This window comes from Campylobacter sp. RM12647 (assembly GCF_020138135.1).
Lineage (GTDB): Bacteria > Campylobacterota > Campylobacteria > Campylobacterales > Campylobacteraceae > Campylobacter_E.
In genome coordinates, this window is record NZ_JACGAS010000002.1 from 57,672 (window position 1) to 115,342 (window position 57,671).

At 27.7% G+C, this 57,671-nt stretch carries 62 protein-coding genes and 1 tRNA gene (2 of these 63 cut by a window edge); 9 read left to right on the forward strand and 54 right to left on the reverse strand.

All coding sequences use genetic code 11. From position 1 onward, the window contains the following. From fliG to aspA, 8 genes are all read right to left on the reverse strand, one after another. On the reverse strand, positions 1 to 90 hold the start of the coding sequence (gene fliG / locus AVBRAN12647_RS01235) for a flagellar motor switch protein FliG (protein ID WP_214115798.1). The gene continues 939 nt to the left of window position 1, outside the view; 90 of the gene's 1,029 nt are visible here — the first part of the coding sequence; the start codon lies at positions 88 to 90; the stop codon falls past the left edge of the window. Continuing rightward, positions 90 to 1,778 carry a flagellar basal-body MS-ring/collar protein FliF gene (fliF, locus tag AVBRAN12647_RS01240; RefSeq protein ID WP_239803467.1) on the reverse strand — a complete coding sequence of 563 codons (1,689 nt, stop codon included), beginning with the start codon at positions 1,776 to 1,778 and terminating at the stop codon, positions 90 to 92. The genes fliG and fliF overlap by 1 nt, the downstream gene beginning before the upstream one ends. Beyond that, positions 1,775 to 2,839 carry a prephenate dehydratase gene (gene pheA / locus AVBRAN12647_RS01245; RefSeq protein ID WP_214116008.1) on the reverse strand — a complete coding sequence of 355 codons (1,065 nt, stop codon included), beginning with the start codon at positions 2,837 to 2,839 and terminating at the stop codon, positions 1,775 to 1,777. The genes fliF and pheA overlap by 4 nt, the downstream gene beginning before the upstream one ends. Positions 2,840 to 2,843: 4 nt before the next feature. Beyond that, entirely contained in the window at positions 2,844 to 4,055 is a 1,212-nt protein-coding gene (lysA, locus tag AVBRAN12647_RS01250) for a diaminopimelate decarboxylase (RefSeq protein ID WP_336614571.1), read from the reverse strand. A gap of 18 nt (positions 4,056 to 4,073) precedes the next feature. After that, the gene (locus tag AVBRAN12647_RS01255) at positions 4,074 to 5,117 is read right to left on the reverse strand and encodes an LptF/LptG family permease (RefSeq protein WP_336614572.1); all 1,044 of its coding nucleotides are present in this window, start codon (positions 5,115 to 5,117) and stop codon (positions 4,074 to 4,076) included. After that, complete coding sequence (locus tag AVBRAN12647_RS01260; protein WP_336614573.1) at positions 5,118 to 5,558, reverse strand: hypothetical protein; 441 nt, start codon at positions 5,556 to 5,558, stop codon at positions 5,118 to 5,120. Further along, positions 5,555 to 8,536: a cytochrome c biogenesis protein CcsA gene (gene ccsA, locus AVBRAN12647_RS01265; protein ID WP_336614574.1), complete on the reverse strand. Its 2,982-nt coding sequence runs from the start codon at positions 8,534 to 8,536 to the stop codon at positions 5,555 to 5,557. The genes AVBRAN12647_RS01260 and ccsA overlap by 4 nt, the downstream gene beginning before the upstream one ends. 154 nt (positions 8,537 to 8,690) lie before the next feature. Next, entirely contained in the window at positions 8,691 to 10,091 is a 1,401-nt protein-coding gene (gene aspA, locus AVBRAN12647_RS01270) for an aspartate ammonia-lyase (RefSeq protein WP_336609594.1), read from the reverse strand. Positions 10,092 to 10,152: 61 nt separating this feature from the next. Between aspA and AVBRAN12647_RS01275 the strand changes: the two genes are divergently transcribed. From AVBRAN12647_RS01275 to AVBRAN12647_RS01295, 5 genes are read left to right on the forward strand one after another with little or no spacing between them, the layout of a single operon-like run. After that, complete coding sequence (locus tag AVBRAN12647_RS01275; protein WP_214115805.1) at positions 10,153 to 10,872, forward strand: TerC family protein; 720 nt, start codon at positions 10,153 to 10,155, stop codon at positions 10,870 to 10,872. Continuing rightward, positions 10,862 to 11,116 carry a hypothetical protein gene (locus AVBRAN12647_RS01280; protein ID WP_214115806.1) on the forward strand — a complete coding sequence of 85 codons (255 nt, stop codon included), beginning with the start codon at positions 10,862 to 10,864 and terminating at the stop codon, positions 11,114 to 11,116. Before AVBRAN12647_RS01275 ends, AVBRAN12647_RS01280 begins: the two co-directional genes overlap by 11 nt. After that, positions 11,079 to 12,518, forward strand: coding sequence for a phosphoethanolamine transferase (locus AVBRAN12647_RS01285; RefSeq protein WP_336614575.1), 1,440 nt, complete (start codon positions 11,079 to 11,081; stop codon positions 12,516 to 12,518). The genes AVBRAN12647_RS01280 and AVBRAN12647_RS01285 overlap by 38 nt, the downstream gene beginning before the upstream one ends. Positions 12,519 to 12,577: 59 nt before the next feature. Further along, entirely contained in the window at positions 12,578 to 13,510 is a 933-nt protein-coding gene (trxB, locus tag AVBRAN12647_RS01290) for a thioredoxin-disulfide reductase (RefSeq protein WP_239803408.1), read from the forward strand. Continuing rightward, a complete protein-coding gene (locus AVBRAN12647_RS01295) occupies positions 13,507 to 13,740 on the forward strand; it encodes a hypothetical protein (RefSeq protein ID WP_214120319.1) in 234 nt (77 codons plus the stop codon). Before trxB ends, AVBRAN12647_RS01295 begins: the two co-directional genes overlap by 4 nt. 19 nt (positions 13,741 to 13,759) lie before the next feature. Here the strand turns inward: AVBRAN12647_RS01295 and AVBRAN12647_RS01300 are convergent, their stop codons facing one another. From AVBRAN12647_RS01300 to tig, 22 genes are all read right to left on the reverse strand, one after another. Next, positions 13,760 to 14,353 carry a hypothetical protein gene (locus tag AVBRAN12647_RS01300; protein ID WP_336614576.1) on the reverse strand — a complete coding sequence of 198 codons (594 nt, stop codon included), beginning with the start codon at positions 14,351 to 14,353 and terminating at the stop codon, positions 13,760 to 13,762. Between the two features lie 4 nt (positions 14,354 to 14,357). Next, positions 14,358 to 14,735 (reverse strand): TM2 domain-containing protein, encoded by a 378-nt coding sequence (locus AVBRAN12647_RS01305; RefSeq protein ID WP_336614577.1) that lies wholly within the window; start codon positions 14,733 to 14,735, stop codon positions 14,358 to 14,360. Between the two features lie 86 nt (positions 14,736 to 14,821). Then, on the reverse strand, positions 14,822 to 15,592 hold the full coding sequence (gene mreC, locus AVBRAN12647_RS01310; protein ID WP_214120317.1) for a rod shape-determining protein MreC: 771 nt from the start codon (positions 15,590 to 15,592) through the stop codon (positions 14,822 to 14,824). Then, on the reverse strand, positions 15,585 to 16,622 hold the full coding sequence (locus AVBRAN12647_RS01315) for a rod shape-determining protein (protein WP_214115826.1): 1,038 nt from the start codon (positions 16,620 to 16,622) through the stop codon (positions 15,585 to 15,587). Before AVBRAN12647_RS01315 ends, mreC begins: the two co-directional genes overlap by 8 nt. Continuing rightward, positions 16,619 to 17,833 (reverse strand): ATP-dependent Clp protease ATP-binding subunit ClpX, encoded by a 1,215-nt coding sequence (gene clpX / locus AVBRAN12647_RS01320; RefSeq protein ID WP_214115827.1) that lies wholly within the window; start codon positions 17,831 to 17,833, stop codon positions 16,619 to 16,621. Before clpX ends, AVBRAN12647_RS01315 begins: the two co-directional genes overlap by 4 nt. After that, positions 17,823 to 18,614 carry an acyl-ACP--UDP-N-acetylglucosamine O-acyltransferase gene (gene lpxA / locus AVBRAN12647_RS01325; RefSeq protein WP_336609418.1) on the reverse strand — a complete coding sequence of 264 codons (792 nt, stop codon included), beginning with the start codon at positions 18,612 to 18,614 and terminating at the stop codon, positions 17,823 to 17,825. The genes clpX and lpxA overlap by 11 nt, the downstream gene beginning before the upstream one ends. Then, positions 18,611 to 19,054, reverse strand: coding sequence for a 3-hydroxyacyl-ACP dehydratase FabZ (gene fabZ, locus AVBRAN12647_RS01330; protein ID WP_214115829.1), 444 nt, complete (start codon positions 19,052 to 19,054; stop codon positions 18,611 to 18,613). Before fabZ ends, lpxA begins: the two co-directional genes overlap by 4 nt. Before the next feature lie 147 nt (positions 19,055 to 19,201). Next, positions 19,202 to 19,960 (reverse strand): pseudouridine synthase family protein, encoded by a 759-nt coding sequence (locus AVBRAN12647_RS01335; protein WP_214115830.1) that lies wholly within the window; start codon positions 19,958 to 19,960, stop codon positions 19,202 to 19,204. Continuing rightward, positions 19,947 to 21,077: a glycosyltransferase N-terminal domain-containing protein gene (locus AVBRAN12647_RS01340; protein WP_336614578.1), complete on the reverse strand. Its 1,131-nt coding sequence runs from the start codon at positions 21,075 to 21,077 to the stop codon at positions 19,947 to 19,949. Before AVBRAN12647_RS01340 ends, AVBRAN12647_RS01335 begins: the two co-directional genes overlap by 14 nt. Positions 21,078 to 21,094: 17 nt before the next feature. After that, entirely contained in the window at positions 21,095 to 21,799 is a 705-nt protein-coding gene (locus tag AVBRAN12647_RS01345) for a zinc ribbon domain-containing protein (RefSeq protein WP_214115832.1), read from the reverse strand. A 9-nt stretch (positions 21,800 to 21,808) separates the two neighbouring features. Further along, positions 21,809 to 22,534, reverse strand: coding sequence for a Nif3-like dinuclear metal center hexameric protein (locus AVBRAN12647_RS01350; protein ID WP_336614579.1), 726 nt, complete (start codon positions 22,532 to 22,534; stop codon positions 21,809 to 21,811). After that, positions 22,531 to 22,884: a diacylglycerol kinase gene (locus AVBRAN12647_RS01355; RefSeq protein ID WP_214115834.1), complete on the reverse strand. Its 354-nt coding sequence runs from the start codon at positions 22,882 to 22,884 to the stop codon at positions 22,531 to 22,533. Before AVBRAN12647_RS01355 ends, AVBRAN12647_RS01350 begins: the two co-directional genes overlap by 4 nt. A gap of 44 nt (positions 22,885 to 22,928) precedes the next feature. Then, entirely contained in the window at positions 22,929 to 24,161 is a 1,233-nt protein-coding gene (locus AVBRAN12647_RS01360; RefSeq protein ID WP_336614580.1) for an FAD-binding protein, read from the reverse strand. Further along, entirely contained in the window at positions 24,154 to 25,785 is a 1,632-nt protein-coding gene (locus AVBRAN12647_RS01365) for a sensor histidine kinase (RefSeq protein WP_336614581.1), read from the reverse strand. Before AVBRAN12647_RS01365 ends, AVBRAN12647_RS01360 begins: the two co-directional genes overlap by 8 nt. Next, on the reverse strand, positions 25,748 to 26,407 hold the full coding sequence (locus AVBRAN12647_RS01370) for a response regulator transcription factor (RefSeq protein WP_336614582.1): 660 nt from the start codon (positions 26,405 to 26,407) through the stop codon (positions 25,748 to 25,750). The genes AVBRAN12647_RS01365 and AVBRAN12647_RS01370 overlap by 38 nt, the downstream gene beginning before the upstream one ends. Next, entirely contained in the window at positions 26,404 to 26,919 is a 516-nt protein-coding gene (locus AVBRAN12647_RS01375) for a cytochrome c3 family protein (protein WP_336613730.1), read from the reverse strand. Before AVBRAN12647_RS01375 ends, AVBRAN12647_RS01370 begins: the two co-directional genes overlap by 4 nt. After that, positions 26,916 to 27,260, reverse strand: coding sequence for a cytochrome c3 family protein (locus tag AVBRAN12647_RS01380; protein WP_336614583.1), 345 nt, complete (start codon positions 27,258 to 27,260; stop codon positions 26,916 to 26,918). Before AVBRAN12647_RS01380 ends, AVBRAN12647_RS01375 begins: the two co-directional genes overlap by 4 nt. Further along, positions 27,261 to 28,748, reverse strand: a complete 1,488-nt coding sequence (locus AVBRAN12647_RS01385; RefSeq protein WP_214150590.1) for a flavocytochrome c — start codon at positions 28,746 to 28,748, stop codon at positions 27,261 to 27,263. Positions 28,749 to 29,405: 657 nt separating this feature from the next. Further along, positions 29,406 to 29,924 carry a peptide deformylase gene (gene def / locus AVBRAN12647_RS01390; RefSeq protein ID WP_214115841.1) on the reverse strand — a complete coding sequence of 173 codons (519 nt, stop codon included), beginning with the start codon at positions 29,922 to 29,924 and terminating at the stop codon, positions 29,406 to 29,408. Beyond that, on the reverse strand, positions 29,914 to 30,927 hold the full coding sequence (locus AVBRAN12647_RS01395; RefSeq protein WP_214115842.1) for a GGDEF domain-containing protein: 1,014 nt from the start codon (positions 30,925 to 30,927) through the stop codon (positions 29,914 to 29,916). Before AVBRAN12647_RS01395 ends, def begins: the two co-directional genes overlap by 11 nt. Before the next feature lie 9 nt (positions 30,928 to 30,936). Beyond that, positions 30,937 to 31,524 carry an ATP-dependent Clp endopeptidase proteolytic subunit ClpP gene (gene clpP / locus AVBRAN12647_RS01400; protein WP_214115843.1) on the reverse strand — a complete coding sequence of 196 codons (588 nt, stop codon included), beginning with the start codon at positions 31,522 to 31,524 and terminating at the stop codon, positions 30,937 to 30,939. Next, positions 31,521 to 32,810, reverse strand: a complete 1,290-nt coding sequence (gene tig / locus AVBRAN12647_RS01405) for a trigger factor (RefSeq protein ID WP_336609423.1) — start codon at positions 32,808 to 32,810, stop codon at positions 31,521 to 31,523. Before tig ends, clpP begins: the two co-directional genes overlap by 4 nt. A gap of 76 nt (positions 32,811 to 32,886) precedes the next feature. Here tig and folE point away from each other — a divergent pair, with 76 nt between their 5' ends. Together folE and fliI are read left to right on the forward strand one after the other, a co-directional pair. Further along, positions 32,887 to 33,426, forward strand: a complete 540-nt coding sequence (gene folE, locus AVBRAN12647_RS01410; RefSeq protein WP_214120540.1) for a GTP cyclohydrolase I FolE — start codon at positions 32,887 to 32,889, stop codon at positions 33,424 to 33,426. After that, complete coding sequence (gene fliI, locus AVBRAN12647_RS01415; RefSeq protein ID WP_214115846.1) at positions 33,423 to 34,718, forward strand: flagellar protein export ATPase FliI; 1,296 nt, start codon at positions 33,423 to 33,425, stop codon at positions 34,716 to 34,718. The genes folE and fliI overlap by 4 nt, the downstream gene beginning before the upstream one ends. A gap of 21 nt (positions 34,719 to 34,739) precedes the next feature. On the opposite strand, the gene AVBRAN12647_RS01420 is transcribed toward fliI, so the two are convergent. From AVBRAN12647_RS01420 to rpsO, 11 genes are read right to left on the reverse strand one after another with little or no spacing between them, the layout of a single operon-like run. Continuing rightward, entirely contained in the window at positions 34,740 to 37,604 is a 2,865-nt protein-coding gene (locus AVBRAN12647_RS01420) for a DEAD/DEAH box helicase (protein ID WP_336614584.1), read from the reverse strand. After that, a complete protein-coding gene (locus AVBRAN12647_RS01425) occupies positions 37,585 to 38,718 on the reverse strand; it encodes a Mur ligase family protein (protein WP_239803393.1) in 1,134 nt (377 codons plus the stop codon). Before AVBRAN12647_RS01425 ends, AVBRAN12647_RS01420 begins: the two co-directional genes overlap by 20 nt. Then, positions 38,702 to 40,249 (reverse strand): GGDEF domain-containing protein, encoded by a 1,548-nt coding sequence (locus AVBRAN12647_RS01430; protein WP_336614585.1) that lies wholly within the window; start codon positions 40,247 to 40,249, stop codon positions 38,702 to 38,704. The genes AVBRAN12647_RS01425 and AVBRAN12647_RS01430 overlap by 17 nt, the downstream gene beginning before the upstream one ends. Positions 40,250 to 40,302: 53 nt before the next feature. Beyond that, positions 40,303 to 40,779: a hypothetical protein gene (locus AVBRAN12647_RS01435; RefSeq protein WP_214115850.1), complete on the reverse strand. Its 477-nt coding sequence runs from the start codon at positions 40,777 to 40,779 to the stop codon at positions 40,303 to 40,305. After that, the gene (gene leuS / locus AVBRAN12647_RS01440; RefSeq protein ID WP_336614586.1) at positions 40,776 to 43,196 is read right to left on the reverse strand and encodes a leucine--tRNA ligase; all 2,421 of its coding nucleotides are present in this window, start codon (positions 43,194 to 43,196) and stop codon (positions 40,776 to 40,778) included. The genes AVBRAN12647_RS01435 and leuS overlap by 4 nt, the downstream gene beginning before the upstream one ends. Before the next feature lie 10 nt (positions 43,197 to 43,206). After that, positions 43,207 to 43,551 carry a DUF6394 family protein gene (locus AVBRAN12647_RS01445; protein ID WP_214115852.1) on the reverse strand — a complete coding sequence of 115 codons (345 nt, stop codon included), beginning with the start codon at positions 43,549 to 43,551 and terminating at the stop codon, positions 43,207 to 43,209. Then, a complete protein-coding gene (gene secF, locus AVBRAN12647_RS01450; protein ID WP_214115853.1) occupies positions 43,551 to 44,525 on the reverse strand; it encodes a protein translocase subunit SecF in 975 nt (324 codons plus the stop codon). The genes AVBRAN12647_RS01445 and secF overlap by 1 nt, the downstream gene beginning before the upstream one ends. Next, the gene (gene secD, locus AVBRAN12647_RS01455; RefSeq protein ID WP_214115854.1) at positions 44,525 to 46,111 is read right to left on the reverse strand and encodes a protein translocase subunit SecD; all 1,587 of its coding nucleotides are present in this window, start codon (positions 46,109 to 46,111) and stop codon (positions 44,525 to 44,527) included. Before secD ends, secF begins: the two co-directional genes overlap by 1 nt. Further along, positions 46,111 to 46,401: a preprotein translocase subunit YajC gene (yajC, locus tag AVBRAN12647_RS01460; protein ID WP_214115855.1), complete on the reverse strand. Its 291-nt coding sequence runs from the start codon at positions 46,399 to 46,401 to the stop codon at positions 46,111 to 46,113. The genes secD and yajC overlap by 1 nt, the downstream gene beginning before the upstream one ends. Positions 46,402 to 46,450: 49 nt before the next feature. Next, positions 46,451 to 46,864: an rRNA maturation RNase YbeY gene (ybeY, locus tag AVBRAN12647_RS01465; protein WP_214116010.1), complete on the reverse strand. Its 414-nt coding sequence runs from the start codon at positions 46,862 to 46,864 to the stop codon at positions 46,451 to 46,453. A gap of 29 nt (positions 46,865 to 46,893) precedes the next feature. Further along, on the reverse strand, positions 46,894 to 47,166 hold the full coding sequence (gene rpsO / locus AVBRAN12647_RS01470) for a 30S ribosomal protein S15 (protein WP_214115856.1): 273 nt from the start codon (positions 47,164 to 47,166) through the stop codon (positions 46,894 to 46,896). 160 nt (positions 47,167 to 47,326) lie between these two features. Here rpsO and pnuC point away from each other — a divergent pair, with 160 nt between their 5' ends. Further along, the gene (gene pnuC, locus AVBRAN12647_RS01475; protein ID WP_214115857.1) at positions 47,327 to 47,935 is read left to right on the forward strand and encodes a nicotinamide riboside transporter PnuC; all 609 of its coding nucleotides are present in this window, start codon (positions 47,327 to 47,329) and stop codon (positions 47,933 to 47,935) included. Next, positions 47,932 to 48,561 (forward strand): thiamine diphosphokinase, encoded by a 630-nt coding sequence (locus AVBRAN12647_RS01480; protein ID WP_336614587.1) that lies wholly within the window; start codon positions 47,932 to 47,934, stop codon positions 48,559 to 48,561. Before pnuC ends, AVBRAN12647_RS01480 begins: the two co-directional genes overlap by 4 nt. A gap of 1 nt (position 48,562) precedes the next feature. Here AVBRAN12647_RS01480 and AVBRAN12647_RS01485 read toward each other — a convergent pair whose 3' ends face one another. The 13 genes from AVBRAN12647_RS01485 to AVBRAN12647_RS01545 all read right to left on the reverse strand — a co-directional run. Next, positions 48,563 to 49,246, reverse strand: coding sequence for a hypothetical protein (locus AVBRAN12647_RS01485; protein WP_336614588.1), 684 nt, complete (start codon positions 49,244 to 49,246; stop codon positions 48,563 to 48,565). Beyond that, positions 49,246 to 50,757 (reverse strand): 2-isopropylmalate synthase, encoded by a 1,512-nt coding sequence (locus AVBRAN12647_RS01490; RefSeq protein WP_214120014.1) that lies wholly within the window; start codon positions 50,755 to 50,757, stop codon positions 49,246 to 49,248. The genes AVBRAN12647_RS01485 and AVBRAN12647_RS01490 overlap by 1 nt, the downstream gene beginning before the upstream one ends. A 56-nt stretch (positions 50,758 to 50,813) precedes the next feature. Beyond that, on the reverse strand, positions 50,814 to 51,551 hold the full coding sequence (locus tag AVBRAN12647_RS01495; protein WP_239803716.1) for an NYN domain-containing protein: 738 nt from the start codon (positions 51,549 to 51,551) through the stop codon (positions 50,814 to 50,816). A gap of 5 nt (positions 51,552 to 51,556) precedes the next feature. Beyond that, positions 51,557 to 52,285 (reverse strand): CDP-diacylglycerol--serine O-phosphatidyltransferase, encoded by a 729-nt coding sequence (gene pssA / locus AVBRAN12647_RS01500; protein WP_214115871.1) that lies wholly within the window; start codon positions 52,283 to 52,285, stop codon positions 51,557 to 51,559. A 1-nt stretch (position 52,286) separates the two neighbouring features. Further along, a complete protein-coding gene (locus tag AVBRAN12647_RS01505; RefSeq protein WP_239803389.1) occupies positions 52,287 to 52,874 on the reverse strand; it encodes a hypothetical protein in 588 nt (195 codons plus the stop codon). Next, positions 52,871 to 54,724 (reverse strand): ATP-dependent zinc metalloprotease FtsH, encoded by a 1,854-nt coding sequence (ftsH, locus tag AVBRAN12647_RS01510; protein ID WP_214115875.1) that lies wholly within the window; start codon positions 54,722 to 54,724, stop codon positions 52,871 to 52,873. Before ftsH ends, AVBRAN12647_RS01505 begins: the two co-directional genes overlap by 4 nt. Continuing rightward, a complete protein-coding gene (locus AVBRAN12647_RS01515; RefSeq protein WP_214120017.1) occupies positions 54,717 to 55,544 on the reverse strand; it encodes a 50S ribosomal protein L11 methyltransferase in 828 nt (275 codons plus the stop codon). Before AVBRAN12647_RS01515 ends, ftsH begins: the two co-directional genes overlap by 8 nt. Before the next feature lie 2 nt (positions 55,545 to 55,546). After that, entirely contained in the window at positions 55,547 to 55,912 is a 366-nt protein-coding gene (locus tag AVBRAN12647_RS01520; RefSeq protein WP_214115879.1) for a chemotaxis response regulator CheY, read from the reverse strand. A 30-nt stretch (positions 55,913 to 55,942) separates the two neighbouring features. Next, a tRNA-Leu gene (locus AVBRAN12647_RS01525) sits at positions 55,943 to 56,027 on the reverse strand. A 26-nt stretch (positions 56,028 to 56,053) separates the two neighbouring features. Continuing rightward, the gene (locus AVBRAN12647_RS01530; RefSeq protein ID WP_214115881.1) at positions 56,054 to 56,368 is read right to left on the reverse strand and encodes a F0F1 ATP synthase subunit C; all 315 of its coding nucleotides are present in this window, start codon (positions 56,366 to 56,368) and stop codon (positions 56,054 to 56,056) included. A gap of 98 nt (positions 56,369 to 56,466) precedes the next feature. Continuing rightward, entirely contained in the window at positions 56,467 to 57,021 is a 555-nt protein-coding gene (locus AVBRAN12647_RS01535) for an RsmD family RNA methyltransferase (protein WP_336609428.1), read from the reverse strand. Next, positions 57,011 to 57,337, reverse strand: coding sequence for an ornithine carbamoyltransferase (locus AVBRAN12647_RS01540; RefSeq protein WP_214115885.1), 327 nt, complete (start codon positions 57,335 to 57,337; stop codon positions 57,011 to 57,013). Before AVBRAN12647_RS01540 ends, AVBRAN12647_RS01535 begins: the two co-directional genes overlap by 11 nt. Further along, on the reverse strand, positions 57,334 to 57,671 hold the 3' portion of the coding sequence (locus AVBRAN12647_RS01545) for an HdrB C-terminal domain-containing protein (RefSeq protein ID WP_239803388.1). It continues 298 nt past the right edge of the window; the window shows 338 of its 636 coding nt (coding positions 299–636); its start codon lies beyond the right edge, outside the window — the gene reads right to left on this strand; its stop codon occupies positions 57,334 to 57,336. The genes AVBRAN12647_RS01540 and AVBRAN12647_RS01545 overlap by 4 nt, the downstream gene beginning before the upstream one ends.

Below are 57,671 nucleotides of genomic sequence, written 5' to 3' on the forward strand. Positions count from 1 at the left end.
TTCTCCCATTAGAACCAAAAATATTGCAATTTTTTCTAAAATACTTAAATCATTATATAAGCTTTTTTGTTCGTTGCTTAAATTTGCCATTACATTTCCTTTTGAGATTGATTAAATTCAGCATCGTTTTTTAATAAACTTTTAAATAGCATAGCAACCTCATCACTTTTTTCTGTGCTAATAGTTTTTAATTTTTCAAGTAAAATATCATATTGTAATTCATCTTCACTAAATCCAGCGTCAATTCCAAGTTGTTCTTCAACTCTTTTCTTAGCTTGTTGGTATTTTTCTATCGCATCTTCTTCATCATCAGCACCTTCTTCACGCCTAATTTCTTCTAATTCTTCAGGTGTAAATACCTTATCCTCAAGCATTTTCTTAATAAACGGAGATATAACCTTTTTATAAAATATAAACATTAACACCATAGCAAAAATATATTTTGCAGGTGGGATAAACGGCATTATATAGCTTTCTAAGAAATTAGTAATTTTAATTGATGGTGGAACTGGAGCTTTAATATTATTAAATCTAATATTATCAACACTAACACTATCTCCTCTAGTATCATTAAATCCTATTGCGTTTTTTACCAAACCTTGTAATTTTTTAAGCTCATCATCGCTAATTGCTACATATTTTACTTCGCCATTTTCATCAATTTCGTATTTTCCATCTACTACTACTGCTGCACTAATTCTATTTAAGGTTGCAAATTGACCTTTGATGGTTGTAATTTTTTTAGATATTTCATAATTAATTGTGCTTTGATTTTTGCTATAACTTTCTTTATTTTCTCCATCTTCAATGCCTTGAACAGGTCCAATATTTGATATTGCTCCTGGCACTCCGCCTACTTCTTTGCCTTTTTTGCCTTCTTTTTTCTCTTCTAAACTTTGCTCACTTCTAGCGACTGAATTTGGGTCAAACACTTCACTTTGACTATTTGCCTTATCAAAATTAAAATCAGCATTAACTCTAGCAACAACTCTATCCCAACCACCAAGAACAGGTGCTAAAACATTTATAATCTTTTGCTCTAATGAATTTTCATATTCTTTTTTATAATTTATTTGTGCGTTTAATTCATCTACATCAAGCCCTACTTCATCAGCACCTAAATTAACTCCATTTTGATCAATTATTTTAACATTCTCAACACTTAAACCAGCTACTGATGATGCTATTAAATTTTTAATCCCTAAAACTTGCTTTTGACCTAATTTCATACCCATTTTAATATTTAAAACTACTGAAGCTGTTGGTGGCTCTTTTTCTTTTACAAATAAAGATTCTTTACCAAAAGCAATATGAACTGTAGCTTTATTAATAGGATTTAAGCTCTCAATTGTTCTTGCTAATTCGCCTTCTAAAGCTCTTTTAAACTTGATTTTTTGTTCTTCATCAGTAGCTCCAAATTCTTGTTTATCAAAAATCTCAAAACCTACTTTATTATCCTTTAAAATTCCAGCACTTGCCACTTCTAAACGCTGCTTATAAACATCAGCACTTGGAACTAAAATGGTGCTTTCATCTTTTAAAATATAATTTATCTGATTTTTTTCTAATATTGACACAACTGCAGCTGAATTTTTAGTATCTAATTCATCAAATAAAACAGAATATCCAGAGTAGTTTTTATTATTACCAGAATTATATACGAGTAAAAAAACTATAAAAGCAACGGTTGCAATAATGGCTGCTAATATAGTTAGTTTTTGTTTTTTTTCTAAACCCGAATAGAACTTGCCTATTCCTTGTAAAAATTGCTTAATCATTTATCATTCTTTAAATATGAGCCAAGCCATTTTATATTTGTTTTATTTTTTAAGATTTTTTGCACATTCAAATCATCAATATGTCCGTCAAAATCAATAAAAAAACTATATTCAAATTCTTTTTTCTTTAAAGGTCTTGATTCAATTTTAGTTAAGTTGATATTTGCTTCTTTAAACTCATTAAGCAAATCAACTAAAGCACCTGCTTTATGTGCTGTATTTGCTAGAATTGATGTTTTAGAATTGCTTGATTTTTCGCAAGAATGTTTGCTAAGCACTAAAAATCTAGTTTTATTTGCCTTATTATCTTCAATACACTCAAACATTAAAGGCAAATCGCTTAATTTTGCTGCAATTTTTGAGCAAATTGCAGCTGAGTTTGGCGTATCTTTTGCTAATTTTGCAGCAGCGGCTGTGCTTTTTGTAGGGACAAACTCAATGTCTAAAATATTATGAGCTTCTAAGAATTTTTTGCACTGATTATAGCCTTGTGGATGAGAAAAAATCACTTTAATATCTCTTATATCATCAGTTGTGCTTGCGAATGAATGATGAATATCTAAATAATTTTCAGCAAAAATCAAAATATCATCGTATTTTGCAAGACAATCAAGAGTAGCTCCAACTCCACCTTCTGTATTGTTTTCTATAGGAACTACTGCATAAGATACTTCATCGTTATTTAAACTAACAAAAACATCTTCAATAGTAGCAATCTCAATATATTCACTAAGTGCTCCAAACCATAATCTTGCTGCTTGATGAGTATAAGTGCCAATTGGACCTAAAAACGCAACTCTTTGTGGTAATTCAAGATTTCTTGAAATTGCAAAAATCTCTTGATAAATTGCTTTAATTGCGTCTTTTTCTAATAAGCCTTTGCTATTTTCGCTTAGTCTATTTATTATCTCGTTTTCTCTTACAGGACGATAAATTGGACTACCTTCATTATGCTTTAAAATACCAACTTGCTTTACAAATTCCATTCTTTGATTTAATAATTTAATTATTTCATCATCAATTTTATTTATATTTTGTCTAATTTCTTCTAAATTCATAATATACTCACAAACAAGATAATTCATTAGCTATTAATTCATCAAAACTTTGAGCTTTATTTATTAATTTTAACTCATTGTTATATAAAGAATATTCAGCAACCTTTGTTCTTGAATTATAATTTGAGCTCATTACAAATCCGTAAGCTCCTGAACTTTTAATAACTACTAAATCATTTGCCATTAAAGGTGGTAAAACTATATCTTTTGCTAAGAAATCTCCACTTTCACAAACTCCACCAACTAAATCAGCCTTACTACTTTCGTTTAGCTTATTTACACTAGGAAAGCTTAAAATCTCGTGATATGCTTCGTATAAACTTGGGCGAATTAGTTCACACATAGAAGCATCGCATATTACAAATCTTTTTCCTTCGTTAATTTTTTCATATAAAACCTTGCTTACTAAATAACCTGCATTTCCTACAATATAACGACCTGGCTCACAGCAAATTGTCAAATCTTGTGCTTTTGCAATATTTTTAATCATATGTGCAAACTCATCTAAATTAGGCTCGATTTCATCATTTTTGTATTTAATACCAACTCCGCCACCAATATCAAAAAACTTAATATTTAGCCCTACGGTATTTAGCTCTTTTATAAATTTTTCTACCAAAATAGCAGCTTGGATAATACTACTTAATTCTAAGATATTTGAACCTATATGAAAATGAACTCCTACTGGATTTAAATAATCTGATTTATGTGCTTTTAAAAACATAGCCCTAGCATTATCTAGACTAACTCCGAATTTGTTTTCTTTAAGACCTGTTGAAATATAAGGATGAGTTTTTGCATCTATATTAGGATTTACACGAATACTTATATTTACTACTTGATTTTTACTCTTTGCAATACTTTCTAAAAGCTCTAATTCAGCACTACTTTCTACATTTATATAAAGTATTTTTTGCTCTATTGCAAATTCTAATTCACTTGCACTTTTACCAACCCCACTAAAAATTATTTTATAAGGTTTAGCACCTACTTTTAAAGCTCTTCTAATCTCATTTGCACTAACACAATCAAATCCACTATCTAAATTCGCTAAAAACTTTAATAAAGATAAATTTGAATTAGCCTTAACCGCGTAAAAAATATTATTTTTAGCTCCACTAAATGCTTTTTTAATACTATTAAATCTATTTTCAATCTCGTTAAAATCATACAAATAAAAAGGTGTATTAATACCATTTGCAAGTTTTAAAAAGTCCATTTTTTGCTCCTTTTATAATCACTTATTTTTATTAAACTTCATTAATGAATATACAATAATTATACTTATTGGCAAAAGAATAGCTAGTTCAGGATTTATACTACCATTACTAGCAAATCTTAATAGCAAAAATAAAACTCCATAAACTAATAAAGATAAACTTGTATATGTTAAAGCATAGATATTTAAATCATTATATCTTGGCATAATAGGAATATTGTAAAAAATTATAAGCATAAAAAATGGAGCATATAATAAAAATATACTTTGCTTATAAATACTAGCTCTTGCTATGTTTTTATTAGCTTCAAAATTATTAAGATAAAAAAATGCGTCTTTTAAAGAACTATCATCAGTGCCTAAATTATCAAGCAAACTTGGGTTAAAATCTTTTAAAATCATTTCTTTTTCTAAATTTTGATTAATTATAAAGGTATCATCAAAATTATTTCCTAATTTAAATTCCATAACTTTTGCGTCTTCTAAAACCCAATTATTATCAATAAAATTTGCTCTTTTTGCTAAGATGATTTTAGATATTTCATTGTTTGTTTTTTTGATAATTTTAATATCATTCATTGTAGATTTATCATAACTTTTTATATAGATATAATCATATTGATATTTAAAAAACAAATCCATTTGTTCTTTGCTTAAATATCCGTATTTTAAAATATTGCTTTTATAGTTTTCTGCATAAGCAATATTTGTATAGTTTAAAAAAATTGCGATAAAACTTATTATTAAACTTATAAACATTATAGGTTTAACACTTGCGTTTTTGCTAAGCCCTAAAGAATAAAACGCTATAAATTCATTTTTTTTAATAAGAGATATTTTTGTAAAAATCATAGCAAGTATTAAAGCTATTGGCAATATATAATAAAAAGCTGTAAGCATTGTATATACAATATATAATAAGAATATATTAGTATTTAAATGCAGCTTTTTATAATTAATTAAAATATCTATAAATAAATAAAATCCTACAAAAGCAATAATAAAAATTAAACAATTTTTAAGATAAAGGCTAGCAAGATACCTAAAATAAAGTTTATTCAATTACTTCATCCTTCTTCTTGCAAGTCCTAAATTCTCATATAAATCTATTTCTCTTTTGTAACTTGGATATTTTTTACCCAATTCGTGATTTAAAAAAGCAATTAATTTTGCTTCAGCACATTTGTTAGCACAAACAACACTAATAAATCCTAATTTTTTTTTAGTATCTTCACTTAAAGTTGTAAGACTTGTTCTATTTTCAAGACTTTGACTTTGTAAAAACGCTAAAACTACTTTATTTAAAGCAGCTGGAGTTTTTGCACTCTTTGCTGCTTTTATCAAATCATCTAAAGCATTTACTTTCTTGACTACTTCTTGCTTTTCTTGTGTAAGAATTTGATTTTCTTTATTTTTTGAGCTCTTGATTATAAAATAAAAAACTAGAGCAATAATTACTAAAAAAGCTACTACACCGACAATTATAAATACATTATCTCTCATAAAAGTTCTGCTTCCTTTTTATTTTTACTTGCAACAATCGCTAATAACGCCATAACTCCTACGCTAATGTAAGCATAAATAGGCACGCTAGCAGCTTCTCCTGCAGCATATGAGTGCATACCTGTTAAAAAGTAATTCACTCCAAAATAAGTCATAATAATACTCAAATATGCAAACATAGAGCATACTGCAAATGTAAATTGATTATTTATTCCTTTAATCATTCTAATGTGTAAAACTGCAGCATAAACTAAAATAGATACTAAAGCCCAAGTTTCTTTACTATCCCAGCCCCAATATCTTCCCCAAGATTCATTAGCCCAAACACCACCTAAGAAATTGCCTAAAGTAAGCAACGATAAGCCTAAAATCATAGCCATTTCGTTAATCATTGTAGCTTCTTTTATATTTGATTTTATTCTTTCATTTAGCTTTTTATTTTTTCCTAACATAATAAATAAAACTAATACAAAAATTCCAAGTAAAGCACATAGACCTAAAAATCCATAACTAGCAGTTATGATACTAACATGAATTGTTAGCCAATAACTTTGTAAAACAGGTGCGAGATTGCCTATTTGTGGGTCAATTGAACTAAGATGAGCTACCATTAAAACAATAGCTGCAAGAATTGATGTAAGTGATAATGAAATAGGACTTTTTTTAGAAAATACAATACCACTTAAGCTTAATGCCCAAGAAATATACAATAAACTTTCATAAGAATTTGACCAAGGTGCATGGCCACTTAAATATCCCCTAATAGCAAGTGCAATTGTATGAACTATGAAAACTAAAATATTTAGATAATAAACTATTTTAAAGGCAGTTTTTAGACTTGTTTTACCACTAATCATTCTTGAAAATACTAAAATTAATAGCACCAAACCACCTAATAAATAAACAGGGCTTAATTTTGTAAAAATCCCTACCTTATCAAAAGCAATTTCTAATTTAAATTTTGCTTCATCAATATTAGTTCCTTGACTTGCCTTAATCTCATTTAAAATCTTTGAGCTTAAAGCATAATTATTGTCTTTATTTGCATTTATTAATGATAAAAAATAAGCTTTTAAATCAGGTTTGCTAGTTTCTAAGACATTTAAAGCTTTACCATCTTCAAAACTAGCTCTTACATAACCACCTAAAGAAGCATAATATAAAAGATTTAAACGCTCATCAACTTTTAATAATTCTTTTTCATAAGTTCCACGCTTGTTTGGATTGGTTCTTAAAGCTTTATCTACTTCATCTTTTAAAGCATATACATTATTTGGAAAAAAATCATAAAAACTAGCATATTTACCCTTGCCAAGATTTAAAAAATCTCTTATTTCTTGATTGCTTAGATAAATAAATTTTTCTTTAGAAAAGTCTTTAAAATCACTCATAATCCATATTAAAAGCTCTGTTGCATCTTTGCCTTGATAAGTGCTTGTTTTATGAATTTTATTTACTAAATCAAGTGCTAATGAGCCAAATGGAGCTATTCTTCCATTGTCTTTTTGAACTGGTAAAACGCTTAATTCTTTTACATGCTCTTCTAGGCTAACTGGGGCTAGATTTTTATTAGCATTATCTATAGCTTCATTAATGTCATCAGAATGTAAAAGCGGAGTTAAAGCACTAAGTAAAAGCACTAATGAACTCATTTTTGCTAAGCGTTTTGTTAAAATCATAAAGCGTGAGTTTTTGTAAATTAAGTTTAAAAATAATCCTATACCTAATAATAAGTATCCAATATAAGTTGGTATTTTGCCTGGGTCTTGATTTACACTTAAAATAGTTCCTAGCTCATCTTTATCGTATGAGCTTTGATAAAATCTATAACCTTTATGGTCTAATACATTATTCATATAAATCTTATAATCCTTACTTTCATCATCATTTATTCTAATATAACTTGCATAAGATTTCGGAGAATTTGAAGCCATATAACGCTCTAATTCAAATTTGTTTAAAGTAAAGCTAAATGGTAATTCAAGTAATTTAGCAGTATAAGATATGCTAAAAGTTTGATTTGCTAGAGTGATTTTTTGCCCTTCTCCTTCAAATAAATATGCGTATAAACTATCATTATCATAAGTTACTTTTACTAAATAAGCATTTGGATACTCGCTATCTTTGCTATCTTCGTAGTATTTAACGCCGTTTTTGTAAAATTTATCAAATCCAATTTTGTAATTTTCAAATGAAATTACCATTCCATCATCAAGGCTAAATTCATTATCAGCTAATAATTTTATATTTTTCTTATTTTTAACATCAAATATTTCTAAATCAAAATTCGCTTTAATTTTGTTTTCGTTAAATTCTAAAAGCTTAGCATTCATTGAAATAGTTTTTTTATTTGCTATTACAACTTCTCCTAATACAACAAATCTACCTTCATCAAGGGCTAATGCACTTGAGCCTTGCTCTCCTGAAACATTTAATAACACAAAAGGTTTTCCGCCTATTTCTTCTTTATAAGCTGGTTTTGCGTGTAAAATAACTTTTTCTAATTTTAAATTAGCTATTTTGCCATCTAAATCTAAGTTAATATCTACATCATTATGACCTATTACGCTTATATATTTAAACTCATCTCTTGAATAGTATTTATTATCTTTCATAGCAGAAATACTAAAAAATGCTTCTCTTGAGCTTACTATATTTGAAGTTTCATTTTCTCTTATATGAATATATCCTTCAAATCCATAATACCTAGTAAGTGCCGAGCCAAGTAGCATAAATAAAAAACTAAGATGGAATATAAAAAGCGGTAATTTTTCATACATTTTATATCTAAATATTGCAAAAAATAAATTAATTCCTAGCAATACCTGAATAGCAGCAAACCACCAGCTAGCATATATTAAAGCCCAAGCTGTAGGAGTTCCATATTTGCTTTCTATAAAAGTTGCTAAACCACTAGCAAAAGCAAACAACAAAAACAAAATTATGCTTAATTTCATACTTGATATCATCTTATACATTGTTATTCCTTGTGATTGTTAAAGATAAATTTTAACTAAAAAAAATTAGCTAAATTTAAACAAAAGCAATAAATAATAATTTTTATTATTTAGATTAAATTATTATCTATTACTTTTTAAAGAAATAGGAATTTAAAATTCCTATTTCAAAATATTATTTAATTTCTCCCATATGTGGCTTTAACATAAACTCAGGACTTAAAATCTTATCAAGCTTTTCTTTATCCATTAATTTACGCTCTAAAACTAAATCATAAACTCTTGCACCCGTTTGCAATGCAACTTTTGCAATACTTGCACTATTTTCATAACCTATATAAGGATTTAGTGCGGTTACAATTCCTATACTATTCATCACAAAATCTTCGCATATTTGTTTATTTGCTGTGATACCATCTACACATTTATCAGCTAAAGTCTTCATAGAACGCTCAAGCATACAAATACTATTTAATAAACTATATGCTGCAAGTGGTTCAAATACATTTAATTGTAATTGTCCGCCCTCGCAAGCTAAAGTAACGCTAACATCAGCACCAATTACATAATAACACACTTGATTTACTACTTCAGGGATAACTGGATTTACCTTACCTGGCATAATTGATGAGCCTGGTTGCATTTTTGGTAAGTTAATTTCATTTAAACCACATTTTGGGCCACTAGAAAGCAATCTTAAATCATTACAAACTTTACTTAATTTTGTTGCAACTCTTTTTAAAACTCCACTAATTTGAACGAAAGCTCCTGTATCTTGTGTAGCTTCTATTAAATCATCTGCTATTACAAAATTTGCACCTGTTATGTATTGAAGGTGTTTTGCAACGATTGGTGGATAATCAGGATGAGAATTAATTCCTGTTCCAATAGCAGTTGCACCCAAGTTAATTTCTAAAATTAAGCTTCTTGCTTCGCTAACTCTTTGTATATCTTCGCCAAGCATTACAGCAAAAGTTTTAAATTCTCTTCCTAAAGTCATCGGAACTGCGTCTTGAAGTTGGGTTCTTCCCATTTTTATAATATCTTTAAACTCAATTGCTTTTCTTTCATAAGCTGCTTTTAAATAATTCATAGCTTTCATTAAATCGCTTAAATAATCATATAAAGCAACTCTTAAAGATGTTGGATAAGCATCATTTGTGCTTTGAGATAAATTCACATGGTCATTTGGATGGCAATACTCATACTCACCTTTTTTATGCCCTAATTTTTCTAACGCAATATTTGCTATAACTTCATTTGCATTCATATTTGTAGAAGTTCCTGCACCACCTTGTATCATATCTACAACGAATTGGTCTTTATATTTTCCAGCTATTAATTCATCACAAGCAAAACAAATAGCGTTTTTAATCTCTTCATTAATTAAGCCTAATTCATAATTAGCTAAAGCTGCTGCTTTTTTTACTTTCGCAAAAGATATAATTAGTCTTGGAAAGTCCTTTAAACGCTTTCCTGAAATGTCAAAATTTTGCACTGCTCTTAAGGTCTGAACTCCATAATAAATATCATCAGCAATTTCAAGTTCACCTAAAAAATCGTGTTCTAATCTCATTTAATCTCCTTTAAAAAATTTCGGTTAGGATAGCATTTTTTAATCAATAAAAAGGACAATTATGTTTGAATGGATTTTCACTTCAGAAGGCATATTATCTTTCGTAACTTTAGTATTACTTGAGATAGTTTTAGGTATAGATAATATTATTTTTCTTACTATTTTAGTAAGTAAATTACCAAAACACCTTCAAAATAAAGGCCGTATTTTAGGACTTGGTTTTGCTATGCTAACTCGTATAGCACTTTTATTTAGTATCTTTTGGCTTGTTAAACTTACAAAACCTTTATTTAATATCTTAGGTCAAGATTTTAGCGGTAGAGATATTGTCTTAATTGGTGGGGGAATATTTTTAATAATTAAATCAATTAAAGAACTAATATCAATGCAAAAAAACGAGCATAGTGATAATAGTAATTTTAAGGCTAGTTCAAATTTCTTTGTTGTAATAATTGAAATTGCTTTAATTGATATAATTTTTTCTTTAGATAGTGTAATTACTGCGGTAGGAATTGCTGATGAGCTTAGTATTATGATATTAGCTGTAATAATTGCTATGATGTTTATGATGATTGCTAGTAAATGGATTGGAGATTTAGTAGAAAAATTCCAAGAATTAAAAACTCTAGCTTTAACATTTTTAGTCTTAGTTGGTGGCGTTTTAATAGTTGAAGGTTTAAATATTCATATAAATAAAGCATATATTTATACTGCTTTAGCATTTAGTATAGTAAATACAACCCTAAATATCTTGCAAAAAAAGGCTAAAGATGAAAAATAATTTTACTGAATTTGTTTTAAAGCATTTTGGAATATTTTTATATTTTACACTAAGCAATATTTTTTGCTTAGTATTGTTTTCTAATAAGATTATAAATCAAGGCATTATTCAAGATTTAAAATATATAAAATCTACTTCAGTTACACTAATTTTTATAATCTTATTTGTATATTTTCTAATCTATATTCTAAAATCTAAAATCCCTTATGGGGGGGGGTATTTTAAGATTTTTAATAATTTATAATTTCTTTGTAATCTTTATTCAATCTTTTTTAGTAATTAATTTTAATAATTTTTTAAATCCAAGTTTCTTAGAAGCATTTTTAAATACAAATATGGCTGAAAGTATTGAGTTTGTATCAATATATATTAATTTTAAATTCTTTGGAATTTTAATTTTTATGATTGTGGCTTTATTTTTATTAAAAATTAAAATAAATATAAAGATAAATAACAAATTAAACATAGCTTTTATTATTTTAATCTTCGTAGTGTGCTTTGGGAATGATTTAAGAAGAGCTATTAAATATGATTTTAGTAGATATATAAATATTCCTTTTATTAAATTTAATAAAGAATTAATTTATACAGATGATATTTTGATTAATTCTAAAATAATGCAAGAGAGTTATTTAAAAATTGCTAATAATCACGAAAAATTAAAAGCTAATGAAAACATAAAAAATATAGTTTTAATAATAGGAGAAAGCTCAAGAAGAAGTGCTTATCAAGACTACGGGCAAGGATTAAACACCACACCTAATCTAATAAATATAAAAAATAAAATAATTTATTCTGATGTTATTGCCCCTTATGCTTCTACAAATCCGGTAATGAGTGTATTGCTTAATTTTGCTAATTTAGATAATTTAAGTGAAAGAAAATTTTATGAGAATTTAGACATTATTAATTTATTCAAATTAGCAAATTACAAAACCTTTTGGATATCTAATCAAGACTATATTAGCGAATGGGGAAATAATGCTGCTAGTGTTGGTATTATGAGTGATTTTTCTTATTTTACAAATAAATATATGAGCTCTAGCGATACTTTAAGTTATGCAAAATATGATGGGGTTTTATTGCCTATTATTAAAAACCTAAAATTAAGTGATAATAATTTCATAGTAATTCATCTTTTAGGAAATCACGGAAATTACAAAAAACGCTATCCTAAAGAATTTGCAAAATTTAATGAAAGCGATATTAAAACTAATATAAGCGATAAAAAAAGCATAGCAGAATATTATAATTCCATACTTTATACTGATTATATAATCCAAAATATTTATGATATATTTAAAAATGATGATAGTTTGATAATTTATTTAAGTGACCATGCTGAAAGCTTATATGATGATAAAAGTAAATCTGTTTTAGGGCATATTTTAGGTAAAATTACTGCTGAAATACCTTTTATAATCCTTTATTCAAATTCTTTTAAAGAAAATCATAAAAAACTATTAAAAGATTTAAATAAAGCTAAAGATTTGCCTTTTATGAGCGATGATTTAATACATTTAATTTGTGATATTACAGGAATTTATCCTATTGAATATAAAAGTTATTTAAGCCCACTTAGAAGTGATTATAAAAAAGACAAAATTAGATTGTTTGGTAACGAATTAAAGTATAATAAATTTTAAACTTGATTAACTTAATAAAGTTATTATTAAATAATAAAAATTATTAATTAGGAGATAAAATGTTAGATTTAGCTATTATTGGTGGTGGCCCTGCTGGTCTTAGTGCGGGATTATATGCAACTCGTGGTGGGCTTAAAAATGTTGTAATGTATGAAAAATTTATGCCAGGCGGACAAATCACAAGCTCAAGTGAGATGGAGAATTACCCAGGCGTTGCAACCGTAATGGATGGAATTAGCTTTATGGCACCTTGGAGTGAGCAAAGCACTAGATTTGGTCTAAAAATTGAGCAAAAAGAAGTAATTAGAGTTGAAAAAAATGGCGAGAATTTTAAAATAATTTTCTCTGATAATTCAAGCGAAGATGCTAAAGCTGTTATAGTTTGCACAGGAGCAGCTCCTAAAAAAGCTGGTTTTATAGGCGAAAATGAATTTTTTGGTCGTGGAGTAAGCACATGTGCAACTTGCGATGGTGCGTTTTATAGAAAAAAAGAAGTAGCAGTTTTAGGTGGTGGAGATACCGCACTTGAAGAAGCACTTTATCTAGCTAATCTATGCTCTAAAGTATATTTAATCCACAGAAGAGAAGGTTTTCGTGCAGCTCCATCAACCGTTGAAAGAGCTAAGAAAAATGAAAAAATTGAGTTTATTTTAAATGCTAAAGTAGAAGAAGTTGTAGGAGATAATGCTGGAGTTACTGGGGTTAAAATAGTATTTAATGATGGCAGTAAAAAAGATTTAGCAGTTCCAGGGATATTTACTTTCGTAGGACTTGATGTAAGAAATGAAGTATTAAAACAAACTGATGGCTCATTTTTATGCGAAATGGTAGGAGATGCTGTTAAGGTTGATTTAAAAATGAGAACGAGTGTTGAAGGCTTGTTTGCTGCAGGAGATTTAAGAGTAGATGCTCCAAGACAAGTTGTTTGTGCTGCGGCTGATGGTGCTAACGCTGCTTTAGGCGTAATTTCATATTTAGAGAGCAAACATTGATAACTAAAATCAAATTAGCATTAGTTAATGAAGATTTTTACGAATTAGAAAGTTTAGCCAATGAGCTAGAAGATAAAATAAATAGCAATTGGCTAGATACTCTAAGTAAAGATGAATTAGTAGAATTACAAGCTTTGCATACTCAATTAATTGAAACTTTATTAAAATTAAAGCATAAAGATTTAGAAAGATTAAAAAAGCTTAAAAAATCTTTAAGCTATATAAAATAGGAATTTTAAATTCCTATTCTCACCATCTAGTTACACCACCAATAGCCATCACACTAGCACCTACAATAAAAAGGCTAATTAATTTTATAACTAATAATAAAGCAATAATAAATCCAACAGCTATTAAGATATTTATGGGTTTTCTAGGTTTGCTAATAGGCGTTAGCTCGTATTTAGTGAAAAATTCTTTTAATAAAAAATATCTATAAGTTGCGCTTGTTAAAACGCTGATAATTACATAAATTAAAACATAACTAATATAAGAAAAATCAAAAGAATTTGATAAGCCCTTTGGTTTAAAATAAAAATAACCAAAAAACGATAAAACCACAATTGCCCCATAAACAATTCCTGCATAAATCCACATAGAACGCAACGCATAGCTAAAATAACTAAACAACAATGTAGGAAGACATATATCTTTTAGTCTAAAAGAATATCTTGCTGTATTTGATTCGCCATTATTTGTATAGTATTTTGCTGCATTGCTTAACTCATCAACTATTGCAGCATTTGGCAATTCTCCTACAAATTCACTCAACTTTACTCTTAATTCTTCTTCGTTTTTGATTAATTCTTTACCTTTGTTAGAAATTAAAAAATCTGTTTTCATAAAATCATCCTATTATTTGTAATATTTTTGTGTAATTGTCTTTTTGAACTGCTTTATATACAAAATATATATCAACTAATACATAAATATATAAAGCCCATAAAATAAAAACTCCGATAAATATAAGTGTCGAAGCCAAGCCTATTAAAAATAGACCTATTTTTAAAAATCCTAAAAGCATATTTCCTTGATAAAATCTATCAACACCCCAAACTCCGAAGAAAAATCCTAAAACTGCTGCTAAAATTGGGCTTTTTAACGAGATTAGTGGAAGGTTTTTATATTTTTCTTCGCTTAAATTATCAAGTTTATCATTTAGCATAAACTTTTGCTCGCTTGAAATTTTATTATCAAGCAACATTAAAATGGAACTCTTATCCATAATTACTCCTTTTTTAAAATGAAGTAATTATTCTACACCCCCCCCCTATTAACAAAGGGTAAATTAATAAAAAATAATTTAAGATTTTAATTTTTAATTTCTTGTGAGTTCTCTTTAGCACTTACCATATAAACATATCTATAAGGACTAAGAGTTTTTGTATCTTCTAAAATAGCTCTTTTATACCCAGCTTCATCTATGATTTTTACTACTTTTCCAACATAAATACCCTCTGGAAAAATCAAATCCTTTCCACTCGTATAAACCAAATCTCCTATATTTAATTCTTTATAATCAGTAACGAAATTAACATAAATTGAATTTTTACTACCTTGTAAAATAGCAGGGGTTTTATTTTCCCCAACAACCACAGAAAAAACACATTTTTCATCATTTAAACTAAGTGCATAAGCTCTATTATTATTTGAATACATAATCCCCACTGCATTATTATCATATATCAAACCATAAGTAATATCAGGCTTTATACCATCATAACTCATCCAAAATTTAGTTAAACTTCCAATTTTTTCATAAGATAATACCCTAGTTAAGGCTAATTCAAATTCATATTTTTTAAGATTATGGGCTTTTGCAAGATTGTTATATTCTATAACTAAATTATCATATAAGAATTTGTATTGTTTTAGCTTTTTATTTTCTGTGCTTAATTCATCTATCTGATTTACTTGATTAAAATATTTAGTAATATTTTGTTTGGTGTAATCATAAGCATTATAAAGCTTATTTAAAACAAAATCATTAACCCCTAAAACAGCATTTTTAACATCTGCTACAAAATAATAAGAAGATGTAAGCAAAACGCATATTAGGAGTAATAATTTAAATTTATTCATCATTTACTATTTGTCTTAGTAAAGAAATCTCTTCAAGTATTTTTCCAGTTCCCCTTGCTACTGCGTGAAGTGGTTCATCAGCAACATAAACAGGTAATTTTACAATATCGCTTAAATATTTATCAATTCCACGGATTAATGCTCCACCACCAGTTAGCACTATACCATTTTCTACAATATCGCCTGCAAGTTCTGGTTTTGTATTTTCTAATACGAACTTAAGCGCATCAGCAATTTCTTTTAAAGGCTCTTTTATAGCTTCACGAATATCTTCACTACTTAGCTCAACCTTACTTAAAAGCCCTTTTACTTGGTCTTTTCCTTTAACAACTATAGTTAATTCTTCAGGTAATTGAATAGCTGAACCAACTTGGATTTTAATATCTTCGCTAGTTCTTTCGCCTATTATTAGATTGTATTTTTCTTTTACATAATTTACAATTGAGCTATCTAGCTTATCTCCTGCTGTTCTAATACTTTTTGCAGTATGAAGACCACCTAGAGTAATAACTCCTATTTCAGTAGTTCCACCACCAATATCAACTACTAATGAGCCTACAGGCTCTTGCACGGGAAGATTTGCACCAATTGCTGCAGCCATTGGCTCTTCAACCAAATACACTTCTCTTGCACCAGCACTCAAAGCACTTTCACGAACTGCTTTTCTTTCAACTTGAGTTAGACCATAAGGAACTGATATTAATATTCTAGGGCGTAAAAAACTCTTTCTTTTATGTGTTTTTTCAATAAAATATCTAATCATTTTTTCAGTCATATCAAAATCAGCTATAACCCCATCTCTCATAGGGCGAATTGCTTGAATATCGCTAGGAGTTTTGCCTAGCATTTCTTTAGCTTCTTTACCAACTGCTAAAATTTTGCTCTTTCCATATTTTGTATGTTGAACTGCTACAACACTTGGCTCATCAATTACTACACCCTTATCTTTTACCAATACAAGAGTATTTGCTGTGCCTAAATCAATACCCATATCACTTGAAAATAACCCTATTAAATGGTCTAGTATCATTTATTATCCTTAATTTTTAAAAAAATAGCATCGCCTTCGCCATTAACAAAATCTTTATTTATAACGATTTCATAACCTTCATATTTATCTAAATCAAACATTAAATCAAGTAATAATTGTTCTAATATCCCACGAAGACCTCTTGCTCCTGTTTTTCTATCAAGAGCTTTTTTAGCAATAGCTAAAAGTGCGTCTTTATCAAATTCTAATTTAACACCATCAAATTCAAAAATCTTTTGATATTGCTTGATTATTGAATTTTTTGGCTCAATTAAAATTCTTACCATATCTTCTTCGCTAATTTCATTAAGACTTGCAATTGCGTGCAATCTTCCAACTAATTCAGGAATTAGACCAAATTTAATCAAATCATCAGGCTCAATATGCGAATACAATTCATCTTCACTAAGTTTAACGCTAGTAGTATCAAAACCCATTACATTCTCGCCTTGCTTTTGCTTTAAAATCTCTTCAATTCCATCAAAAGCACCACCACAAATAAATAAAATATTTGAAGTATCAACTTGAATAAATTCTTGATTTGGGTGTTTTCTACCGCCTTGTGGTGGGACATTTACAACGCTACCTTCTATTATCTTAAGCAATGCTTGCTGAACGCCTTCTCCACTTACATCTCTTGTAATTGAGCGGTTTTCTCCCTTTCTTGCGATTTTATCAATTTCATCAATGAAAATTATCCCACATTCTGCGCGCTCAACATTATAATCAGCTGCTTGTAAAAGTCTTGTTAAGATATTTTCAACATCTTCTCCTACATACCCAGCTTCAGTTAAACTCGTAGCATCGCAAATTGCTATAGGAATATCAAGTGCTTTTGCCATAGTTTGAGCTAAAAGTGTCTTACCACTTCCTGTAGGTCCTACTAATAAAACATTTGATTTTGCTAATTCTACATCACTCTCATCAGCATTACTCATAAGCCTTTTATAATGATTATGAACGCTTACGCTTAAAACCTTTTTTGCTCTATCCTGACCTATTACATAATTATCCAAATGAGATTTTAAAGCTTTTGAACTTATATCTTTTAAACTATCAGCTACCTCATCTACTGCTAATTCTTTATTTTTAGCATCATACATTTTAAATATAACACCAGCACAAGTAGGACAAATTGTATTATTTTTACCATTTGAAAGTAGGTCAAACGGATAAGATTTGCCACAAAAACTACAAATATTATTGCTCATTATCATTTCCTTTCACTGGAATTCCACGCTTTGTATTTAAAATAAACGAGCATAATTTAACAACTTCGGCAGAATTTGAACTCTCATATAAAGCTTTTGCTCTATCGCTAATTAGCCCTGTTTTACTTCTAAAAATCTTACTAAATGCTTCACTTAATTCATTTATTTTATCTTTTTCTAAATGTCTTCTAAGCCCTACTAAATTAAGACTTCTAACATAAGCACGATTACCTTCAGCTAGACAAAAATGTGGTAAATCTTGAGATAATGCTGAAGCACCTCCAAGCATACAATAATCGCCTATTTTAACCCATTGATGAACCGGAGTAAGTCCGCCAATCACACTAAATGAGCCAACTTCAACATGCCCTGCTAAGGTTACATTGTTTGCTAAAATTATATTATCAGCTAAGGTGCAATCGTGTGCAATATGAACATAAGCCATTATGAAATTATTATTTCCAACTCTTGTGTATCCATCGCCTTTTTGTGTGCCACAATTTATAGTGCAAAACTCACGAATAGTTGTGTTATCACCTATTATTAAAGCTGAAAAATCATCGTTTTTATAAGAAATATCTTGTGGAATATCACCTAAAATAGCATAAGAAAAAATCTTGCAATTATTTCCTATTTTTGTATTTCCTAAAATTCTTGCACCACTTTTAATAATGCAATTATCACCAATTTCTACATTACTTCCTATATATGCAAAAGGCTCAATGCTAACATTTTTGCCTATTTTTGCACCATTTTCTATTATTGCTAAATCTGAAATCATTTATCTACTATCATCGCTTTTAAAATTGCTTGAGTGCATAATGTATCATCTACATAAGCCTCGCCACTAAACACCCACATTGCTCCACGATTTTTAACAACGCTCATTTTATATACTAATTTATCGCCTGGTCTTACTGGTGATTTGAATTTTACTTCTTCCATTCCTGTAAAATATACTACCTTGCTTTTAGGATCAACACTATCTTTCATACTTTGAAAAGCTAAAATTCCACCCGTTTGAGCCATTCCTTCTAATATTAAAACTCCTGGATAAATCGGATGACCTGGAAAGTGTCCTGCAAATACTTGATCACTTATACTAACATTTTTATAACCTAATACATAACCTTCATCAAGATTGATTTCTGTGATTTTATCAACTAACAAAAATGGTGGTCTATGTGGTAAAATTTCTTGAATTTGCATTACATCTAACATTATTATTCCTTTACTATGCTTAAAGGGATTTATTTTAATTTCAGCAATTAAACAAAGTGTAATAATTATAAGCTTTATCGTTGGTAAAGTATAATTTATAAAATTCCAATGCTTTTAAAATAAAAACTATCTTAAAAGCATTAAAAATTAAAATAAAAAGTCTAAATTAAGCCCTTTTAATTCAAAGTCTTTATGAAAATCATTTGGCATAGGAGTTTTTATATCATAATCAAATATTTTTGTCCTAGCACAATGAAGCATCAGCCTTGAGCTAATTATTTTACTATATTTAACATCGCCTAAAATTCCTAGCCCAACGCTATTTAAATGAACTCTTATCTGATGGGTTCTACCTGTTGCAATTTGCACTTTTAATAAGGTTTTTTTGCCTTCTATAATTAAAGGCTCTATTTTAGTATAAGCGTATTTTGCGTTTTCGCTATTACTAATTTTGCTAAATGCACTTTTGCCTTTTATGGTTAAAATTGGCTCATCAATCTCCATTCCTTCGCTTACGATTTTATTAGTAATTGCTAGGTAGAGTTTTTGCACTTTTTCTTTTTTATATTCGTTTTTTGCAGCCTTTAAAAACTCTTCATTTTTAGCAAATAATACAATGCCACTTGTATCCTTATCAAGTCTATTTAAAAGAGTGTAATTATTTTTAATATGTTCGCTCGCAATACCAATTGGCTTATTAATAGCTAATAAATTATCATCTTCAAACAATACGCTAAGCTCTGGTTTTGCAAGTTTAAAAATAGTATTAACAGGCATAAGACCCCTTGCAATCTCTAATCTTTTGCCCCCGTGCATTACTAAACCTAAATCTATTAATTCTTTAGCAGCTGAATTTGAAATTCCTTCTTGAATTGCTAATAATTTATATGCTTTATCTTGTTTCATTTATTTTCCTATCTAATATTTCGCATAATGCGTTGAAAGTATATTCGTTTTTGATTTTAGCATTTTTAACATTTGTAAAATCAATATCATCACTAATTTTTATATTTTCTATACATTTTAGGCTTGAATATTGAGAAAATACATTAGTTCCTGAAGTGATTTTGCAGCCAAAAAACGCAGCTTCGGCGAAATTATGTCCGCCTATTTTAGTATAAGAACCACCCAAAATCACATAATCACTAATTGAATAAAAATTAATCAATTCTCCTAAAGTATCTAGCAAAAATACTTCACTTTTTAAATATCCATCACAATCATTGCTATATTTTACAATATTAAAACCCTTATTATTAAGCAATTTTTCAACCTTGTGAAATCTTTCAGGGTGTCTTGGTGCTATTATTAGACATTTATCTTTTAAGAAATTTTTATCTAGCTTATTTAGAATTATTTCTTCTTCATTTTCGTGAGTACTTGCAATTAAAATTATTTCTTTATTTTTGCTTAATTGCTTAGTAACTATTGGCTTATTTGTAATCTTTATATTTGTAAAAACTTCTATATTTTTAGCATTAAAATATTCTAATCTTTCTTTATCTTCATTACTTTGAGTAAGAATTAAATCAAAATATGAAAATATTTTTGCATAATAAAAACTAAATTTTTTATAATTTTTAAAGCTATTTTCTTTCATTCTAGCGTTTAATAAAATAGTATTTTTATCAAAATCTTTATATATTTTAAGTAAAGCCAACCATAATTCTGCTTCAAATACTATTAAAGTCTTAGCAGGTTTAAGCCATAAATATAATAATGGTTCATAAGGTAGTAAAAAAGCATTATCATCAAATTCTTTTGCTTTCATAAGTCCTGTTTTTGATGAACAAGTAAGTAATATTTTAAAACCTTTATTTTTATAATATTTAATCAAATCGCCTAAAGCGACAGCTTCTCCATAACTTGCAAAATGAAAATGAATATCTGCTATTTTATGCTTTTTGAATGGTAAAAATTTTTGATAAAGTTTAGAATATTTATCCTTAAAACTTAAAGGAATTAAAACCAATAAGAATAAAGGATAAATTAAAATAGAAACAAGAATATAAAAAAAATACATTTTTTAAATTATAAAAATTACTCTTCTATGTATAAAATTCTTCCACAATGTGGGCAGTTATTAATCTCTTCACTTTTTAAAACTGCACTAAAAGTTTTGCTATTTAGTTGCATAAAACAACCATAGCAAGCTTGTTTTTTAACAGGAACTACTGCAGTATTCTTAGCCCATTTTCTAATTTTTTCATAAAATCCGAAAACTTTGCTATCAATTTCGCTAGCTAACTTATCTTTTCTTACATAAATTTCTTTTCTTTTTTCTTCAATAGCATCAAGTGCTGATTTTTGATTAGCTATTGCTATAGTTAAATCATCATTTAATTTAGTAATTTCTTTTTGATTTTCTTTAATTTCTTCTTTTTTATTATCTACTATTTTTTCTAATTTTGATATTTCTTCATTTGCAGCTTCTAATTGCTCTCTTGCGATTTCTTCTTCTAATTTTAAAGCATTTGCTTCTTTTTCTGTTTTTACTAAAGCAATTTTTTTAGCTGTTTCATTGATTTTTGTTGAAAATTGAGCTATGTGATTTTCTACTTTTACTTTACTCTCACTAATTTCTTTTATGCTTTCTTCTAATTTTGAATTTTTATTCTCAAGACTTTTAATTTTATCTTCTAAATTGTTCGCTTCTCTTTTAGCACTTTCAATTTGTGGTAAAAAACTATCTATTTCTTTATCTAATTTAGAAAGCTCTACTAATTGTGATAGGTGTTTATTCATAGTATGTCCTTAATACTCTAAAAATGGATTTTTTGAAGAGCTGATTATAATCTCTATCGGTAATTTTTGCAAATTACTCGCTAAAGAATTAGCAAAACAAATCTCACTTTCATAATGCTTAATATCAATTAAACTTATATTATTTTCACTAAGAGCTAAAGCGTCGTGATATTTAATATCTCCTGTTAAAAATATATTACTCTTAAGCTCACTAGCCAATGAAATTCCAGAACCTGTGCAAATTCCTATTAAATCAGTTTGAATTATTTCTTTTGCTAAAGATATTGATATTTTTTTTAAGTTTAATTTAGCCTTTAAAAAATCAGCCAATTCATAAATATCTTTAAAATTATTCTTAGCATAAGCTAAAAACCCATCGCTTTCAATTATTTCTAAGCCTAAAAACTTTTCACAAAAATATCTATTTAAATGACTTAAATCATAATTCGTATGCATAGAAATTAAAGCACAATTTTTTTTGATTAATTCTTTTAAAATATTACCAGCATAATCATTTTTAATACTTTTAATACCCTTAAAAATCAAAGGATGATGAGTAATAATCAATGAATTTGATAAAAATGATTTTACTTGATTAAAATCTAAATCAAGGCTAAGGTAAATCCTTTCGCAACTATCATCATTACTTAAAATTAACCCACTATTATCCCAAATTTCTTGAGTATTAAAAGGGCTTAATTCATCTAAAATCTTATAAACCTCACTTATTTTCATAAAAATTCCTTATATAAAACGCTAAGCCAAGTTAAAACAGCTATTAAAATAGTAAAAAATACTCCAGCAGAGCCTAAGTCTTTTGCATCTTTTGCAAGTTTATGGTATTTTGAAGTTGCCAAATCTACAACGCTCTCAATAGAAGTATTAAAGCATTCAGCAGCAAATACTAAAATAATAACACCTATTAAAAATGCCTTTTCAAATAAAGAAAAAGGATAAAATAAAGCAAATAAAATAAAGCAAATTCCTATTACAAATTCTATCCTAAAAGCACTTTCATTTAAAGCTCTTTTAACCCCTGCTAAAGCATAACTTGCGTTTTTAAAAAATGAGTATTTCTTCTTCATATTTTCTCCTATTTAGCTAGATTATAAAAAAATTATTAATACTTTCAAATTGATAGCATAAATTTACTAGCATTCATAGCAAATACAACACAAGCTATGCTAGCAGCTCCACTAAGCCTTGCTTCTCCAAACATAGAACTAACTTCTCCTATAGCAAACATATTATTCTTAGCTGTATTAGTATCTATATCAACTACTCTTGAAAATATATCTGATTTAACCCCACCTAAAGTATAGTTTAAATAAACATCTACATTAGCCAAATAAAACATAGGCTTATTAATTGCTTTAATAGAAATATTATTAAGATTTTTACCCAATTTATCAATCCTATTACTAAAATAGCTATTGTATTCATCAACGCAATTAATTAATCTTTTATCAATTTCTTCTAAAGAATAGTATTTGTAAAATATACTTATATCATTTATATAATTTATTCCGTGATTATCTAGGAGTAATTTAACTAATTTATTATTTTTAATTTCATTTAAAATCGCTATTGCTAAATCTTGCCTTGAGCTATCTTCTCTAACAAATCTTTTAAAATCAGAATTAATTAAAATTCCATATTTAAAAATATCCATAGGCAAAACAAAAGCAAATCTCATTAGACTTAATTGGGTTGGGATTGCTCCATTTTTTAATAAAATCTTTAAGGAATTTGAATTGTTCTTAGACATAGTTTTAGCATAATAAGCTAGTGGATAATGAATTTTTATAAATTCTTTATCGTTTGCAAATCCACCAGTGCAAAAAGCTATATTTTTAACCTTAATTTTTATGATTTCATCTTTATGTAAAATACTTGCAATACCATTATCAAAATCAATTAATTTAGCCTTAGTTAATATATTTACATTTTTACTAAGCAATCTGTTGATTAATGGATTTATCACACTTTCTTTAGCATTTTTTAAAGGGTGTAATTCTCTAGGAACTGAATGATTTAAGCTATTTAATATAGCTAATTCAAATTCAACCCCAAAACTTTTTAAAAGTTGAGTAGCTTGTGCTGATTTTTCACTAAGCTCTTTTAATAAAGTAAAATCAGCATAATTAGTTGAATAAGAAATCAAATCATCATAAAATTTATCATCTTTTATATTTGCTAGTTGTTGAAAAGATGAATTACTAGCAGCAAAATTTAAATAACTCTTAGCTCCGCCTAATTCATCATCTTGCTCAATTAATAAAATATCTTGTTTAACCAATAAATTCGCCAATGTTAAACCACTAATACCACTACCTACAATTAAACAAAACAACTCATTCATAAGCAATCCTAATATAAAAATTAGCTCCAATTTTTCTAGTTTTTAAAAACACATCAGCATTTAACTCACTATTTAAAATATTTTTTATCATAAAAAGCCCAAGCCCTGAACCATTTTTCGTGCTAAAATAAGGTTTAAAAATTTCTTCTTCTAAATCCTTTTTAACCCCTATTCCATTATCTTTTATACTAATGTAAATATTATTTTTATAAGCATAAAGATTAATTATAATATAAGGATTTTTTATATTAACTAAAGCATCTTTTGCATTTGTAATGAGATTGATTATTGCATGAGCTAAACTATTTTTATATGAATTTATTTTTAAATTCTTATCAAGTCTTAAAGTAGTATTAATTGCATTCCTTGTAAGGCTTGCATTACAAATCGTTAAAGAATTTAAAATAGCTTCATAAACATAAAAAGAGCTTTTTTCTTGCTTTGTCTTATAAAAATCATAAAATTCATCAATAGTTTTTGACATATAATTTAAAATAGGATTTATCTCTTTTAATTTTTGATGAAACTTATCATCAATTTTTTGTTTTTCTAAACTAATCTCAAGATAACTAGAAATTGCACCTAAAGTTGCTAATGGCTGTCTATATTCATGAGCTATACAAGCTATCATTTCACCTAATGCAGCTAATTTTGATTGATGATTTAGCAATTGCTCTTTTTGTGTATTTTCATCTAATTTAGCCTTAATTATTTCAACTTGATTTTTTACTTCTTCTTGTAAATTTGCATTTAATTTTCTTAGTTTTTCTTCAGTTTTTAATAATTTATTAATTAAAAATCCTAAAACAAAATATACCCCAATAAAAGCAAAAAATACCAAAATCACACTAATTATAAAAGCCTTTTTTATTATATGTAAATGAGTTTTATAATCTTTTGTAATATCTTTTTTAATCAATATTAAAAATCTATCATTTAAAATAATTTCATTACTTAAATAATATTTATCATCTAATTTAATTATATCTTCATCATTTGTTAAAAGTTTAGTTTTATTTTGCCAATCAAATTCATTATAAAAATACTCATTTTCATACTTTAAAGCAGCTAAAAAATCATCTTGAATTTTTAAATTATCTAATAATTTTTTTGCACTTATTGTATAAGTAATCGCATAATTTTCATTTATTTTTAAATTAATTAAATAAACTGGTTCGGTATTTAATCTAAGTAAAATATCTGTTTGATTATTAAAATCATATTGGCAATTTAATTTTATTTTATCTTTTTCTATGCAAATATTTTCTTTTAAAATAAATAATTTAATATCCTTTAAATATGCCTCATTTGAGCTTAGATTTAAAAATAATTTATTTAATTTATTTAGCTTTTCATCATTTTTTAAATAATCTAAATTAGAACTAAATTCATAACTAATACTAAGCGTATTGTTTAATAAATTATTTAAAAAATCACTATAAAAATAAATAAACCTATCATTAAAACTATTTTTGTTTTGAAATAAATAATTTTTATGCCAAGAAATATATAAAAAATTCAAAATAAAACATAAAAAAATAATCAAAGTTAAAACAAATATAAAAGCTTTTTTGCGAATGCTTATATTAAGTAATTTTGATATAGTATCCACGAGAATTTGCATTATGAATTATACCTTTATCGCCTAATTTCTTTCTAAGATTTTTAATGAGTGATTTAATAGCATCAGAACTTACATCATAATCATTATATACATAATCGCAAATCTTATAAATATCTACAATGTTAGGACTACTTTTTAACAAAATTTCAAGCAATAAAAATTCTTTTTTGCTAAGCTTAATAATCTCATCATTTACTAATAACTCATTTAAATCAATATCTAAATATATATTATTGCTTAATTTAATTTTATTATTAATACTTTTTATAGCCTTTTTTAAAGCATCTTCAAGTTTAATCCTATCAAAAGGTTTTATTAAATACTTGCAAATATTAAGCTCAACTGCACTTAATAAAGTTTGTTTATCGCTTAAAGCTGTAATCATAATAGCAGGAATTTTATTATCAGAATTTCTTATATTTTCTAATAAATTTAAACCATCAAGTTTTGGCATAGAAATATCAAGTAATAATATATCAGGCTTTTTAGCGAAATATATATCTAAAGCACTTAAGCCATCTTTAGCATAAAGCACATTAAAATCAAGTAGTTCTAGCAAATCAATCACTTGACTTGCTAGATTTAAATCATCTTCTGCATATAAAATTGTGTATTTTTTCATTTTTTATCTAATTTACCCCTTAAACCATCATGACCTACATGGGTATGACAACTTACACATTTTAATTCATTTGCGTAATCTAAATATCTTTTATGCATTGTATTTTGCATTTCATTTTTAGAATTAATTTTAGTAATATCTTGATGACATTTTAAGCATCCACTATCATAAACATAATCTTTTTTATGATTGAGTTTTTCATACCAATCTATCTTTTCATCAGCTCCAATAGCAGTGATACTAAATTCTTTAATGCCATTATAAGCTTTTGTGCTTAGATAATTTACTATATTATCATGTGGCAAATGACAATCTACACAATTTGCTTTAATACCTAAATTATTATTACCACCATGAACATCTGTAATATAAGCTTCCTTCATCGGTTGCATTACATGACAACTCGCACAAAATTTATCATCGCCAGTCATTTGTATAGCTTTATGAGATAAAAATACAAAAATTAAAGTTAAAACCACAATAGATGAAACAAAAATAATAGTTTTTTTCATTTTATCTCCCTCATCCAAGTTTTAGTATTATGGCAAGTATTACACATATTAAATGATGGCTTATGCTCATTATGACAGGTGTAACAATTTAAATTCGCATTATCATGAATACTATTATGCGGGTTTTTACCTTTTAAAAAATCAAGCCTTTTTGCTAATTTCTCTTTACTCCCATGACAACTTAGACATGAATTAGAATCAAGTGCTTTATAATCTTTTTCATTTGCTTCTTTATGACAATCTGTGCATTTTAATTTCACATCAACATGGTGTGGTTTTATTGAAAATTCATTGCCTAATGCAAAAATACTTAATATCAAAATCATTAATAATTTTTGCATTTATACTCCTTTTAAAATATCTTTCGCACAAGCAATTCCTGAAGTCATACAATCAGGAATAGAACAACTAGTAAGCCTTGATTGTCCATGAACACCACCAGTTGCCTCACCAATCGCATAAAGCCCTTTAATTGGCTCATAGTTACTAATATTTAAAACTCTCATATTTATATCAGCATAAACACCACCTGGAGTATAACTAAGACCTGGTGCAGCTGTCATTGCATAAAAAGGTGCTTTGCTCATACTAGAATTTTTAATCTTACTTAAATCTTTTTTGAACTCATCTTTATTATTTGAAATGCCTGTTTCATAATCTTGCATTGTCTTTAATAAATCATTTTCATTAAGCTTAAAATTATTAGCTAAATCACTTAGGCTATCAAATTTCTTCATTTTCCCTGCAGTAATAAAACTTTGCATTCTATTAGGGTCGTGCGAATTAGCAAATCCTGTGCTATCAAAAATAATTATTGGATAAATTGTTGTGTTAATCTTTTCCATATGAGCTAAGATTTTATTTGATAAACCTTGTCTATCCCCATCTTCATTTAAAAATCTTTTAGCATTGCAATCAACCATAATCCCATAAATTAAATCTTCTGTAGGAATTCCAAAAGAAAATCTACTAAGTGCTAATTGAGTTGGGATTGCTCCTACCTTTAACATTTGTTTTAATGCACCAGCAGTCTGACCTAAACTTGAAGGGCTTTTTGCTAGTCTTAATCTAGGATTTACTATACTTCTAAACTCAATATCACGGCTAAATCCACCTGTTGCAAAAACTACCGCAAGCCTTGCTTTATAGTGTTTTTTATCTCCACTTAAATTCTCTCTATCATCATTTGCTAGATTTCTATTAAATCTATAATTTTCTCTAACGCTTACGCCAATTATTTTACCACTTTCATCTTGAATGATTTCATCGCATTTAGTTTCGTTTTTAATCTTTCCATTATGTTTTATAAAAAATTCATTTAAAGTGCTAATACAAGCACCGCCACCGCCAATAGTTTCAACACTTCTAGCAACACTATGACCACCTAAAAACTTAAGCTTATCAGCATATTTGACCCCACAACTTTTAGCAAATTCATATGCTTCATTTGAATTTCTTATAATTCTTAAAGAATGTTCTAAATGATTATATCCAGCTCCAGCTTTATTTAAATCATTTAAAAATAATTCTTCGCTATCTTTTATGCCAGCTTTAATTTGTAAATCTGAATTAAGAACAGCAAAATCTTGTTGAGATAAAGCAGAATTACCACCAATTCTATCCATCTTTTCAATCATTAAAACATCAATTTTATTCTTTACTAAATAAGCAGCACAAATATGAGCACTCACACCACTTCCGATTATAATAACATCAGCTATTTCATCAAATTTTATGTCTTTTCCTAAATTATCATTAGCGTTTAATGCTAAAGGTGCACTAAGGCCAACTCCTGCTACTCCTTTTATAAAATTTCTCCTTGATAACATCTATACTCCTTCTAAAAAATCAATTTATTATAAAAATATGTAGTGGCAAAAAAGTGTCAAATATAAATTTATTTTTAAGATTTTAATATAAATTTTAAGTCTAAGATAATCAATATTTTAAATTATAGAAATGATATATTATCTATAAAATATTTAAAATCTTGATATTAATTTAATTTCTAGATTTGTTTAATAGTTTTTAAAAGTATAAAATAATTAATGAAAATCTTATAAAAATATCTAGTATTTAGTGCTTATATTGTTAAAACATTATTTTGTAATAAAAAATAATATCCGATTTTTTCTGCTTAGTTACAATTTTAATTTTTAGTATCAATTTAAGTATTTTAATATCTTATTAAAACCAATTATTTTATTTAAATTAATATAAATTACTATATTTATAAGCTGCGTAATTTTTAATATTCACTTAAGTTTTAAATATCAAATCTATCTAATAATATTTACAAACTAATCAAATAATTTAAACTACAAGCATAATACAAAGTAAGTTCTATAAAAGCATTGCAAATTAAATTCTAAAAGATTTTAACAACAAATATTTTTATACTTTTTAAAATATTACTATGAATTATAAAAGTATAAATTATTTTGCAGAATAAATGAAGATATAAACAATAATCTAAAAAGCCATAATTATTTTTTAGGCTTTTTAGAACTTTTTAAATGTTTTTCTAATTTTTTTCTTCCACTAAATGATATTTTTTCTATGAATAAATGTCCATCAAGATGGTCGTTTTCGTGTTGAATAGCAACTGCTAAAAGCCCTTCAGCTTCTAAAGTTTTTTGATTTCCAAACCTATCTAAATAATCAACTTTAATTTTATTATATCTAGTTACTTCTTCAAAAAAACCAGGAACACTAAGACAACCTTCTTCATAAACTTGCGTTCCTTCTCCAATAGGTGTGATTATTGGATTAATAAATTCAATCAAATCATCTTTATTTTGTTCTTCATTTTCATTTAATAAATTAATCAAAAATATTCTTAAAGGTTTTGCAACTTGTATTGCTGCTAAACCTATACCACTAGATGAAATCATAGTTTCATACATATCATCTAAAAATGTATGTAACTCTTCATCAAATACCTTAACTTCTTCACTCCTAGTAAATAATAATTTATTAGGATAAGTTATTAATTTAAGCATCATTTTCTTCACTATCTCCAACTACAGCATAAATTTCTTTATTTTTACCAGTATTCGGTAATACGCTAATAGCCTCAAGAATTTGTTCTTCATAATTATCGCCACTAAGTGCTACAACGCTCATTTCTATATTAATATCAATTTCATTATCATTTATAAAAAATGTTGTATTGTAAAATAAGTCTGAAATTCTCTCACAAGCTTTTTTTGCATTAACTATATTTGTATGTTTCATTGCCATTACAAAAATACCATCTCCATAATGTGCCACAACATCGCTTCTTCTTGAGGTTTTTAATAATAATTTCGCAACATTTCTCATCAAAAGATTTTTATCTTTTTGTAATTCAATTGTATTTAATAAACTATCTTTAATCTTTACAAACATCAATGATATTGAATAACCATATTTTTTAATATCTTCTATGTCTTGAGTAATATTATTATATAAATATCTTTTATTAAACACTCCGAATTTATCATCAAATTCACTCTGCTCATTCACCCTATTATGTATTTTTACAATCTCATCATAACCTTTTTTTATACTATTTAATTGAATATCAAGGGCTGTGGTGAGTTTAGCCATATCACTATCTAAAGACCTTAAAATATTTTGAATAGATAAAGAACCAGTAGCGATACTCAAATCGCCTATTTTTTTCTTAATTAAAGCTTTCATTGTGCTTATATTTTTATAAATTGTTGCAATAGAACCTACTAGCTGTTTTATATTTACAAAGGTTTCTTTAATGTCTTGTTCTATTACAGCAACTTTATTACTTTGGTCTTCTTTTTCATAAGTAATCATTTCTGTTACTCTTTTTTTAAAGGCCATAGGCTTAGTATCTAACATTTTTTCAAAATAAATAGAATAATTAGTAGGAGTTGGTGGAACATTATCCTCTATAAGTTGTTTAATTACTTGTTGAGTAAATTTCTCAAATTCTCCACCGCTTAATTTCTGAATCTTAGGAGATTCATCGTGTATTATCTCTTTATTCAAAGCCCTATCCTATTTAAAACTTTTTTCTAATACCTTATCAATTAGTCCATATTTTAAAGCTTCTTCTGAACTCATAAAATAATCGCGTTCAGTGTCCTTCTCAACTTTTGCCAATTTATTACCGGTATTTTCAGCTAATACTTTGTTAAGCATTGCTTTTAATCTTAAAATTTCTTTTGCTTGAATTTCAATATCAGTCGCTTGACCTCTTGCACCGCCTAAAGGCTGATGTATCATAATTCTAGCATTTGGAAGAGCAAACCTTTTACCTTTAGCTCCAGAGCTAAGTAAAAACGCTCCCATTGAAGCAGCTTGTCCTATACAAATTGTACTAACATCAGGTTTAATATAATTCATTGTATCAAATATACTAAGACCACTAGTTACAACTCCACCAGGACTATTTATATACAAATAAATATCTTTAGTAGAATCTTGAGCTTCTAAAAACAATAATTGTGCAACTACACTAGCAGCTACATCATCATTTATTTCACCACTTAAAAGAATAATTCTATCTTTAAGTAAGCGAGAGTAAATATCATAACTTCTCTCGCCTTTGCTAGTTTTTTCTACTACATAAGGTATGTAGCTCATTTATCTTTTCCTAAAAATAAATCAGCAAATAATTTTTCTTCTACCAAACTCATTCTAACAGCTGGTAATGTGCCATTTTTTGTATAGTTTTCTATTAGTTGTTTAGGGTCCATTCCATATCTTAAAGCTTCAAAATAAATAGCTTGTGCTACTTCTTGGTCATTTACAACTACATTTCTTAATTTTGCTAATTCATCAACAATGAAAGTTAATTTTACGCTTTTTAAAGCTTCTGCTTCATATTCTTTTCTTTTTTCTTCTAAATATTTATCATCTTTTAATTTGTCAAATTCTTCTTTACTAAAGCTTCTTGCAGCTTGATTAAATTGTAAATTAGTTTCTTGTTCTAAAATGTTTTGTGGAACTGCAAAAGTATATTTTTCTAGCATTTTTTCAACAAATTCTTGTTTTAATTTTTCATCAATTTGTTTAAATTTAGCTTCTGTTTCTAATTGTTCTTTTATTTTTTCATCTAAAATTGCTTCAGTTGGGTTGTCTACACCAGGAAGTAATTTTTTAAGCATTTCTTCATCAATTTCAGGTAATTTTCTTGCGTGAATTTCATGTAATTTTACTTTAAATACTGCTTTTTTACCCGCTAAATGAGCTGCTTGATAATTTTCAGGGAAAGTTACTTCTATATCTTTTTCTTCGCCAACTTTAAGCTCTATCATACCATCTTCAAATCCTGGTATAAATTGACCACTTCCAATCTCTAGCATATAATTTTCTGCTTTACCACCTTCAAAAGCAACGCCATCAACAAATCCTTCAAAATCAAACTTAGCATAATCACCTTTTTTTAAGATTTGTTTTTTAGTTTTTTCTAATGGAGCAAATTGCTTAAGCATAGCTTCTTTTCTAGCTTTAATATCTTTTTCTTTAATTTCTTCTATTTTTAATGCAGGAACTAATGCTTCATAACCACTTAAATCAATTGTTGGTCTAAAAGAAACTACGAATTCAAATTCAATTCCACTATCTTTTCTATCGAATTTTTTAAAGCTTGGCTCGCCGATTAATTCTTTTTCATCTTTACCTGTTTCTTTAACTGCATTTTTATAAGCACTTGTAATCGCTTCTTGTTCTGCATCTTTTAATAAAGAATCTTTATATCTATCTAAAACAACATTTACAGGAACTTTGCCTTTTCTAAAACCAGCAACTTGCATGGTTTTACTAGCTTTTACAGCTATTTCTTTAACCTTTTCATCTATTAAAGATTTTTCTATAACACCACTTACTGAGTAATTAATTTCATCAATTTTTGTTGTACTAAGTTTCATTAAACTACCTTTTGTAAAATATTTCGCACAATTCTAGCTAAAAAAATTAATCATTGGCAAAATATAAAGGTAAAGAATGCAAGACTTAATTAAAAATTTATTAATAAAAATTGGTGAAAATCCAAATAGAGAAGGATTAGTAAAAACACCTGAAAGGGTTCAAAAATCATATGAATTCTTATGTAGTGGCTATACAAAAAATCCAAAAGAAATTTTAAACGAAGCTATTTTTAACACTGATAACAATGAAATGGTTTTAGTAAAAGACATTGATTTTTATAGCTTATGCGAACACCATTTATTACCATTTTTTGGAAAAGTTCATATTGCTTATATACCTAATGGAAAAGTAGTTGGGCTTTCAAAATTACCTAGACTTGTTGAAGTTTATTCAAGAAGATTGCAAATCCAAGAACAATTATGCGAACAAATTAGCCTAGCTTTATATGAAATATTAAAGCCAAAAGGTGTTGCTGTAACTATTGAAGCTGAGCATTTATGTATGCAAATGCGTGGAATTCAAAAAGTAAATTCTAAAACAATAACAAGTTCTCTTAAAGGCATATTTTTAAGCGATGAAAGAACTAGGAAAGAATTTTATTCACTAATAAAATGAACTTAGAAAAACTGAAAAATAAAATATCAAAAATACCAATTTCACAAAATTTTGGCTTTATATACAAAATCTCTGCAATTAGTATAGAGATTAAAGGATTAATCACTAGCGTAGGTGATGTTATAAGACTTGAAAACGAGGAAAAAACAGCTTATGCAATGGTTGTTAAGATTGAAGAGCATATTTCATTTTTAAGCCCTTTTGATTTTGTAGAAGGCTTTAAAATCGGAGATAAAGCATTTTTAGAAGAAGCAGGAATGAAAATTCCTTGCTCTATGGAATTACTTGGGCGTGTGGTTGATCCATTTATGCGTCCAAAAGATGGAAAAGAAAAAATCACACCAAGTAAAATGATGCCTATTTTAAGAGCACCAATAGACGCACTTAAGCGTGGGCTTATAAGTGAGCCTTTTCCTGTTGGTATTAAAAGTATTGATGGGCTTTTAACTTGTGGAGTAGGACAAAAATTAGGTATTTTTGCTGGTTCTGGGGTTGGTAAATCAACTCTTATGGGAATGATAGTTAAAAATGCCCCTGCAGCCGTTAAAGTAGTTGCTTTAATAGGTGAGCGTGGTAGAGAAATTCCTGAGTTTATACATAAGAATTTAGGTGGTAAAATGGATGATACCGTTATGATAGTTGCGACTAGCGATGATAGTGCATTAATGCGTAAATATGGGGCATTTTGTGCTATGAGTGTGGCTGAATTTTTTAAAGAGCAAGGAATGGATGTATTATTTATAATGGATAGCGTTACTCGTTTTGCTATGGCTCAACGCGAAATCGGTCTTGCTCTTGGAGAGCCGCCTACTGCTAAAGGCTATCCACCAAGTGTATTTAATCTATTGCCGCAATTAATGGAGCGAGCTGGTAAAGAAGAAGGTAAAGGAACTATTACAGCATTTTTTACCGTGCTAGTTGATGGAGATGATATGAGCGATCCTATTGCTGATCAAAGTAGGTCAATTCTTGATGGGCATATCGTATTAGATAGAAGCCTAACTGATTTTGGAATATATCCTCCGATTAATATTCAAAATTCAGCAAGTAGGGTTATGGGAGATGTGGTAACGCCTGAACATAAAAAAAATGCTGCTAAGTTTAAAAGGCTTAATTCAGTTTTAAAAGAAAACGAAACTCTAATTAGAATTGGTGCTTATGTAAAAGGTAGCGATAAAGAGCTTGATTTTGCAATGAGTAAAAAAGATTATATGAATGATTTTTTAAGACAAGGAAATGATGAGGCTTTTGCTTTTGAAGAAGTTTTAAGTATGCTTGAGCAAATTAATTAATCCGAATTAATATTTAAATTCTTATAAAGAATTTAAATATTTTAATAAAGTATCTATTATATCATCATCGCTTTTGCTTGGTGCTTTTAAAATAATTCTTTCATCATTATCTTTTAAAAGTTTTATATTTTGCTCATAATTACTAACTTCACAAAATCCGTGCTTAATACATAAAATTTTAATTGCCATAAGTGAAAAATAATTTCTTGTATAGCTATCGCATTTGCCAAATCTATCGTTAAAAGAATCTTGCATAGTAGATAAACTAGCTAAATTATCACACTCATTTATTTTTCTATAAAGGCTTAATCTTAGCTTATCATTAGGCACTAAATAATCGCTTATATAAGCATTTACTAATAATTTTTGCTCGTATTTAATCTCTTTTGTGATATTTCCTTTACTTAGTCTATTAATTTCAGCTTCTAGCATTTTAATATAAAGTGCATAGCCAAGTTGTTCTATATGACCGCTTTGTTCAGCACCTAATAAATTACCACCGCCCCTTATTTCTAAATCCATTTGAGCTAGAGTGCTACCACTACCTAAATACGAATTACTAGCTAAGCTTAATAATCTTTTCTTAGAATCTTCACTAACGCTTTCTTCGTTATCAACTAGAAAATAGCAAAATCCTTGTATTTTGCTACGACCTACTCTACCACGAAGTTGGTGCAAATCAGCTATACCGAAATGATTTGATTTTTCTACTATTATGGTGTTTGCATTTGCTAAGTCAATTCCACTTTCAACAATGCTCGTGCATAATAATAAATCATACTTTTTCTCTTCGTATTCAAATAGTTTTTCTTCAGCTTCATTTGCTGGTATTTTTGAATGTAAAACTAAAATTCTAAGCTTTGGATAAAGCTCTTCTAAATAGCGTTTTTTATGTTCAATTGAAGCTATGTGATTGTGTATGTAAAATACTTGCCCGCCACGCCTAAGCTCTCTTGCTATGATTTCTTTAATTAAAGCGTCATCATAAGTTTTTACAAAAGTTCTTACATCTAATCTATCATTAGGCGGAGTTAGAATTTGAGAATAAGTCTTAAGTGTGCTTAAAGCTTGATTAAGCGTTCTTGGGATTGGAGTAGCACTCATACTTAATTGATGAGCTTTTATACTTATATCTTTTAATTTTTCTTTTTGTTTTACGCCAAATTTATGCTCTTCATCAATTACGATTAGCCCAACATCATCAATTGCTAAGCTAAGTAAAGCGTGAGTTCCTATAATAACCTTTGGCTCTTTTGTATTCATAATAGCCTTTTTAGTATTAGAAAATCTATCAAGTCTAAAAACTTGAATTCCAAAAGGCTCTAAACGATTTTTAAGTGTTTTATAATGTTGAGAGCATAAAAGTGTAGTTGGGACAAAAAATAAGGCATTTAAACCATTTTTAACACAGGCAAAAATTGCGTGCATTGCGACTTCGGTTTTACCAAAACCAACATCAGCACTAAGCAATCTATCCATAGGAGTGCATTTGCTTATCTCTTCAAAAATATCATTAACTGCTTTTTCTTGATCACTTGTTAAAACAAATCCTGCTTTAGCCTTAAATATCTCATAATCAAGTGGTTTTTTAATAGCCTTTGTTACAATTAACTGCCTTTTTGCTGCTAGTTCAGTAATAGCACCTGCAATTGCTAATAATTTAGTTTTAAGTTTTTCTTTGAGTTTTACAAAAGTATTTTTGCCTAATTTATCAAGTTCAGGAATTGAGCTTGAAATATATTTATCAAGCAAATAAAGTGAGCTAGTTGGAAGTAGCAATTTATTTTCATTTTGATATTCAATCACAATAAATTCTTGCTTTTTTCCTTCATTTTCTATTAATTCTAATCCTAAAAATCTACCTACGCCGTATCGCTCATGAACTACATAATCATTTTTTATAAGCTCATCTAAAACTATGCTTGATTTATATTTTTTCTCTTTTTTATAATATTTATTAAGACTTAATATTAATTCATCATCGCTTTGAATATTTAAAACTGCATTTGAGATGATTTTTTCTACATTTTCACCTAATTTATAATCTAAGAATTTATTCTCATTACTAGCTAGTAATTTTATTTTTTTATTTGAGTTTAATTTGAAAAAATCATTGCTAGGATTAAACACCATATCGCTATATTTTTTAGCTTTAGAAATTATATTTCCTAATTCAAATTCTTTCGTGCAAACATAAGAAAACTCTAAATAATTACTAAGTTTTAAATGCCAATAAAATACGCTTTCGTATTCATTTAAATCATCATTATTTAAAATACTTTCTTTGATTTCTTCGTATTTTTCTTCGCTTACATAAGAAATTAACGGCAAAATATCACAATATTCACACTCTTCTTTATAGCTAAGTCCAGAACTTGCATCAAAATATTTAATACTTTCTACTTCATCATCAAATAAAACTATTCTAATTGGATTTTCATATTTCAATGAAAAAATATCAATTTTTTCATGACCTATACTAAATTCTCCTGGACTTTGAACCATATCAACTAAATTATAATTTAACCTTAAAAGCTCTTTTGCTAAAGAATTTAAATTAATCCTATCGCCAAATTCAATCTTTAAACACTTTAAATCATCTTTACTTGGAAGTGGTTTTTTAATAGTATTAATAGGGATTATTAAAATCTTTTTATCTTGATAATCGTAATAATCACTTAAAACTTTTGAAATATCAAATAATTCCATAGAAAACGAGCGTAAATCGTCATTAATCTCTGCTCTAAAATCAGGTAAAATAAAACTATTTATCCCTAAATATAAAGCTACATTTGATAAAGATTTTGCTTCGTTTAAGTCTTCACATATAATAATTTTTGCATAATTTTTATTATTTATTAAATACTCATAAAGATTTGCTTGCATAAAATCTCAAAAACCTTTCTACTAGCATAAAAGAGCCAAAAACTGCATAATTTTTATCTATATCAAAATCACTAAAATCACTACATTTAATGTCTAATTCTTTGCAAATCTCTTTAACATTTGCTAAAGCTCTATGTTCGCTTTTATAGTTAAAAACCAAAACTTCATTAATACTTGGCTTTAAAATACTTAAAATATCTTTTACATCTTTATTGGCAAAAAAATTAGCAATTAAACTAACTTTAGTTGGGAATTGTTTTTTAATTTCTTGATTTAAATTCTTTGCAGCTGCAGCGTTATGCCCTACATCTATTATTAAATTACTTGCTAGTTTTTCACATCTTGCTCTTAAATCTAATTTAATTGCTTTACCTATATAAAAATGTTTTTCTAACTCAAAATATGCAAGTTGAGCTAAGCTAAAATTATGTTTTAAAAACTCATTTTCATCAAGGCATAATTTTGAATAATCAGCATTTAAAAAACTAGCCTTAACTCCTTTTTGAATGGCCGCTTTTAATATCATCTCATTTTTATTAGCAAAAATATTAACACCACACATTGCTTTAATTTTAGTTCTAAAAATATCATCTAAATTAGAACCTAAAATATCGGCGTGGTCAATACTAATCGGAGTAAATACACATAAATCTCTTTTAAAAATACTTGTAGCATCGTATTCTCCACCAAGTCCAGCTTCAAAAATTACATAATCACACTCACTAAAAACAATAGGTGATAAAAAACATAAATATTCAAAATAACTAAGATTTTCTTTTAAATTAAGCTTTTTTAATTTATCTTGCAAAATATTATGAGCTATGTCTAAATCAATATCTTGCATAACTTGATTTTGAAATATACTAAATCTTTCTTTGTAAGAGAATATATGTGGACTTATAAAATGCCCTACTTTATACCCGCTATCACTAAGCATTAAAGCAAGGTATCTTCCCGTACTACCTTTACCATTAGTGCCTAAAATTTGCACTACTTTTGTATCAAAATCATAATTTAGCAAATGCTTAAATCTATGAGCCTTAAAAAGGTCAAATTTCTCGTAAAATTCCGCTAAATTATCTAAATAATTTGAAAGTTTATTTTCTACTTGCACTTTTTATATTATTTCTACCTGCATTTTTTGCTGCGTATAATAATTTATCAACAGCTTCAATAAATTGCTCTTGGGTCTCATAGCTTCTTCTATCACTAACCCCACCGCTTACTTTTATACTAATAGTCTTACCTTTACATAAAAACTTTTGCTCTGATACTAAAACTCTAATTTTTTCAGCAAATTTTACTGCATCATCAATTGATGAATGTGGAAGAATTACCATAAATTCTTCCCCACCATATCTCCCCGCACAATCTAATTTTCTAATGTTATTTAAAATAATATTTCCTAAATTAGCGAGTATAGTATCTCCTGCTGCGTGTCCATAGGTATCATTTATAAACTTAAAATGGTCAATATCAAAAAATGCTATTGAATAATTTATATTATATCTTTCATAAGATTCTTCGGCTAATTTTAATTGTTCTTCTAATTGACGCTTATTTGCAAGTTGAGTTAGAAAATCTACTTGAGTTTCTTCTCTTAGTTTGTTAATTTCTTGCTCTAGTCCTTGAACTTTAATTTTAAGATCACCTAAAGTATCGGCATCTAATTTTGTTTTTTCTTTTAAATCTATTATTTCTTTTTCAAACATAGCAACTATAGCTATCAATCTTGCTTTAATAGTCTGCATAGCTTCATCTTCAACTTTAATACTTTCAATTTCTTTTTTAATTTCTTGAACTTTTTGTTGAGAATTTGTAGCCATACTAAGAATACTTACAATCTTATCACTAATTTGCTCCAAAACATCATTTAAAACTTTATTTGAACTTGAAATTTCTGCTCTATCAATATCTATTCTTTTTTTGACTAGATTTCTAAATTGTTCTGTAATTTGCTTTACGCCTAATATTTGTGGCTCTGCATTTATACTTTCACAAAACTGATTGATTTCATCATTTACATAATTAGCAATTGATGGAGTTAAAGAATAAGCCACAGATGGAGCTAAATTTTCACATACTGCATTAGCATTATTTCTTTCAATTTTTAAAGATAATTCATCTAAAATTTCTAAAAAATCATCTCTAGAATTTAATCCTAAATGTTGAATTTTATTATTAAGTTCTAACAAATCATCATCTACCCTAATCCAATCTTTTTTTAGTTCTTCTAATGTTTTTAGACTTGAATTATTTAATTTATTTAAAGCTTCTTCACTAAGATTTTTAGTAGCTTTATTTGGTAAATTTGATAATATTTTTAATAATTTTTTACAAATTATATTATAGTTTATTATGAGCTTTTTATCACTATTATCCTCTTTTATACCATTAGCTTTAGAGATTAAAAATACCACTAATTCTTCTAGGCTTTTTACATTTCTTCCTTTTACATCTTGAGCTAATGTGGGATTTAATTTAGAAATATACCCTTGAATTTTATCAATATTTTGAGTTGTTCTTCCATATTTTTTAGCAACTTCATCAAAAACTTCTGAATAGTTTTCAGGAGTTAATAATAAGTTCCTTTTAGTAAGCTCTACAATGGTTTCTTTAGCAATCACATTAATATTAATAGACATTTTTTCTCTTTAAAATTTTTTCTTAATACTAACAAAACAAAATTAATTATTAACTACATAATAATTCTTAAAGCAAATTCGTTAAACGCCTTTTGGCTAGCTAAATTAATAGCTCTACTTTTTTGCTCATCACTTAAAACACTAATTGTATTTGTATTAAAAATATGCTCGCCTGAAGTTATAATTTTTTTAGTTGTTTCATCTTGAAAAGTTACATTAAATTCTAATCTAATAATAGCTTTATAACTCTTAGCGTATCCAAATTCATCATAATATAAAGGTATAAATTCACTACTAAGAATTCTTAAAATAATCTTACTATCTGCAGTTTTACTAACACTTTTATGCATATAATGTTCTACATAATTCGTAAAATTATCATTTAAAGTAATACTATCTTTAGGTTCAGCCTTATTTATAATAGTAATTACATTGACACTTTCGCCTAACATTTTGCTAGTGGCTACATTCAAAGGTGCATAGCCACAAGCACAAAAAAATAATGTAAAACTTAAAAGTATTTTTTTCATTTAATTACAATATTTACTAATTTATTAGGAATATAAATTTCTTTTACGATAATCTTATCTTCTAGCCATTTAGCTGCTTTAACTTTTGCTATTTTGATAATTTCATCTTGATTAGCATTTGCATCAACTTCAATCTCTGCTCTATTTTTACCATTAATACTAATTCCAAGTTTTATTGTATCGCTTACAAATACTTCTTCTTTTAATTCATAAGTTTTAATATTTGTTCTATTAAATAATTTCTCACTTAACTCACTTGCTAAATGTGGGATAATTGGGTCAAGTATGCTTAAAATTATTGCAAAACCTTCACTTAAAACTTCATCACTACTTGCGTTATTTAAAGCATTTAAGCCTTCCATACAAGCAGCTATTAATGTATTAAATGCGTAAGTTTTATTAAATACATCATCAGCCTTTTTTAAAGCTTCATATACTTTAAGTCTTGCTAATTTATCATCTTTACTAAGATTTGCGTGATTTATATTACTAAAATCAACTACATTAATCCCTAAAGCCTTATCATAAAGTCTATTTAAAAATCTATAAGCACCTTCAACCGCACTATCATTCCATTCTAATTCTTTTTGAGGTGGTGCAGCAAAAAGTATGAAAAGTCTTGCAGTATCAGCTCCGTAATTTTTAATAATATCATCAGGATCAACCGTATTACCCTTGCTTTTACTCATCTTAGCACCATCTTTTAAAACCATACCTTGAGTAAGTAAGCGTTCAAACGGCTCATCTACATTTAAATATCCTAAATCCCTTAAAGCTTTTTGGAAAAATCTAGCATATAATAAGTGTAAAATCGCGTGTTCAATACCGCCAATATATTGATCTACATTCATCCAATATTTTGCTTCATCATCAATTGCTTTTGTATTCCAATTGCTAGGATTACTTGCAAATCTTGCAAAATACCAAGAGCTTTGGAAAAATGTATCCATTGTATCGCTCTCTCTAATTGCGTCTTTTCCACATTTAGGGCATTTACATTGTTTAAATGTAGGGTGTTTTTCAAGTGGATTTCCTTCTCCATCAATTACTACATCTTCAGGTAAAGCCACTGGTAAATTATTCTCAACTACACTTCCACAAGTATCGCATTTAACAATCGGAATAGGAGCTCCCCAATATCTTTGACGAGATATACCCCAATCTCTTAATTTATAATTGATTATACTTTTACCGATTTTTCTATTTTCAAATTCTTTAGCAATCGCAATTCTAGCACTAGCACTATCTAAGCCACTAAATTCTGCACTATCAAATAAAATTCCATATTCAGTAAAAGGTTCATTATCTTTTTTATTTTCGCCATTTATTACATATTTTATATTTAAATTATATTTTTTAGCAAACTCAAAATCTCTTTCATCGTGAGCTGGAACTGCCATAACAGCACCACTACCATAATCAGCTAAAACGAAATTTGCTACCCATACAGGTAATTTTTCTTTAGTTATTGGATGAATTGCATAAATACCTAAAAATACGCCTTCTTTTTCACTTTGAGCTCTATTTTTAGCACTCATATTTTGCATAGCTTTAATTTTGTCTTTATCATTTTCACTTATTAAATTAGTTTCTAAAACTTTTTTAGTAATTTCATGTTCAGGTGCTAAAGCAAAATAAGAAAGTCCAAAAATCGTATCAGCACGGGTTGTAAATACACTGAATTTTAATCCATCTAAATCTTTATTAGAACTTGATACATCTAATTCAAATTCCAATCCATCGCTTTTGCCTATCCAATTTTCTTGCATTGTTAAAACTTGATTTGGCCATTTATCTTCTAAATATTTTAAATCTTTTAATAATTCTTCAGCATATTTTGTAATTCTTACATAATAGCCATTCATAGATTTTTGCTCTACTTCATGACCACATCTCCAGCATTTGCCATCTTCAACTTGTTCGTTTGCTAAAACGGTTTTATCATTATCACACCAATTTACATTAGCTTTTTTTGTATAAATTAGACCTGCTTCATACATTTTTGCAAAAATTTCTTGCTCAAATTTAGTATAAATCTCATCACTTGTAGCAAGCAATCTTGTCTTAGAAAACGAAAAACCTAAAGAATAAAGCTCTTTTTTCATATAATCAATATTTTCATAAGTCCATTTTTTAGGATGAAGCCCATATTTTATAGCAGCATTTTCAGCAGGCATACCAAAACTATCAAACCCTAGTGGGTGTAAAACATTATAGCCCATAGTTCTAAAGCGTCTTGCTAAAGCATCACCTATTGCATAGTTTCTTACATGTCCCATATGGATTTTACCACTTGGGTATGGAAACATTGATAATATATATTTTTTTTCTTTACTAAAATCATTACTAGGTTCGTAATAATTCTCTTTATCCCAAATTTCTTGCCATTTTTTCTCAACTTCTTTTGCGTTATACATAAATTAGTCCTTAAAATTCATCTTTATTTTTAATAGCTTCAATCAATACTAAAATAAGTGTAAATATATTTGATATTACAGCACCTATTGTCATACTATATACCAAATCACTCATACTAGTTCCATAAATTTGAGTTAAAACAAAAGCTATTATTAAATGCACATCAGTTACAAGTGAACTTGCAAAAATCTCTGTGCTTAAAATATTTCTAACACCAATTTTTAAAAGTGTTGAAACCAAATTAATGCTAGCTGCTATAAATAATGCCACAGGGCTTTGATAATATAAAAAGCCAGCCGTTGTAGTTAAGCTCATCAATGTAAAGAATATATGAATTACTCTTCCAAAATCCATTATAATTGTCCTTTTTCATACATTGCTCTTAGGCGTTCTTTTTCTTCTTTTTTCTTGATTTTATCAAGCTCTTTAGTTCTATAATTACTAACGCTAAAATTAAACCACATTAAAAGTGGGCTTGCTACAAAAATTGAACTTAAAGTTCCTGCAATAACCCCAACTATTAAAGCAAGAGAAAAGCCGTGTATCATATCTCCACCATAAAAAAACAAAATTAAAACCGTAAAGAGTGTTGTTCCTGATGTAAGAGTTGTTCTTGATAGAGTTGCTGATACGCTTTCGTTAATAATACTACCTAAATTAGTGCTTTTACTCTCTTTTATGCTTTCACGAATTCTATCAAAAATAATAATTGTATCATTTAGTGAATAGCCTAAAACGGTTAAAATAGCTGCTAAAGTATCAAGATTAACATCAATTTGAAAAAGAGAAATCGCTCCAATAACTATTACAATATCGTGAATTTCACTAATAATTGCAGCCATAGCAAAACGCCATTCAAACCTAATAGCTATATACACTAAAATAAGTGCAAAAGATACCAAAATAGCCATTAAACCTTTTTGTCTTAATTCTCCACCAACTTTTGGTCCAACAATATCAACTCTTCTTAGCTCAATATCACCTGTTGAAGATAACATTTTTACAATAGTATCTCCTACATCTTTACCTAAACTATCACTTGAACTTGAAAATCTAATTACTACTTCATCACTACTTCCAAATTCCGTAACGCTAGCACCTTTTAAAGCTTCATTTTGATTTAAAATATTACGAATATCATCTAAAGGAGCATTTTTATTAGTATATTTTATCTGAACTAAAGTCCCACCACTAAAATCAATTCCGTAATTTAGACCTTGTGTAAATAATAAAATAATAGAGCCAATAACTAAAACAAAAGATAAGCCAATAGATGCAAATCTAAGCCTCATAAAATCATATATTTTTTTACTAGAAAATACTTGCATCACACTCTCCTATAACCAAACCAAAGTCTTGTATTGCCACTTTTTTCAATTCTATTAGCAAACAAATCAAATAAAGCATGAGTTCCTATAATTGCTGTTATCATTGATGCAATTATTCCTATACTCATAGTAACAGCAAATCCTTTAATAGCACCAGTTCCATAAGCATATAATGCAGCACTTGTAATTAAAGTAGTTAGATTACTATCTAAAATCGCACTCATTGCGTTATGATAACCATTATTTATAGCATCTCTTAAATTAACGCCATCTCTTATAAGCTCTCTAATACGCTCATTAATAATAACATTCGCATCTACAGCCATACCGACGGTTAGAACAATCCCAGCCATACCAGGAAGAGTAAGCGTTGCTCCAAAAAGTGCCATTACTGCTACTAATAAGAATATATTAGAAATTAGAGCAATATTTGCAAACAAACCACTAATTCCGTAATAAACTCCCATAAAAACAACAATCATCAAAAATACACCTAAAAGTGCAACTAAACTTTGCTCGATACTATCAGCACCCAAACTTGGTCCTACGCTTCTTTTTTCAAGTAATTTAACAGGTGCTAATAAAGCCCCACTTCTTAGTGCAATAGCTAAATCGTGTGCTTCTTCAACACTGAAATTCCCACTAATTTGTCCGCTACCACCACCTATTCTTTCATTAATTCTAGGAGCTGAATATACCTTACCATCTAAAACTATTGCTAATTGATGACCTACTTTTTTACCTGTGAAATCTCCAAATATTTTTGCACCTTCTGAATTAAGTGTAAAATTAATAACAGGTTGAGCAGTTTTATCAGAAAATCCTACTCTAGCATCAATTAACATAGAGCCATCTAAAATAGGTAATTCTTTTAAAACATATTTAATATTTTTATCTTTTACATCAGGTAAAATAATATCTCCATAACTTGCTGCTTCTTCAGGACTTAACATATTGCCTTGATCAGCCTTAGCTCTATCTACTTCCATTAGTTGTAAATGTGCGGCTTTAGCTATTAAATCTTTAGCTCTTTGCTCATCTTCAGCAGTTTTTACGCCTGGAATTTCAACCAAGATTTTATCTTCACCTTGTTTAGCAACAGTTGGCTCTGAAAGTCCAAATAAATCAAGTCTATTTCTAATAGTTTCTACAGCTTGATCTATTGCAAATTTAGCAGTTTGAACTTCTTCTTCAGGTGTTAAAGTAATCTCATAAAAAGAATTATTAACACTAACTTTTAAGCCTTTTAGTTCTTTAATTATTTTATCTACTTTAGCAGTATCATCTTTATCTAGTAGTTCAAAATGTATTACACCATCATTACTTTTAAATCCATCAGTTAAAATATTTTCTTTATTAAAAGAATAATTAATACTTGAAGCGATTGATTTTACTTTAGACTTTATAGCTTCATTGGTTTCTACACCTAAAAGCATATGAAGTCCGCCTTGTAAATCAAGCCCTAAATTAATCTTAGGACCATTTATAGAAAAAAAGCTTGGCACACTTAAAAATATGCCAAAAAGTGTAACAAAAACTAAAACATAAAAACGATATGTGATACTTTTTGTTTTTTGATTACGCATTATTTTGTTGCTTCCGAATTATTTGTGTTTTCTACTTTTCTAGCTACAAAATTTTTATCTAATTTAGCAACAACATCATCATTTAATCTAATTTTTAAATAATCATCTTCAGCTTTTACAACTTCAACAATTAAACCACCATTAGTAACTATTTTATCACCTTTAGTAAGTGAATTTAGCATTTCTTTATGTGCTTTTGCTTGTTTTTGTTGTGGGCGAATAATTAAAAAATAAAAAATCGCAAATAATACGATTAATGGTAAAAATTGAACTAAAGCATTTTGTTCCATAGAATATCCTTTTAAAAAATAAAATAGTTATCATTCTACATAAAAAGATTTAATCTAAAGTTCTTACTATAAGGCTTGTTGGTAAATTAAATTCTTTTATTAGCTCAATCTCTTTTGCTCTCATTTCGCCATTATCTATTTCGTGGTCATACCCTAATAAATGTAACATTCCATGAATAAATAATAAAGATATTTCATCTTCTAAACTATGCCCTAATTCACAAGCTTTAGTTTTTGCTAGTTCGGTATTAATAACTAATGAGCCTAAAAAATTAGTATCTAAAAAAGAATTATCGTGTGGAAAACTTAAAACATCAGTAGTTTTATCAATATTTCTTGTATTTTTATTGATTTCTTGCATTTCATCATTATTGGTTAAAACAAGCTCAATATCTTTAGAGCTTAGATAATTTGCTAGTTTTTCAAGGTAGGTAATTTCTTCTAAATTATCGTATAAAATCATAGTATTTTGCCCCAAAAAGGGGCTAAGAATTATTTATCTCTAATGTTTAATTCGTTAATTAATTTAACATAAACATCGTATTTTGTAGCTTTTAAATATTTTAAAAGTCTTTTTCTTTGACCAACTAATTTAAGTAGTCCTAGTCTTGATGAAAAGTCTTTTTTAAATACTTTTAAGTGTTCTGTTAATATTGCAATTCTTTCTGTAAGTAAAGCAATTTGAACTTCAGACGAACCTGTGTCGCCACCAAATCTTGCATATTTGCTGATAATTTCAGCTTTTCTTGCCGAATCCAAAGCCATTTTGACCTCCAAATTGGTGTAAATTAAAAGCTGTGATTATAAAACAAATTGATTAATAAGATTATTAATTTTTATAATTATAATAAGATTTTTTTGGGGTGCTTTTAGCTGAGATTAAACCCATTGAACTTGGACAGGTAATGCTGATTAAGGAGATATTATGAGATTATTTTTAACTTCGCTTATTTTTAGTTTAGCTTTTGCTTATTTTACTAATTCAAATATTTTAAACTTTTTTGCCCTTTTTACTGGAATTTTATATGTATTATTAATGGGAGTAAAAAATAAATTATGCTTTATTGTAGGTGTATTTAATGCTTTAATTTATGCTTATATTGCTTATATAAATAGACTTTTTGGAGAAGTATTTTTGTATTTATTATGCTATTTTCCTATGATGATTTATGGCTATTTTTATTGGAATAAAAATACTTTAATTAAGACTTTAAGCTTGAAAAATTTTATATTAATTTATATAGCAATTTTTATTATTGCTTATTTTTATTCTTTTTATTTACAGAATTTAGAATCAAGATTTATTTATCTTGAAAGCTTTATATTCTCAAGTGGGCTTATCGCAACTATTTTAAGTCTAAAAAAAATAATAAATCATTATATTTATATAAGTATTTCAAACATTGCTTCTATTTATATTTGGACTATTCTTTACATTGAAGATAGTTCTAATTTAGCTGTATTAATGCTTATGATTTTATTTTTTATCTTAGGTATTATTTACTTATTTTCTTGGAAAAAGGATTTAAAATGACTTGCGTGATTATGGCTAATGGGGAGTTTTGCACCAATAAAATAACCTTAAATTATCTAAAAAATGCTGATTTTTTAATAGCTTGTGATGGTGCTGCTAATTTGCTTTTAGCTAATAATTATGAGCCTAATGTAATTATTGGGGATTTAGATAGTTTTCAAAATCTAAAAACAAAAGCAAAAATAATTAAAGTAAAAAATCAAAACACGAATGACTTAACAAAAGCCTATAAATACGCTTTATCAATGGATTTTAGTGATATTTTTATCCTTGGTGCTGGGGGCAAAAGAGATGATCATTTTATAGCAAATATAGCTTTATTGTTTCAATATTTTAAATTAAAAAATCGCTTTAATAAGACAATAAATCTAAAACTAATTACAAATTACGGGGAATTTTTTATAAAAAATACTGATTTTACTGCTAATTCTTATAAAGGTCAGCAAATATCATTATTTTGCCTTGATAAAAAAGCTAAATTTAGCTCACAAAACCTTAAGTATGAGTTAAATAATTTTAATTTTAAGCATCTAAATAGCGGGACTTTAAACGAAGCATTAGGCAATACTTTTAGTATAAAAAACCATAATAATAAAGAACTTTTAGTATATTTGAATTTTACTTAATTTATAAATTAGAATTTGATTTAAACTCTTTAATAATTAAATCTAATTTTTTTTCATATTTTTTATAATCTTTCACAACATCTTCATATATATTTAATTTATCATAATATTTTCTTCTTGATAAAAATAATGATTTTTTACTATTTTCTAATTCATCTAAAATATTTTTATCATCAATTTTTTTAACCCAATTAAAAGCATTAGCAATTTTCGTAGGCATTAAAAATTCATCTTTTTTTAAGTATTTTCTAAAAGAATTTAAATCATATAAAAATAAAGCTATTTCGTCTTTATTGTTTTTATCCAATACATAATTTACAAATTCCTTAGTTTTTTTAAGATAAGTATTAAGAAATTTTCTTTCATCTTCTCTTAAACTACTGGTTAGAGTTTGAGCGTATTTTTCACTTCTACTAGCTATTAATAAAAGCAACATATGTTTTTTATCAATTAGGCTAAATTGTGATATTTGTATTCTATCTACAAATAAATCTAAATCAGAAAAAATTATTCCTTTATAAAGGTTATAAAATTTAATAGAAATAATATTTTTTACAATATTACTAAGATTTAGAGTGTCTTTTGCACTAGCTATGAAATTTGCTTGTTCTAATTCTATAAGTGCTAAGGAATTATCCTTAGCAAACTTATTAAATTCCGTTACAAATTCTATAACTTTTTTCATCATTTGTTCATTGAAATATAGCTATTTAATGCACCTAAATATGCCTTAGCACTAGCTTTCATAGTATCAAGGTCAAGCCCGTGACCAATGATTGCACGCTGACCTTCAAAGCTAACTTTTACACTAACTTGAGCTAAAGCATCTTTACCTTTACTAACCGCATCAACCTTATAATCAAGCAAGCTACCATTTACCTTGCTAGCTCTATCAATTACTTTAAATACCGCATCAATTACACCATCTCCAATAGCTGCTTCGCTAAATATTTCTCCATCGCACTCCATAGTAACAGCAGCAGTCGCAAGTGCTGATGAACAATCGCTTACTTGAAGATTTATAAGCTTAAATTTCTCTTCTATTTTAATCTTATCAGCAGCCACTATTGCTATTAAATCTTCATCAAATACTTCTTTTTTCTTATCGCAAAGGTCTTTAAACTCTGCAAATGCACGATTTAACTCATCAGTATCTAATGTAAAGCCAAGAGATTTTAATTTATCATTAAACGCTGCTCTTCCACTATGTTTTCCTAAGACTAAATTATCTTGAACTAAGCCTATATCACTAGCTTTCATAATCTCATAAGTTTCAGGGTGTTTTAACACGCCATCTTGATGAATACCACTTTCGTGAGAAAAGGCATTTTTACCTACTATTGCTTTATTTGGTTGTGGATTTACACCGATTATATTTGACAATAATCTACTTGATGGATAAATTTCTTTATGATTAATTGTGGTATAAAACTCGCCTAATTCATCAGCTCTAACCTTTAAAGCCATCACAACTTCTTCTAAAGCAGCATTTCCTGCACGCTCACCTAAGCCATTTAGAGTAACTTCAATTTGTCTAGCACCACCTTTAATAGCAGCAAGTGTGTTTGCAGTAGCTAAACCTAAATCATTGTGATTGTGTGCTGATACTATAAGTCTTCCTTTTGTATAATCGCTAATTTCTTTAAATACTTTATAAATCTCATCAGGTAATCTATATCCAACCGTATCAGGGATATTAAATGTCCTTGCACCTGCTTCATAAACTGCATCAGCCATTTCTTTTAAAAAATTTACATCACTTCTTAAAGCATCTTCACAAGAAAACTCAACATCATCGCATAAACTCTTAGCTAATTTTACATTCTTAACTGCAGTTGCTAAAACTTCTGCTGGAGTTTTTTTAAGCTTGTATTCCATATGAATTGGACTTGTTGCAATAAAAGTATGAATGCGTTTTTTAGCTGCTGGCTCAAGTGCTTTACCTGCTTGAATAATGTCGTTTTCTACACATCTTGCAAGAGAACAAACGCTTGAGTTTTTAATAATTTGTGCAATTTTATTAATCGCTTCGTAATCTCCTGGACTAGATGCTGCAAACCCTACTTCCATAACATCAACACCCAAACGCTCAAGCGCTAAAGCTATTTGGATTTTTTCTTCTGTATTCATTGAAGCACCTGGACTTTGCTCACCATCTCTTAAAGTTGTATCAAATATTATAATTCTTTCACTCATTTTTTTTCTTTCCTTTAATTTAATGTATTGTTAGTATATGTATTATTAATAAATTTTTAGTCTATATCGCCCTTGTTTGGGCGAAGGAGTGTAGAATTTTTCACAAGATAATAAGTACATCTATCATCAGATACTTTTTCTTGATATTCCTTATGTTTTAAAATAAAATTCTCAATTAATTGTCTAAAACTACTAAAACCATAATTTTTAGCGTGAAAATCAGAATATTTTTTCTGCATATATGTATTTATTACTGCATATTCTGCTCTAGTTTTTTCATCAATTAAATTATCTATTATTTGCTCTAATTCTTTTAATTGCTCTTTTGGAATTGCTTTTAATCTGTCTTTATCATTACTTTTAACTTTTTCATTATCCAAATAAAAAAACTCATTAAATGAATTTACATATGATTTTAAAGATTTATTAGTCCCTATTCCAATTACTAATTTTTTGTTTTCTCTTAATTTTTGAGCTAAACTCGTATAATCACTATCACCTGAAACTATAACAAAAACATCTATTTGTTTTTCATAAAATATGCTTAAAGCTTCGGTTGTAAGATACATATCAGATGAGTTTTTACCCGATGAAGTAGAAAATTGCTGCATTGCAATAATGCCATAATCAAATATTTTTTCACGCCAATTTTGAATATTTTCTTTACTCCAATCAGCATATATTCTTTTAATAATAACATTTCCATAATTAGAAGCGTAGTCAAATATTTCTCTAGCATATTTAGCAGGTATATTTTCTGCATCTATAAATACTGCTACGCTACTATTATCCAACATATTTATCCTACTTTTTTAATCTTTTTTATATATAAATTATAAATCGCTCTTGATAAACCATAAATAACATAAGCACTCATTATTAAGGTAAAAATCTCTAAAGGGCGTAAATATATAAGAGAACAAATAAAAATTAAAATCACTAAAGCTTTTAAAATATTTGCTTTTTGAAATTCTATCTTTTTAAAACTTGGATACCTTACATTGCTCACCATCAAAAATGATAATAAAAATGTAAGAAATATAATAAAAATTTCTATAAATGAATTATTATCAAAATGGTGCTTATAAAACACAACCCAAATACCTAAAACAACTGCAGCCGTTGGAATTGGAAGACCTATAAAAACTCTTGGATCATATGTGCCTGTTGTAACATTAAATCTAGCTAAGCGAATTGCACCAAATATTATAAAAACAGCCATAGCAAGAGAACCAAGTCTTCCATATTCTTGACCTAAATTAAAATAAAATAGTACTGCAGGTGCAACTCCAAAAGCAATAATATCAGCTAAACTATCAAATTCTACTCCAAATTTTGAAGCTGTATTTGTAAGTCTTGCCACACGACCATCAAGACCATCACAAATCAAACTTACTATAATTAAAATCATAGCTTTATCATAATCGCCTTTAATAGACGCTAAAATACTTAAAACGCCTAAAAATATAGATGCTGCTGTAAATAAATTAGGTAAAATATAAGCTAATTTATGAGAATTTTTTTCCATTTTATTCTCCAATCTTTGCAATATCTGCATTAGCTAAGATTTTATCGTGCATTCCAACTAATAAAGTGCAATTATATGGTAATTTTATATCAACTAATCCTGTTGAAAAAAATCCAATTCTTTGACCTTTAAAAGCTTTTTTTATGTCATAAAAAGAATTTACACAATACCTAGCAGGTTTTAAAATTAATGAAATATCTTTATTAAATACTATTTCAGTAGCATTTGAATAAAAATTATCATTATATTTTAAACCATTAAATTGCTTTTTATAAATATCTTCAGACTTTATCACACTTCTAATTTCTGAAGAATTTAAAAATAAGCTAAAATAATTTTTTTCTAAAGTTAATACTATATTTTTATTATCTTCATCAACATATATTCCAACTACCTTTGCATCAATTGGACTTACTATAGTATTATTATCATAATCAGTTATTTCTCTCTCAACCCTTTTATAAAATAAATGTAGTAATACTAAAATTAAAAATAACAAACAAGAAAAAGAAAATATTAAAGTAAATAATATAAATATTATCCAAGCAATTAATATTATCTTTTTTCCACAATTTGCTATTAAATTCATTTTTCTATCTCACTTAATCTAGTTTCAAAATTATTTTCTATTTCATAATTTTTAATTATTTCTCTTACTTCACTACCTTCTATTACTTCTTTTTCATAAAGTTTTTCAACCATTGTTTCAATTGCTCCACTATATTGTTCTAAAGTAGCAACAACAGATTTAAATCTCTCATCAAGTAAGTTTTTAACATATTCATCTAATTTATGAGCCATATCATCTGAATAATCCTTGATAGTTTGACCACCACCTAAGAATTGATTTCTTTGTTTTTCTAAAACCATAAGCCCAGCAATATCACTCATACCATACATAGAAACCATTGCTTTTATAATATCGGTTGCTCTTTCTAAATCATTACTAGCACCTGTTGAAATCTCTTTAATAAATACATGCTCAGCTGCACGACCACCTAAAAGAACATCAACTTCTGCAATCAACTCGTGTCTTTGCATTAAGAATTTATTTTCTTCAGGAGTATTTAAAGTATAACCAAGCGCTGCTAAACCTCTAGGAATAACAGAAACTTTTGTAACTTTTTTAGCACCTTTTGTTGTCTCTGCTATTAAAGCATGTCCACACTCATGATATGTTACAATTTTTTTCTCTTTATCACTTATTCTTCTTGATTTTTTCTCAAGTCCTGCAATAGCTCTTTCAACTGCTTCAGTTAAATCGCCTTGCTCTACTTCTTTTTTATTATTTCTTCCTGCAAGTAATGCAGCTTCATTTATTATATTTGCCAAATCAGCTCCAGCAAGTCCTGCCGTAAGTCTTGCAATATCTTCAACTTTAACTTCTTTAGCAATTTTTACATCTTTCATATGAACGCTTAAAATATCGCATCTTCCTTTAAAATCTGGCTTATCAACTAAAACTTGTCTATCAAAACGACCCGGTCTAAGTAATGCTGCATCTAGCACTTCAGGTCTATTTGTAGCTGCTAATACAATTACAGGGCTTTCTGAACCAAACCCATCCATTTCAGCTAAAAGCTGATTTAAAGTTTGTTCCCTTTCATCGTGCCCGCCCATATGTGAACCTGCTGCACGAGATTTACCAATAGCATCAATTTCATCTATAAAAATAATTGCCGGAGCTTCTTTTTTAGCGTTTTCAAATAAATCTCTAACACGACTAGCGCCAACACCTACAAACATTTCTATAAAACTTGAACCCGAAACACTAAAAAATGGAACATCGGCTTCACCTGCAACTGCTTTTGCTAAAAGAGTTTTACCTGTGCCTGGAGGTCCAACTAACAATAAACCTTTTGGAATTTTAGCACCTAATTTAATATATCTTTCTGGATATTTTAGAAAATCTACTATTTCCTTTACTTCTTCTTTTGCTTCTTCTACACCTGCTACATCATCAAATTTTACTTTTGGTTTTTCAGAATTTACTAATTTTTTTGAGTTTCCAATTCCTAAAATTCCGCCACCCATTTTCTTTTGCATTCTGTTTGTAATAAATCCCCAAATAGCAAAAAATATAAAAATTGGAATTATCCAAGTAAATAATAAATTAGATAAAAAGTTATTTTCAGAATAAGATGTGTAATTTACATTTTTACTATCAAGTAAAGTAGTAAGATTTGAATCTCTTACTAAGTTTGCAGTATAACTAGAGTTAAGCCCGCTACCTTTTATTTGAGTTTGTCCTATTTGAACTTTTGTTATTTCACCTGTCTCTATTTTTTTCTTAAAGTCAGAATAACTTATTTTATTTCCATTATCAGCTATTCCACCTTCTTCAAAAAATAAAGAAAACCCACCAAATACCAATAGTGAAAAAATTAAAAATATAACTATTGGATTTTTATTAGAATTCTTATTTTCATTATTATTCATTTTTCACCTTATAAACTAAAGTTAGCCAATCTCCTTTTATTTTCTCATCAACTAAAGTTAGTGAAGAAAATTGACTTTTAATCCTTTCAGAATAAGTATTTAAAATACCAGAAAGAATTAAAACTCCGTTCTCATTAAGACTTTTTATCAAATCATTTTTAATAATTAATATCACATCGGCAATTATATTTGCTACTACTAAATCATATTTCTTTTTGGCTTTATCACAAGAACCTTGCCAAATATTATTAATTTTAAGATTATTTAACTCAAAATTATTTTTAGTACTCATAATTGCTAATTCATCAGTATCACAAGAATCAACACTAATACCATAATTAGCCATAACTAAAGACAAAATTCCACTACCACATCCTACATCAAGACCTGTTTTGCAACCTTTATAATATTTTTGCAAAAATTCTACACAAGAATTTGTGCTTTCATGATGACCTGAGCCAAAAGCTAAAGCTGGATCTATTTTTAGATTTACATAGCCTGCTTTAGGCTCTTGCCAAGTAGTATGTATATATATATTATCTATTAAAATTGGCTTTATATTTTTCTTATATTCATTAATCCAATCCTTATTCTCTTTTTCACAAAGTTCATAAGTAAGATTAATATTTAAATTAGCATCATTAAGTTTTTGTTTTAACTCGCCTAACGCAAAAACTAAATCATCAAGATTATTATCACTTCTTACAATTAATTCATCATTTTTTTCTTCAATTGCATCAACATCAAACGCAAATACAAAATCACTAATAAACTCCAAATTATTTGTTTTAATAACTAATTCTTGATAAGTATTACGCATAATTATCCTAAAACATCTTCTAATTTTTCTTTTAATACTTGTGGAGTAAAAGGTTTTACTATATAGTTATTAACACCAGCTTTTAATGCTGTAATAACTTCTGCTTTACCACCTTCAGTAGTTACCATGATGATTGGCATATCTGCATATTTAGCTTCAGCTCTTACTTTTTTAACAAGTTCAAGACCATTCATTTCAGGCATATTCCAATCTGTTATTAAAACATCAATATCGCTATTTGCACATAACAATCCCCAAGCTTCCACGCCATGTTCAGCTTCTAAAACATCCTCATGACCTAATCTTTGTAAAGTATTTTTAATAATTCTTCTCATTGTAGAGCTATCATCTACTACTAATAATTTCACTTCAAAATCCTTTTGTAATATTATTTTTCATGGTGCGTTTAGCGAGACTTGAACTCGCACACCTGTTGGCACTACCCCCTCAAGATAGCGTGTCTACCAATTCCACCATAAACGCAAAAAGGCTACAAAAGTAGCCTAAAATTATCCTAAAAATGGGTTAGCGTATAATAATACTAATCCAATAACTAGAGCATAAATTACTTGTGCTTCAATTAACGCAATAGCAATAAACATAGTTGTTGATAATTTACCACCTAAACTAGGGTTTCTAGCAGTTCCTGCAATAGTCGCAGCAGCAGCATGACCCATACCAATAGCACCACCAAGTGCAGCAACACCTAAGCCAATACCAGCAGCTAAAACAGAACAAGCTTTTAATAACTCGCTACCGATTTCAGTTTCTGCAGCAAAAGCAACACTAGAAAAAGCAAGTAAAACTAATAAAAACTTTTTCATAAAATCTCCTAATAAAAATATATATAATTTTCCTTTCGGCTTGCGTATCCCTACTAAAAAAATTATGCTCTATATTCTATTAAGCTAAAGTAAATAAATTAAGACCTAGTAAAAAAACTAAGAGTTGTGTTGCCGAATTTTTTTACCTTAAATAAGGTATATTTTAAAGATGCAAATTCAACCTTGCTAGAATGCTCTATAATGATAATATCACAATCTAAATTCTCATACAAATTCTTGATTTTCAAATATACATCGCTAAAACCATCTCTAATATCAAATGGCGGATCTAAATAAAGAATAGTTTTTTCATTTTGTAATTTAGCAATAATATTAGGTAAAGCTTTAAAAGTATCGTCATTTAAAACTTCTATATTTAAATCTTTTGTATTTTTTAAAGCACTTTTATACGCTAATTTATCAATCTCAATAGCAAACGCCTTTTTAGCATAATTACTAATAGCTTCAATCGCCATACTAGCACTACCGCCAAATGCTTCTATAAAAACATATTCCCTTAATTCATCTCTTAAAACATTAAAAACACAAGACTTAACTATACTTTTTGTAGCTCTTGTAGTATCTTTTGATGGATTTTCTAAAATTTTACCTTTTAAAAAACCGCTCTGAACTCTTAAAACATTATTTTTCATACATTAATTGAAGTAAATCATATTTAAATTTATTAAGTAATTTATCAAGTTTTTCTTCAAAACTTAAAACCTTATTATCATCTTGATTTATTGTGCTTGAAAACTCATATAAAGCATCAATTAATTGCTCTTTACTAAAAGGCAATTTTAAATGTGCATTATTAAAACCTATTATAAATTGTGGTTTTTTTGCGTGCATTAATTTTTCATCAGTGATTAAAAAATCGCAATCTTTTTTATTTGCTAAATAATCTTGTAAAAATAATATTAAAGTCTTTTCTAATAAAATATCTTTGCACGCAATGGCTATTTTCATACCAAACTAACCTTTAATTTATGGTCTTTAAGACTAGCTGGAATATTACCATTAGCTAAACTTATAAACTCAGCCATATGTAAAATATAAAAATCACTAAAATCTCTATTAGATACTTTTTGTAATTCGCCACTTAAAGTATCAAACATTTTAAAGCTTAAACTATCGCCAACTACTAAAAAATCAGCACCGCTATCATAAGCATCTAAAACTATCTTAGCTGCTTTTTTATAAGCTATTTGCTTATCAAATTCTAAAAATCTAAAACCATTTTCAAATTCTTGAGTTTCATAATTTATTAATTTTGCCTTAGTCTTTTTTAAAAAATGTAAAA

Coding starts and splice junctions, on each gene's coding strand:
- fliF (WP_239803467.1), bottom strand. CDS start 1,778: ATGATTAAGCAATTTTTACAAGGAATAGGCAAGTTCTATTCGGGTTTA.
- lysA (WP_336614571.1), bottom strand. CDS start 4,055: ATGGACTTTTTAAAACTTGCAAATGGTATTAATACACCTTTTTATTTG.
- AVBRAN12647_RS01260 (WP_336614573.1), bottom strand. CDS start 5,558: ATGAGAGATAATGTATTTATAATTGTCGGTGTAGTAGCTTTTTTAGTA.
- ccsA (WP_336614574.1), bottom strand. CDS start 8,536: ATGTATAAGATGATATCAAGTATGAAATTAAGCATAATTTTGTTTTTG.
- aspA (WP_336609594.1), bottom strand. CDS start 10,091: ATGAGATTAGAACACGATTTTTTAGGTGAACTTGAAATTGCTGATGAT.
- AVBRAN12647_RS01275 (WP_214115805.1), top strand. CDS start 10,153: ATGTTTGAATGGATTTTCACTTCAGAAGGCATATTATCTTTCGTAACT.
- AVBRAN12647_RS01280 (WP_214115806.1), top strand. CDS start 10,862: ATGAAAAATAATTTTACTGAATTTGTTTTAAAGCATTTTGGAATATTT.
- AVBRAN12647_RS01285 (WP_336614575.1), top strand. CDS start 11,079: ATGGGGGGGGGTATTTTAAGATTTTTAATAATTTATAATTTCTTTGTA.
- trxB (WP_239803408.1), top strand. CDS start 12,578: ATGTTAGATTTAGCTATTATTGGTGGTGGCCCTGCTGGTCTTAGTGCG.
- AVBRAN12647_RS01300 (WP_336614576.1), bottom strand. CDS start 14,353: ATGAAAACAGATTTTTTAATTTCTAACAAAGGTAAAGAATTAATCAAA.
- AVBRAN12647_RS01305 (WP_336614577.1), bottom strand. CDS start 14,735: ATGGATAAGAGTTCCATTTTAATGTTGCTTGATAATAAAATTTCAAGC.
- mreC (WP_214120317.1), bottom strand. CDS start 15,592: ATGAATAAATTTAAATTATTACTCCTAATATGCGTTTTGCTTACATCT.
- AVBRAN12647_RS01315 (WP_214115826.1), bottom strand. CDS start 16,622: ATGATACTAGACCATTTAATAGGGTTATTTTCAAGTGATATGGGTATT.
- clpX (WP_214115827.1), bottom strand. CDS start 17,833: ATGAGCAATAATATTTGTAGTTTTTGTGGCAAATCTTATCCGTTTGAC.
- lpxA (WP_336609418.1), bottom strand. CDS start 18,614: ATGATTTCAGATTTAGCAATAATAGAAAATGGTGCAAAAATAGGCAAA.
- fabZ (WP_214115829.1), bottom strand. CDS start 19,054: ATGTTAGATGTAATGCAAATTCAAGAAATTTTACCACATAGACCACCA.
- AVBRAN12647_RS01335 (WP_214115830.1), bottom strand. CDS start 19,960: ATGAAACAAGATAAAGCATATAAATTATTAGCAATTCAAGAAGGAATT.
- AVBRAN12647_RS01340 (WP_336614578.1), bottom strand. CDS start 21,077: ATGTATTTTTTTTATATTCTTGTTTCTATTTTAATTTATCCTTTATTC.
- AVBRAN12647_RS01345 (WP_214115832.1), bottom strand. CDS start 21,799: ATGAATAAACACCTATCACAATTAGTAGAGCTTTCTAAATTAGATAAA.
- AVBRAN12647_RS01350 (WP_336614579.1), bottom strand. CDS start 22,534: ATGAAAATAAGTGAGGTTTATAAGATTTTAGATGAATTAAGCCCTTTT.
- AVBRAN12647_RS01355 (WP_214115834.1), bottom strand. CDS start 22,884: ATGAAGAAGAAATACTCATTTTTTAAAAACGCAAGTTATGCTTTAGCA.
- AVBRAN12647_RS01360 (WP_336614580.1), bottom strand. CDS start 24,161: ATGAATGAGTTGTTTTGTTTAATTGTAGGTAGTGGTATTAGTGGTTTA.
- AVBRAN12647_RS01365 (WP_336614581.1), bottom strand. CDS start 25,785: ATGCAAATTCTCGTGGATACTATATCAAAATTACTTAATATAAGCATT.
- AVBRAN12647_RS01370 (WP_336614582.1), bottom strand. CDS start 26,407: ATGAAAAAATACACAATTTTATATGCAGAAGATGATTTAAATCTAGCA.
- AVBRAN12647_RS01375 (WP_336613730.1), bottom strand. CDS start 26,919: ATGAAAAAAACTATTATTTTTGTTTCATCTATTGTGGTTTTAACTTTA.
- AVBRAN12647_RS01380 (WP_336614583.1), bottom strand. CDS start 27,260: ATGCAAAAATTATTAATGATTTTGATATTAAGTATTTTTGCATTAGGC.
- AVBRAN12647_RS01385 (WP_214150590.1), bottom strand. CDS start 28,748: ATGTTATCAAGGAGAAATTTTATAAAAGGAGTAGCAGGAGTTGGCCTT.
- def (WP_214115841.1), bottom strand. CDS start 29,924: ATGATGCTTAAATTAATAACTTATCCTAATAAATTATTATTTACTAGG.
- clpP (WP_214115843.1), bottom strand. CDS start 31,524: ATGAGCTACATACCTTATGTAGTAGAAAAAACTAGCAAAGGCGAGAGA.
- tig (WP_336609423.1), bottom strand. CDS start 32,810: ATGAAACTTAGTACAACAAAAATTGATGAAATTAATTACTCAGTAAGT.
- folE (WP_214120540.1), top strand. CDS start 32,887: ATGCAAGACTTAATTAAAAATTTATTAATAAAAATTGGTGAAAATCCA.
- fliI (WP_214115846.1), top strand. CDS start 33,423: ATGAACTTAGAAAAACTGAAAAATAAAATATCAAAAATACCAATTTCA.
- AVBRAN12647_RS01420 (WP_336614584.1), bottom strand. CDS start 37,604: ATGCAAGCAAATCTTTATGAGTATTTAATAAATAATAAAAATTATGCA.
- AVBRAN12647_RS01430 (WP_336614585.1), bottom strand. CDS start 40,249: ATGTCTATTAATATTAATGTGATTGCTAAAGAAACCATTGTAGAGCTT.
- AVBRAN12647_RS01435 (WP_214115850.1), bottom strand. CDS start 40,779: ATGAAAAAAATACTTTTAAGTTTTACATTATTTTTTTGTGCTTGTGGC.
- leuS (WP_336614586.1), bottom strand. CDS start 43,196: ATGTATAACGCAAAAGAAGTTGAGAAAAAATGGCAAGAAATTTGGGAT.
- AVBRAN12647_RS01445 (WP_214115852.1), bottom strand. CDS start 43,551: ATGGATTTTGGAAGAGTAATTCATATATTCTTTACATTGATGAGCTTA.
- secF (WP_214115853.1), bottom strand. CDS start 44,525: ATGCAAGTATTTTCTAGTAAAAAAATATATGATTTTATGAGGCTTAGA.
- secD (WP_214115854.1), bottom strand. CDS start 46,111: ATGCGTAATCAAAAAACAAAAAGTATCACATATCGTTTTTATGTTTTA.
- yajC (WP_214115855.1), bottom strand. CDS start 46,401: ATGGAACAAAATGCTTTAGTTCAATTTTTACCATTAATCGTATTATTT.
- ybeY (WP_214116010.1), bottom strand. CDS start 46,864: ATGATTTTATACGATAATTTAGAAGAAATTACCTACCTTGAAAAACTA.
- rpsO (WP_214115856.1), bottom strand. CDS start 47,166: ATGGCTTTGGATTCGGCAAGAAAAGCTGAAATTATCAGCAAATATGCA.
- pnuC (WP_214115857.1), top strand. CDS start 47,327: ATGAGATTATTTTTAACTTCGCTTATTTTTAGTTTAGCTTTTGCTTAT.
- AVBRAN12647_RS01480 (WP_336614587.1), top strand. CDS start 47,932: ATGACTTGCGTGATTATGGCTAATGGGGAGTTTTGCACCAATAAAATA.
- AVBRAN12647_RS01485 (WP_336614588.1), bottom strand. CDS start 49,246: ATGAAAAAAGTTATAGAATTTGTAACGGAATTTAATAAGTTTGCTAAG.
- AVBRAN12647_RS01490 (WP_214120014.1), bottom strand. CDS start 50,757: ATGAGTGAAAGAATTATAATATTTGATACAACTTTAAGAGATGGTGAG.
- pssA (WP_214115871.1), bottom strand. CDS start 52,285: ATGGAAAAAAATTCTCATAAATTAGCTTATATTTTACCTAATTTATTT.
- AVBRAN12647_RS01505 (WP_239803389.1), bottom strand. CDS start 52,874: ATGAATTTAATAGCAAATTGTGGAAAAAAGATAATATTAATTGCTTGG.
- ftsH (WP_214115875.1), bottom strand. CDS start 54,724: ATGAATAATAATGAAAATAAGAATTCTAATAAAAATCCAATAGTTATA.
- AVBRAN12647_RS01515 (WP_214120017.1), bottom strand. CDS start 55,544: ATGCGTAATACTTATCAAGAATTAGTTATTAAAACAAATAATTTGGAG.
- AVBRAN12647_RS01530 (WP_214115881.1), bottom strand. CDS start 56,368: ATGAAAAAGTTTTTATTAGTTTTACTTGCTTTTTCTAGTGTTGCTTTT.
- AVBRAN12647_RS01535 (WP_336609428.1), bottom strand. CDS start 57,021: ATGAAAAATAATGTTTTAAGAGTTCAGAGCGGTTTTTTAAAAGGTAAA.
- AVBRAN12647_RS01540 (WP_214115885.1), bottom strand. CDS start 57,337: ATGAAAATAGCCATTGCGTGCAAAGATATTTTATTAGAAAAGACTTTA.